Below are 57671 nucleotides of genomic sequence, written 5' to 3'. Positions count from 1 at the left end.
CCGACTGTTCCAGAAGAAATTCCCTTAACTGCTGCCGTTTTTTAGCCCGATTGCTAATGTCTGCTTCTCGTAATTTCTCCAGACAAACTCGGTACCATTTTTCTGTCTTGATTTGCTTTTTATCCTTGGCCACATAGTCTACCAAGATTTTTCCTGACTGGGCCAGACGCATGATTTTCCCTTGCTCTGTCACGTCCAAGTCAGAAAAACGAATCTGCTCCTTATCACCAAACAGACTAATCTGCTCTGCTATTTCCAAACCAAGCCCTGGACGGAGCAATTTGTCATAGGTCGAATTGAGCAAGCTGGGTAACATGGATTTTAAGAGAGTAATTTTATAGGAGAAGACCGACTTTCTCATCTGGTCCGCCAACCAAAATTGCTCTTGATTGAGAACAGGACTATAGTCCAAAACCTCGGCAAGCTCTTTCAAGTCTTGTAAGTTATTTTCATCATCTTCATCAATCAAGTCAACTACAATCCCTTGAATCAGCCGATTTCCCTTACCAAAGGGTACATGGACACGCACGCCAACCTTGAGCCCCTCTTCCAACTCAGCTGGAACTCGATAGGAATAAGCTTGATCTGTCTGCATCAAAGGGACGTCTACAATAATCTGTGCTAACATACCATCTCCATTTATTTTACCTTCTAATACCACGACTGATGCGAACAAGGTTCACTTTATGTATAACCTCCAACTATTAGTTGGAGCAAATATTAAAAGATAAGCTAAATGACCTACCTCCTTTCTGTCAAAACTTCCATCATTCCGAAAGTGAAAAGAAACCCGGATGGCAATCCCAACCGAGTCTTGTTTCTAAATCTTTTCGCCTTCTTCTTTTTCTTTAGCAATTTGAGCTTTGATTTTACGCTCTTCTTCTTCCGCCAAACGTTTAGCCTCTTCGGCACGGCGACGAACAGCCTCACGTTTCGCTTCTGGGTCTGGGTGGATAACTACATTACCTGATTCAATTTCTTCCAAGGCGCGTAGGGTGGATTTCACTGAGGTGAATTCTTGAGTTGGTTTGGCACCTGCTTCCAATTCATGGGCACGCTTAGCCTCAAGAATAACCAAAGAATACTTAGATGGTACCTTATCCAACAAGGTATCAATTGACGGCTTCAACATCATAATGCGATTCTCTCTTCTTTCTTTTATCGTTCTGCTATCTGTTCACGAATCATTTCATCGTAGCGACCAATCACTCGGTCTACACGGAAATGTTCTGCTTCGATAATACGCTTGACACGCTCAGCAGCCAACGGGACTTCATCGTTCACAACTGCATAATCATACTCACGCATCAAGGCGATCTCTTCCTTGGCACGTTCGATACGTTGAGCAATAATTTCCTCACTATCCGTTCCGCGACCAATCAAGCGATCTTGCAACTCCTCCAAGTCAGGTGGTGTCAAGAAAATGAACACCCCATCTGGAACCTTTTTCTTCACTTGGAGGGCACCCTGTACTTCAATTTCTAAAAAGACATCAATTCCCTTATCAAGAGTTTCATTGACATAGGTCAGAGGTGTTCCATAGTAATTTCCAACGTACTCTGCATATTCCAACATTTGACCCTGGCGAATCAAATCTTCAAATTCCTCACGACTACGGAAGAAATAGTCAACTCCATCAACTTCTCCCGGTCTCTGTGGACGTGTCGTCATGGATACAGAATATTCAAATTTATTATCAGAGCTTTCAAAAATTTCCTTTCGAACTGTTCCTTTTCCAACACCAGATGGGCCAGAAAAGACAATGAGTAAGCCTCGCTCTTTCATGATATCTCCTTTTAAATCTTTCATTCTAGTGTAACAAAATTTAGCATGAATTTCAACTGCTTTTAAATACGATTAGAATATTTTCTATTCCCAACCCTAAACGAACTTTGAGCCAGTAGAAAAAGAGCCCTTCGGACTCTTCTACATTTACTTAGCAACATCTGTTGCTCTTGTTTCACGAATAACTGTGATTTTGATATTTCCTGGATAATCCAGGTTATTTTCAATTTTCTCACGAACATCATGGGCCAAAATGGTAATCTGATCATCAGTGACCTTGTTAGGATGAACGATAATCCGAATTTCACGACCAGCCTGAATAGCATAGGATTGTTTAATCCCTTCAAAACTGTTGGCGATTTCTTCCAAGTCTTGCAGACGTTTGATGTAAGCTTCCATAGATTCACGACGCGAACCTGGACGAGCAGCGCTCAGAGCATCTGCCGCAGCCACAATGACTGCGATAGTACTTGTCGCTTCTACATCGCCATGGTGACTAGCAATCGCATTGATAACAATTGGATTCTCTTTATATTTCTTAGCCAATTCTGTACCAATTTCAACGTGGCTTCCATCCACCTCACGGTCAATAGCTTTACCAACGTCATGTAGGAAACCAGCTCGACGTGCCAAATTCACATTCTCGCCCAATTCAGCAGCAAGTACACCTGCTAATTTAGCAACTTCGATTGAGTGGCGAAGAACATTTTGTCCATAAGAGGTACGGAAATGCAAACGTCCCATGATTTTAATCAAGTCTGGATGAAGGTTTGGTGCCCCAACTTCATAAGCAGCAGCTTCCCCATACTCACGAATACGGTTATCCATCTCTACACGGTGTTTCTCAACCAACTCCTCAATACGAGCTGGATGAATACGACCATCTTGAAGCAAGGTCTCCATGGTCATACGGGCAATCTCACGGCGAATCGGATCAAAACCTGATAGAACAACCACTTCCGGCGTATCATCAATGATAACATCGATACCTGTGAGACTTTCAAAGGTACGAATATTTCGACCCTCACGTCCAATAATCCGTCCCTTCATCGCATCATCCGGTAAATGAACCGATGTAATCGTCTGCTCAGCCACATATTCACCTGATATGCGTTGCATCGCTTGGGCTAACAAGTCCTTTGCCATCTTGTCAGAACGTTCTTTTACTTCACGCTCTGCTTCCTTGATACGAGTCGCAATTTCATGCGTCAATTTATCACGTGTATCGGTAAGGATGATTTCCTTCGCCTCTTCTTGACTGAGGGCCGCCACTCGTTCTAACTCCAAAGCTTTTTGTTCTTCGAGTTTTACAACTTCTTGTTCACGCTCATCAATGTGCTTAGCTTTATCGGTCAGACTTTGTTCCTTTTGTTCCAAAGTCTTTTCCTTGTTGGTCAAATTATCGTCTTTGCGGTCCAAGCTGGTTGCCCGCTCTGTCAAGCGTGATTCGATTTGCTTCAACTCTTGACGTTCTGACTTAAATTCTTCTGCAATTTCTTCTCGGTACTTACGAGCTTCTTCCTTAGCTTCCAAGAGTAATTCTTTTTTCAAGGTCTGGCGATCGCGCTCAGCTGTTTTTAGAATAACCTCAGCCTGCTCTTCTGCTCGACCACGAACATTACTAGCTTCTTGTTCTGCGTTTAAAAGTGTCAATTCTGCAGTTTCTTTTGCAGATTTCATCTTCAAAGAAATGGCAAAGTAACCTAATACTAAACCAATGAGAGCAGAAACAAGTGTCACTACTACTGTAATGATATCCATATTTCTACCTCTTTTTTTATAATTCGATTTTCACAAAATCTGTATCTATTTTATCATATTTGAAACGATTTCACAATTCCAAATTGTCAAATATGGTATAATAAATTCATCACTTATTTGGAGGAAAACATGAAAAAAGAAGTCACTGTCGAAAGCTTCGAGCTAGACCACACTATTGTAAAAGCACCTTACATCCGCTTAATTTCTGAAGAAGTCGGACCCAAAGGAGACATTATTACAAACTTTGATATTCGCCTTATCCAACCCAACGAAAATGCAATGGATACAGCTGGTCTACATACCATCGAGCATCTATTAGCTAAACTAATTCGCCAGCGCATCGACGGGCTAATCGACTGCTCTCCTTTCGGGTGTCGGACAGGTTTCCACATGATTATGTGGGGAAAACAAGACTCTGAAAAGATTGCTCAAGTCATTAAGTCGAGTTTGGAAGAAATTGCAGAAGGTATCACTTGGGAGGACGTTCCTGGGACAACCATTGAATCATGCGGTAACTACAAAGACCACAGCCTTCATTCAGCTAAAGAATGGGCCAAACTAATCCTTTCTCAAGGAATCTCTACCGACGCCTTTGAAAGAAAACCAATCTAACAAAAAAGCGGATAAACCGCTCAGAACGTAGACAAACTCCTAAAAATATAAAAAATTGAAGAAGTTTGCGAAAGATAGCAAGTCATTAAACTCTTAGAAACATTGATATTTCGGCGTTTCTGAGAGTTTTTTATTTTCAACATAAAGAAAAAAAGATTGAAGAAAATTGTCCAAAATGGACTTTTTCTTCAATCCGAAGCGGGTAAACCGCTTTTTTGTTTAATAATCCAAGGCATCAGAATGACCAGCACCATTACCGACAAAGTAACCTGTCTTACAATTTATAGAGAACAAGTAGGTCCCATCTGGTTTAAACATATTGTAGTAGCCATTGCCGTTGATAATATTGACTTTTTCCAATATATATTGATTGCCTGTTATATACCCACGTTGTTGCGAGATCGTCACAATATTTTCAAGAATACCTGGATTGAAATTCCATGCTTCATTGTTTACATCATCAATCATTGCTTGATTATAAGGAACACGACTGCGGTCACGTTGCAAGACGACACCAGCTGGCACGGCAACACCAAAGTCGGTTGTTGAGCCTGAAACCGTTGTTGAAGCGACTTCTGTTGTCGCTGGTACACCAGTAGATACAGTTTGGTTGCTTGTGACTGCAGCCTCACTTGCTACCGTAGCCGAAGCGACTTCCTGTTGTGAACGACCAAAATTCACGACCGATGCCAATAGACTGTCAACCGCACTAATCCCTGTCGTTGTCGCAGAAAGAGATTCTCCTGATTTAACCGTCGCCGTTGTATCAATTTCACCATTAACAACGACTTCTTTATCAAACTGACCATTAATGGCCTGAATGGCTGCAATGGCTTTTTCAAGATGATCATACTGTTCTTTAGCTTTGGTATAACTGTCCGAATTCTTATCCAATTTTTCCAACAGCACTTTCAGTTCTGCTAATTTACCAAACTCTGAATTTTTTAGCTTGGTCAAACTACTATCCGTAAAGAAACTATTATAGAGCTGTTCAAAAGCGGTCACATTCGCATCTGTCGAACTTGATGCTGTCGATGATGTCTGGCTTGTACTTGTTGAACTTGAAGAAGTCGCAGTATTCGATTTGTTAACCGAATTCATCCAAACCAGCGCCGTCGCCATTACACCAATCATTGAAAGCCCTACTGCTGACCAGAAGTAAAATTTCTTTTTCTGGTCCCTATCTGCGCCCTCACTATGGTCCAAGTCTTCGGCTTCATCTTCTTCCAATTCTAAACTAGAATCATCTGCCACTGAAGATAACCCCTCCATTGCTACAGTACTTGCAATCACTGTTTCTTCCAAGGTTTCCATCGGAGTTACCGAAAGTTCTTCTACAATAGGAGCAATCTCCTCACTAACTTCCGTAAGAGAAGACTCATTTGCTTCTACCTCTTCCGCGCTTTCATGTCCTTGACTTTTTTCCTCATCAGCCACCTCAACTAAAGGAAGATGATTGATTTTGGTTTCAAATTTTTGAGATTCAATTTCTGCGCGGTGTTGCTTGATATAACGATCCAAGAGACCATCATCTTCTGTCACACCCGCTTCAATTTCCTTATGTTTTTTGACTGCTTCTTCGATTGTTAAATCTTTCGCCACTTCAAAATCTAAAACTTTCTCCTCATCCAAAGGAAGATGATGACTATTTTTTTCTCCCACGATGTCCTCCTATCCTTGCACTTCTTGCACTTGACGTTTCACTCGTTGACCAAAAAATTGATAAAGATCCACTTTTAGGGTACCATTATACAGTTTGCGCTTCTTATCCGCTTGCTGTCCAAAACGGGTTTCAAACAACTCATCACTAGTTAGAATAAACTTAGACCATGTTTTGAGTGGTTCAAAAGTCTGCCCCATTTCTCGATAAAGGGTAACAATGGCTTCATCATCCAACAAACGTTCTCCGTAAGGTGGATTAGAAATGATGACACCATTAATTTTATCTGAACGCAAGTCTTGCACACGCATTTGCTTGAAAACAATATCCTGCTCAACTCCTGCCGCAAATGCATTCTTCTTCGCAATTTCAATCATACGAGCATCAATATCTGAACCAGCAATATCTAATACCAAATCTGTTTTGATAGAAGCTTGCGCTTCTTTGCGTAATGCAGCCACCAATTGATCCTCAACCCACGGCCATTCCTCAAATGCAAAACTTCTCTTCAAGCCTGGGGCTATATTTTTTGCCAACATAGCTGCCTCAATACAGAAAGTTCCCGAGCCGCAAGTAGGGTCAATAAGCGGTTTATCTGGATACCAATTCGATAATTGCAAAATAGCAGCTGCCATATTTTCTTTGATTGGTGCGCCACCTTTTTCCACCCGATAACCACGTTTGAACAAACTAGAACCTGTCGTATCAATCATGACTGTCGCCGCATCTTTCAAAATTGACACTTCAATTTTAAACTCTGCCCCCATCTCTTGCAAGGGAACCCCTTCGGGACGAGAGAAGTGTTTCTGCAGTTTCTTTACAACTGCTTTCTTAGAAATAGCCTGCACACTTGGTTCATTATGCAATTTCGATTTGACACATTTGGCCTTGGAAATGGGGAACTTGCAGCCTAGAGGCAAGTAATTTTCCCAATCCAAGTTAAAAACTCCTTGGAACAACTCTTCAAAAGTCTTTGCTGGAAATTGTCCAACAATGATTTTAATTCTATCTGCTGAACGCAGCCAGATATTGGTTTCGATAATGGATTTTACATCTCCTTGGAATCGAACACGGCCATTTTCCACTTGACATTCATAGCCGAGATTACGAATTTCTCGACCCACAACCGCTTCCAGACCAGCTGCTACCGTTGCAATCAACTCAAATTGTTTTTTCATTTTTTTCCTCTACAATAAAAGCTAGCAGAGCTAGCTACCTATTTTATGCAATTTTCTGTAAGCCATGTTTTGTTCCGGTGGTACTAGGTTCTACCACCTTCGATAATCATCTGTCTACTGTCTAAACAGTCAGGATTTCTGTTCATTTCCATCCATCCCATGCCCCGACCAAAGTTTGGGTTGCTAGCTTGAGGGGTTTACCGCGTTCCATTTTTTACGTTTCCATAAAAACTTCGTCACTGTGGCACTTTCAGATCTACTCTGGCATATCAAAAGACTTAGCCATTTTAACCGCCGTAACGCCCAAGGGCGTCCCTAGGCTTATTGATTCGCCTAGCACAAACACTACTGGCATCTCAGCCAGTGCTAGCATGGACTTTCCTCATGGTAGAAAACTACCACGCGATTATCCAAAAATTGCACCTTAATTATCTTAGAAGTTGTATCTACAAAGCAAGCCACTTTAAATCAAGGAATATCTTGTACACAAATACAGAATGTATTTGTGTACAAGAAAATAACTGCGAATAAAGTGTCAGTTTAGGGGTACAATTTTCTATTCTTGATCCTGAACGATTTGTTTTCCAAATACTTCTTTCTCCAGACGATTCAGACGGCGGAGAATATCAAAGTTTGTCGCTGAAGATGGACGTTCCGTACGCAATACGTCATTCGATTCTTCAGTAGGAAGAGTTGTTTTGGGAGAATTTGCTGCCTGCGCTTTCAATCGAGCAATTTCGCCTTTTAATTCCTTGATAATCGCTTCATAAGCATCATAGTCTTTCATAATATCATCAAGAAAATCGTTCACTTCATCTTGATCATAGCCACGAAAACCAATTTTAAAATCTTGCTCGAAAATATCTTTTGTCGTAAATTTAATACTTGCCATCTCTCTCTCCCTAATCTAAAACGTCACTACTCCTATTATATTAAAAAAAATAAGGAAAAATCAAGTCAAATCACTCAGAATTTGAAAAATTTTCAGCCTCCTCATTCAATTCTTCAAAGGTAAGCGTTTTTCTATTATATTCTTCTTTCTTTAAGACCATGTGATATAAATATTTCAAATTGGTTTCATTTTCAGAATCGTAAAACAAATAACAACCTGTCGTATTATCCAGTAAAAACTGGTTATAGTCTCTAAATTGCCCTGGGTTTTCATAGCGTGGATAGGCATACTTTACAAAATCAACCTGCTTAAACCGTGCTAACTTTGCTTGGTTAGCCTCATTCCACTGTTCGCCATGATTTTCAAATGGAAATATTGTTGCAATACTCAGTTGATACCCCTCGGCTCGTAAATCTTCTAAGACTTCTAAGGACCAGTATTCAAAACCCAATTGACCTGTCAGTATAAACCAACTAACACCCTCTTCTAAAAAACGAATAAAATTCCTACGAATTGCAGATTTAATAATGTGCAGTCGAGGATCTTTTTCTGAAAAAATTCCCAGGTCTGTATGTCTATAACCTGTTACCAAAAGGCTCTTAGTATCCATTTCTTGTACTCTTTTCGCTAATTATGGTATAATATGCTGATATTATTTTATCAAGAAGGAGTTCTATGGTCAATTATCCTCATAAGGTGTCAAAAAAAATCAATAGAACCAGTCCTATTTCATCCCAGCGAGTAAACTTTGCTAATCGCGGAATGTCTTTTGAGGCCGCTATCAACGATAGCAATCAATATTACCTTGCGCACGATATTGCTGTCATTCACAAGAAGCCAACTCCCGTGCAAATTGTAAAAGTTGATTACCCCAAACGGAGCCGTGCTAAGATTGTCGAAGCATACTTTCGACAGGCATCTACCACAGACTACTCTGGTGTTTTTAAAAGACATTATATTGATTTTGAAGCGAAAGAGACACGCCAAAAAGCATCCATGCCCATGAAAAATTTTCATGCGCATCAGATCGAACACATGAAACAGGTTGTTAAACAAGGTGGCATTTGTTTTGTCCTTCTTCACTTTTCAACATTAAAAGAAACCTATCTCTTGCCAGCCACTCATTTGATCGAATTTTATCAAGTAGACATGGGTAGTAAGTCGATGCCCCTAACCTTTATTCGACAATACGGCTTTGAGATTCAAATGGGGCGTTTCCCCAGCATCCCATATCTGGAAATCGTTGAAAAAAATCTATTAGGTGGTGAATCTTTTGAAAACTACAACAATTAAAAAAGCTCTTCTAATCACTGCAAATATTTTACTTGCGGGGGCTATCATTGCCTGCCTGGCCGGAGCTGCATTGGTTGTTTACTACATCCAAAGCGCTCCAGAATTGACAGAAGAATCTTTGACAGCAACTGTGTCAAGTAAAATTTACGATAAGAACGGAAATCTTATTGCAGATTTAGGAGCAGAAAAACGTTCGAGTGCCAAGACTGAAGAAATTCCAACAGACTTGGTAAATGCGATTGTCGCAATCGAAGACCAACGCTTCTTCAATCATAGAGGGGTTGACGTGATTCGTATTGCAGGTTCCCTGATTAATAACCTGAGTGGAGGACATTTGCAGGGTGGCTCGACACTTGACCAACAGTTTATCAAGCTGACTTATTTCTCGACATCCGTAGAAGATCAAAATCTAAAACGGAAAATTCAAGAGGCTTGGCTGGCTACTCAATTGGAACGCCGCAATACCAAACAAGAGATTTTGACCTACTACATCAACAAGGTGTATATGTCAAATGGTAATTACGGTATGAAGACTGCTGCTCTTGCTTTTTATGGAAAAGAGTTAAAAGATTTGACTCTTCCTCAATTAGCTCTTTTAGCAGGAATGCCCCAAGCGCCAAACCAATATGATCCTTATACCAATCCAGAAGATGCAAAAGCACGTCGCGATTTGGTATTGGCTGAGATGCTGGAAGAAAAGTACATTGATAATACCCAGTATGAACAAGCTATTCTAACACCTGTAACAGATGGTTTGCAACCACTATCTAATGCAGCTGCTTATCCTGCTTATATGGACAACTATCTGAAACAAGTCGTTGAAGAAGTTGAAGAAAAAACAGGTTACAACTTGCTGACAACAGGGATGGATGTCTATACGAACGTCGATCCTGCCGCCCAGCAACAACTTTGGAATATCTACAATACAGATATGTATGTCAGCTATCCAGATGATTTATTACAGGTAGCTTCAACGGTTGTGGATGTTTCTAATGGTAAAGTCGTTGCGCAATTAGGTGGTCGTAAACAAGAAACAAACGTCTCATTTGGTACCAACCAAGCCGTTGAGACCAACCGCGACTTCGGTTCTACAATGAAGCCAATCACAGACTATGCTCCTGCTTTTGAAAACGGCATTTATACATCTACAGCAGATTTAATCTTAGACGGTCCTTATAACTATCCTGGTACAACAACTCCTGTCAATAACTGGGATAAACAATACTATGGTAATATCTCTGTTAAGACTGCTATTCAGTATTCTCGAAATGTTACAGCCGTTAAAGCATTGGAAGCTACAGGCTTAGAAAATGCCTTGAAATTTTTGAATAGCGTTGGTATCGATTACCCTGATATTCATTACTCTAATGCTATTTCAAGTAATACATCCGACACTGGTAGCCAGTACGGGGCAAGTAGTGAAAAGATGGCTGCTGCCTACGCCGCTTTTGCCAATGGCGGCACATACTACGCTCCGCAGTATGTCAATAAAATTGTCTTTAGTGATGGAACAGTAACAGAATACGCTCCTCAAGGTACTCAAGTCATGTCTGCCGAAACAGCCTACATGATGACCGATATGATGAAGGCTGTTATGTCTTACGGTTATGGATTAAACGCTTCTGTTAGTGGAGTTCCTATGGCAGGTAAAACAGGTACATCAAACTATACCGATAGCGAAACGGATACTATTCTAGCTGCAATTCCAGAAGCAAATTATAGCTACATGGTCGTTCCTGATGAAAACTTTGTTGGATATTCTAGTCAGTATGCAATGGCTGTTTGGACCGGATATACCAATCGTATGACTCCTATCCTTGATAACAGCATGCGAATTGTAACAGATGTCTACCACAATATGATGCTCTTTATGCATTCGGACTATACAGCTACCGATTGGGAGATGCCAAGCGGACTCGTACGTTACGGTTCCAACTACTATCTCAGAGGTAGTCGCTCACTATCCAATGCTTATAACACGTACACTAGCTATAGTACAAGTTCTTCTAGTTCGACTGAAACTAGTGAAACGGCCGAAGCGACGACAACATCAAGCGAAACATCATCTGGAACTTCCACCGAGACTGCAACTTCTTCAACTGAAACTGCAACAACAGGAAACAATCCTGCGACGGGACAGACAGATGGTCAATAAGAAAATTCCCAGACTCTTCTGGGTTTTTCTTTTGCTTAAATTATGATAAGATAAGATTATGAAACCTGAAGTATTTTATAAAACCTTGGCAGACCAAGGTATTCAATTAACCGACCAACAAAAACACCAATTTCATCGCTATTTCCAACTATTAGTGGAATGGAATGAAAAAATCAATCTGACAGCTATTACCGAGGAAAGCGAAGTCTATCTGAAGCATTTCTACGATTCTATCGCTCCAATCTTGCAAGGCCATATTCAGAACGAACCTCTTCGGCTTTTAGATATTGGAGCTGGAGCTGGATTTCCTAGCCTACCTATGAAGATTATCTTTCCGCAACTAGATGTTACCATCATTGATTCTCTTAATAAACGAATTAACTTTTTACATTTGCTTGCCGAAGAACTAGAGCTCGAAGGTGTTCATTTCTATCATGGTCGTGCAGAAGACTTTGCACAAGATAAGAACTTCCGTGCACAATTTGACCTTGTCACAGCACGCGCAGTTGCCCGCATGCAGATTCTTTCTGAATTGACTATCCCTTATTTGAAGCTCAACGGAAAATTAATTGCACTCAAGGCGTCCAGCGCAGAAGATGAATTGACCCAGGCAAAAAACGCACTCAATCTCCTCTTCGCAAAAGTCATCGAAAACCACGACTATACTCTTCCAAATGGCGACCCTCGAACATTGACCATCGTCGAAAAGAAAAAGGAAACTCCAAATAAGTTTCCACGCAGAGCTGGTATGCCAAATAAAAGACCCCTTTAAACATAAGAAAAGCGAGTTTCACTAAGAAACCCGCTCTTTTATTATCCAATTTTTGTAATATTGGTTGCTTGAAGACCACGTTGGCCTTGCTCCACTTCAAATGTCACTTTTTGACCATCTTCCAAAGATTTAAAACCATTAGACTGAATTTCAGAAAAGTGTGCAAATACATCTGGACCGTTTTCTTGAGCAATAAAACCAAATCCCTTTTCTGCATTAAACCATTTAACTGTACCTTGCACCATTTGTGTTACCTCTTTTTATTTATTTGTAAAACTTATCAAGAGGAAAAACAAAAGATGAAACTGATACTTAAACTCTAAACTTATTTACATTCCCTACTGTAACAGTATATTTCCTAAATGTCAACGATAAAGGGTTAATCGGCCCAATAAACTCAATAATCATCGCCACGGATTATAGAATCGACCCTGATTAACAAAAAATAGATAGATTGTCACGACTACTAGAGCAAGAATAAATAGCAAGACAGCGTAATCTATTCTCTGTAGAGGCTGTTGGGTATACCATGTTCTTTTTTTATTCTTTCCAAAACGCCGCAATTCCATAGCCGTTGAAATCGTATCAATCCTCTCCAAGGAGCTGAAAATCAGAGGAATGACAAGGGATAGATTCCCTTTTATACGATCCATCAATTTTCCTTTCCTAGACAATTCCAAACCACGCGCTTCTTGAGACATTCGAATCGTATAAAACTCTTCTTGAATATCTGGAATATAGCGCATGGTCAAACTGACTGCGTAAGCAACTTTGTAGGATACCCCAATTTGATTCAAGCTGGAAGCAAACTGGCTAGGATGAGTTGTCATGAGAAAGATAATCGCTAAAGGAACTGTACAAAAATACTTCAAGAGAAGATTTACCAGATAAAATGCTTGCTGACTCGTCAAGGAATAAACTCCCAGACCTGATAGCAAGGGAGTATCTGCTCCGTAAAGTTCCACTCCATACCGTGGTGCAAACAAGTGAACCATCAGGGCATTCATTGCAGCAAAAATGATCGTCAGAATTAAAACAAGAGAGATTTCTTTATAACGAATCCCTGACATTTTGAACAAGGCTAGAGAAAATACTGCGATAAAAAGAACCAAGCGGGTATCGTAAGTAATCATAGCAAGAATGGAAACTATGAGAAAAAAGAGTAATTTACTGACAGCCGATAAACTATGAATAAAGCCAGTTCCTGGATGGTAACCAATTAGTTTTTGTTGACTCATCTTCCTCTCCTTTCTTCCTGCATATAAAACATGGTTAATTCTAAAGGATTAACTCCCAACCTCTCCGCCAAGTGAAAAATTGATGTTTCTTTTAAATTGGCTCGCTCAATCACCGTATCATCAGATAAAATTTCTGCTGGACTTGCATCTTCAATAATCTGCCCATCCACCACAACAACAGCTCTATCTGAATAATCTAGCATGAGTTGCATGTCATGGGTAATCATGACAATGGTATGCCCTTGAGCATTTAATTGGTCCAAAAACTCCATCATTTCCCGATAATGCCGTTGATCTTGTCCTGCTGTTGGCTCATCTAGCAAAATAATTTCTGGATTGAGAACCAAGATAGATGCTATCGTTACCCGTTTTTTCTGCCCATACGAAAGTGCCGAAATCGGCCAATTACGAAACGGATACAGGCCACATACCTTCAAGATATGGTGAACTCGGTGTTTGATTTCTTCTTCTGTCATCCCTCGCATGCGCAAACCAAGGGCAACCTCATCAAAGATCATCGTTTGGCTAATCATTTGGTTGGGATTCTGAAGAACATAGCCAATCCGTTCTGCTCGCTCTTTAACAGAATCTTCTTTGATTGACTGCCCCTTCCAGAGAATCTCACCCTTACCCTGAATAAAACCACAAAGCACCTTGGCTAAAGTAGATTTCCCAGCACCATTTTTTCCAACAATAGCTAGACGTTCCCCCTTATGAATCGTCAGTCGAATGTCTGTAAGAACTTGTTTATTAGGATAGGAAAAATGAAGATGCTTGACTTCTAACAAAGCCTCTTTCTCTCCATTTTCAAAGTGTAGAGTCGGTAGGGATGCTATATTCAAAGCCTCAATATCAATTTCCCAAACTGAGGAGAGATGTTCTGACTGCGCAATCGGATATCCTAAGGCGCGAAGAGTCGATAGATATAAGGGTTCACGGATGCCGTTTTCCTGTAACAATGAGGTACGTAATAAATCATCAGGTCCTCCATTGAACAAAATCCGACCGTCATTAATCAATACAACTCGGTCCACCTGACGATACAGTACGTCCTCTAAACGGTGTTCGATAATAATGGTTGTGGTCCCTTCTTGCTTGTGCAGACGGTCAATCAAATCAATCGTATCTTGGCCCGATTTGGGATCTAAATTAGCAAGTGGTTCATCAAATAACAAAATAGGACTCTCATCAATAAGAACTCCGCCCAGACTGACACGTTGCTTTTGACCTCCAGATAAATCTTGTGGTCGATGTACCAGCAAATCGGTCAAAGACAGTCTTTCTGCCCAATCCCCTACTTTTTGCTTCATCACCACCTGGCTTTCCATGTCGTTTTCCAAGGCAAATGCTAGGTCCTCGGCAACTGATAAGCCAATGAATTGACCATCTGTGTCTTGAAGAACCGTTGATACGAGCAAGGACTTATCATAAACTGAAAGATTAAAAACTTCCTGACCATCCAATAGTAAACTTCCGCTATGTTCTCCCTTGTAAATATTGGGAATAATCCCATTAAGACATTGTCCAATCGTCGACTTTCCTGAACCAGATGGACCAATAATCAGAACTTTCTCTCCCTGATAAATCGTTAACTGAATGTCTTTTAAAGTGGGTTCCTGTTGCGCTTGGTATCTAAATGTAAAATCTTTAAACTCAATGATTTTTTTCATAGGACTATTATAGCGTAAATTGACTCTGAAAAAAAGGAAGAATCATCAGTTTCTCCCTTTTCAAATACCTTCATCCATGATTCTAGAGCAGATGAATTCTACCTTCTTACCTCACAATCACATTAAAATGATGCCCATCAAGGTCCGTAAAACTTGCTCCATAAAAGCCATGGGCATCTGTCGAGCGATCTGCAATTTGCCCACCATTTGCTTCAACACGCTCGATAAGTCTATCCACTTCTTCCCTACTCGCCACATTAAGCGAAATCAAGACTTCATCTCCTTCTCTTTTCTAATTGATAGGCTTCGTATAGAATGGACTGAAAAAATATAAAGAATTCTGATTGCAAAAAAAAATTGCACTGATTTTTCAATGCAATTTTGGTATTACTAAGCATTTGCTGGAGTCAGAGTTTCCCCAATCGCTTCCAAGCGTTCTGCCCATTCTTGACGAGTCAAGCCGCTTTCAGAAATGTAACGGTTGCGCTCATGAGCACGGCATTCAGCTGAACAGCCACGAACATACTTGTGCTCATTCTCTTCTGATGTCAAAATACGACGGTTACAGAATGGATTGCCACAGTTGACATAGCGCTCACATGGTGTGCCATCGAACCAGTCCTTACCAACGACAACTGGGTTAACATGGTTAACATCGACCGCGATACGCTCGTCAAAGACATACATCTTACCATCCCACAATTCGCCACGAACTTCTGGGTCTTTACCATAGGTTGCGATACCACCGTGGAGCTGGCCGACATCCTTGTAGCCTTCACGAACCATCCAGCCTGAGAATTTCTCACAGCGAACACCACCAGTACAGTAAACAACTACGCGCTTGTCCATGAATTTCTCTTTGTTATCACGGACCCATTGTGGCAATTCACGGAAGTTGCGGATGTCTGGACGGATAGCACCACGGAAATGCCCAAGGTCGTACTCGTAGTCATTACGTGTATCCAAAACAACTGTATCTTCGTCCAAGAGAGCTTCTTTGAACTCTTTTGGTGACAAGTAGGCACCTGTTGTTACAAGTGGGTCAATATCGTTGTCAAAGTCGTTGTCTTCCAAACCAAGGTGAACAATTTCTTTTTTATAACGAACAAACATTTTCTTGAAAGCTTGCTCATTTTCTTCATCAATCTTAAACCACAAATCGCTGAACAATGGGTTTGCATGAACGTAGTCCATGTACTTTTGAGTTGTTTCATAATCACCAGAAACAGTACCGTTGATTCCCTCATCGGCAATCAAAATACGTCCTTTGAGTCCGATAGACTTACAGAAAGCTAGATGCTCAGCAGCATAGGCTTCCGCATTTTCAATTGGGACATATTTATAATAAAGTAATACACGAATGTCTTTTGACATGATTTCTCCTTCTCAATCTTTGCAATAGATGATAAAACTCTGTCATTTCTAATAAATGATACCTTACGATTATATCGTTTAGCCCCTCAAAAGACAAAAATCTGAACTGAAAATTTAGAACCTCTATTCGCAGGTTCAGTGCTTATATGTAAAAAATACGGTAACATGGATGACATGCTACCGCATTTATTGAAGGTTCGCTATAACTTCTTAGTCGTCTAATTCTATTTTCAGCTGTCGGAGTTTTTCCAAGGTATCATGTCCGATAAGTTGGTCCACTTTTCGCTTATGGCGTCTAGCAATATTTTCCTTCCATTTATCTTCAATAGGATTATGTGGCTTCTCGATTTTCCTTTGCTCTTTGATTGCTCTTGCCTCCTGCCACTCCACTCCTTCAATAACTTCTTCCCAATAGCTGGCAATGGCAGAGCAGAGATAGAGTTGGACCTTATTCAACCAGTGTCCAAAAAAAGTTTGCGGAGCACTTTCCTCCACTAGCCGATAGGTCCTTTGGATTTCAATAAGTTGACTTTGATATTTTTCCCACTGGAGCATAGCTTTACTCGGCTTTTTTCGATAAAGTTGACGCTGTTTGATTAGAGCTATATACGGTGCAACAAAACGACTCGTCCGTATCTTGATAAAATTTCTGGAGGAGCGAATGGCCACCAGCATGCCTGAGGCCAATAGGCGTTCAACCTCCCTTGCCTGATGATCTGGAAAACGGTAATGGACTTGCCACCCCTCTTCTTCAACCACTAAGCGAATCTGCATCCTACCATTTTGCCAACTCGCCTCCACCTCTTGCTTTTCATCCCATAACTTTTGAAAAAAGAGAAGAAGGTAGTAGCCTTGTTTACTAAGTTCATACCAACTGTTCGTGTGGTAAAGGTAGGTCCGAATCGCTCCTTTCATATAAAATTCGCCATGGAAATCATAAAAAGTTGGCTGTTTATATGTAGATTGTGATGGGTGGTTACTAACTCGGAAAACCTTATAATAATAACTATTCCAAAGAATGCATCCATAAATTGATTTCGTCGTTTTCGATTGATAAAGACTTAAAACTTCCTCGTCAGGATTGAGTATAGAATGAATAATCGGTCCCAACTTTTCTTCTGTCCAGACCATACTTCTCCCCTTGAACACATGTTTTCGCTTGTTTTATATTATTATATCATGTATGTGTTTTTTTGTATTAAAAAACCCTAGAATTTTTTCCAGGGAAAATAAAAACTTAATCTTTAGACAAGCTACCTGTCTTCGTTTGAGATTTTGCATAAACAGCCAAAAGGAGCGTCCCTGCAATAGCAACTGTAATACTGTTTACAATACCTGCTACAAGTCCCTGTGCAAAGACCTTATTCGCCGCCTCACTGTAGATAAGAATATCTAAAACTGGGGCAATGACTCCCCAAGCAAGCACATTCGCCGCAATCTGAACAAGGTTAAAGAAAAGAATATCTTTCCCTTCAAAAATCCCTTCTTGAATACGCAGACGTTTTTTGGTAAGACCAACAACCAAACCAAAGACCCCTGATGCCAAAATCCATGACCACCATGGACCGTAAGTCAACGAATCCTTAAGCGTGTGACCAATGAAACCGACCAAGAAGCCAACCACAGGACCAAATACAACTGCCAATAGCGATTGAACAGCGTATTGAAGCTGGATAGAAGTATTTGGGACAAAGGTTGGGATGTTGATAAAATGACCAATAACCACAAAGAGGGCTGCGCCGATACCAGTAGCAACGACTGTTTTGATTGAATTATTTTTCATAACTATCTCCTAAAATTTCTTTAATTACTAATACGTTTGATTTCAATATGCCAATTTTGACCTACACCGACATTATAAGCCTTGGCAAATGAGCCCTGATTAATCGCAACACCTACACGATAGAGGGAATTGATATAAATCAATGGCTGTCCGATTCGTACATCCGCAAAGGACTTGCCATAGGTTACTTGGTTTTGATACACAAGCATGTCGTTATTGTATATGGTCACTTCAAAGCGATCTTCAAACTGCGGTTGCAAGGTGTAAAATTCTTCCCTCGTAATCGAGGTCCAAAGCGAGCCGAATCGAACATCTAGAATATCAATTGCACCTTTTACATAATCTGAACCAACTTCCGTTGGGACTGTTGGAATTTCCACAATCTTATCCACGCTTAATTCTGGACCAACTTCTTCAAAGCTAATGTGTCCAGAAGCCAATTTAGCTCCCGTATAGGCATAAACATCTCGACCATGGAAGGTGTACGAATGTTCTGTATTGGCACGGCGATTGGCCACCTCTGAAATTTCTCGAACCGCCTTTATCCCCACATATTTTTTGATGAAGGATAGCGTCCCATTATCTGGCGTTACAATATAGTGATTTTGTTCGGTCAAAGCTACTACACTCTTACGTTTTGAACCAACTCCTGGATCAACAACCGAAACAAATGTTGTCCCTTCCGGCCAGTATTCGACCGTTTGAAAGAGGCGATAAGAACCTTCAAAGATATTGTACGGAGTAATATCATGTGTTAGATGGTGAACAACTAAATCTCTCGATTCTTGGAGAGCAACACCAATCATCGCTGAAACTGCACCATCAACTAAACCAAAATCTGATTGTAAAACAAGTAAATTATTTGACATATATTCTCCTAATCTTATTACCGTTCTATGATAACAGAAAACCCGTGACCATTCAAATAGATATTTCCAAAGCCTGGCTATAGTTTTTCCTTATACCTCATCTGTCAAGCACTCTACTATCAGCCACCGAAAATTTTTCCATCGTACCTTCTTCGAACTTAAGATAAAATCCCCCACTCTCTAGTTCCAACCAACTATCGTCTTTGAGCAATTGGATACAAAGAAAACTGCCTAGCAGCAGTTCCAATCTCCAACCTTTTAGGACATCCTACGTGCAATGAGAATCGTCTGCCGACGATTTCTATTTCCAACCTTTTAATATAAAAAAAGTGCTACTCTATTTTTAGATAAAAAGAAAACCAGCTGTCGCTGGTTCTCATCTCCAACCTTCTAATAAAAATGACTGTCCCCCGGACAGTCATTTTTATTAGAAGCCATCTACATTCGTGTAGATTTTTTGGACGTCTTCGTCGTCTTCGAGGGCGTCGTAGAGTTTTTCAAATGTTGCGAGGTCATCGCCTTCAAGTGATACTTCTGATTGCGGGATCATTTCAAGTTCAGTGACGTTGAACTCTTGGATTCCTGATTCTTTAAGTGCCACGATGGCCTTGTGCAAATCAGTTGGGGCTGTATAGACAGTGATTGTGCCACCTTCTGCTTCTACGTCATCCACTTCGACATCTGCTTCAAGGAGCAATTCGAAGATGGCGTCTGCATCATCACCTGCAAAGACAACCACACCTTTTTTATCAAACATGAATGATACAGAACCAGATGCACCCATGTTACCGCCGTTTTTACCAAAAGCAGAGCGCACGTTAGCTGCCGTACGGTTTACGTTTGATGTCAAAGTATCAACGATAATCATAGAACCATTTGGTCCAAAGCCTTCGTAACGACCTTCCACGAAGGTTTCGTCTGTGTTTCCTTTTGCCTTGTCAATGGCCTTGTCAATGATGTGTTTTGGAACCTGCGCTTGCTTAGCACGGTCAATAACAAATTTCAGCGCTGAGTTTGTTTCTGGATCTGGGTCACCCTTTTTCGCTGCTACATAGATTTCAACACCAAATTTGGCGTAAACTTTTGAGTTAGCACCGTCTTTTGCGGTTTTCTTGGCTACAATATTGGCCCATTTACGTCCCATGGGGAACCTCCTACATTTTATAAAATCGCTTTATTATACCATAAATGGCAAGGATTGAGAAGATTTTTAAAATCTTCTTCACTATACAGTTGACATGTATAGTTTTCCGATATATAATATATAGCACAACTGTACATTTGAACTACATAGGAGAAGCCAAATGAAAAGGAACAAGCACCTCCCCTTAACGGAGACAACCTACTATATTCTATTAGCCCTCTTGGAACCTGCCCATGGCTACCATATCATGCAAAAAGTAGAAGATATGAGTGATGGTGATGTGAAAATCGCTGCAGGAACCATGTATGGAGCGATTGAGAATCTTTTGAAACTAAAATGGATTTGTTCCGTTCCAAGTTCCGATAAAAGAAGAAAAGTCTATCAAGTAACAGCAACGGGCCAAGAGATTATTAAACTGGAAACACAGCGTATTCAAAAACTACATCATATTACCAAAGAATTAGGTTTTTAAGGAGGAAGCCATGATAAGACACAAATTATTTACCAGTTTACAAGAGGAAGAACATTGGATCAATTCGATTCAATCCGAAGGTTATCAGCTTGTCAAAGTAACTCCGTGGACAGCAGCCTATCATTTTGAAAAATGTAGTCGAACCCCTCATCCCGTACGCCTTGATTTTCATGAACATATTGCAAAAGGAGAATATTCAAATTACCTCTCTCTATTTGAAGACTGTGGTTGGCAACCTATACAAGGTAGTCGTAGATGTGGCATCCATTATTTTCAACAAACAATCGAAACTTCAAGCACAGAAATTTTTTCTGATACCGAATCGAAAAAAGCATTCTATTCACGCTACCAAAATTATGCCTACTCCTATTTCGGATTATTTCTGACTTTATTTTTTATCCATTACCAAGTTGGACTCCAAAATGGATACACACTTTGGAATCCTAAATCCTGGTACCTAACTCCAGAACTATGGGAACGAACTGGTACCAGTTTTTGGTTTGGTTTTCTCTTTGAAACCCCATTCGCATTGTTTAGAAGTGGCATTATTCCCTTATTTTTCCTTGCTTGGTCTATTTATTTCCTCCATATCGCTGAAAAAGGTAAAAAAGAAGCGAAGAAATTAGAAAAATACTGATGGCATACTATCCAAAAGAAAAAGATTGAAAAGAGTTGACTGCAATCATCTTTTCAATCTTTTTTTACTTTTTACAACTCAACTGTCGCAACTTGACTATCTTGACTAACCTGTCCAAGATTTCCAAGGCTGACAGATTTGATTTCAGCAGTATTTGTGAAGGCAACAACGATGGTTGTTTCACGTCCTGCTGAGCGAATGGCATCCAGATCTGCGACAAGGAGCAAGTCTCCTGCTTCAACGCGTTGGCCATCTGTTACCTTAGCTGAGAATGGGGCACCGTTTAGTGCAACCGTATCTAGGCCGACGTGCACCAAGACTTCTACACCCTTGTCAGACAAAATCCCGACAGCGTGTTTGGTTGGGAAGACACTGGTTACGATACCTGAAACTGGTGCGTAAACATTGCCGGAGCTAGGCTCAACTGCATAACCGTCACCCATCATTTTTTGTGCGAAGACCGGATCTTTCACTTCTGTGATGGCAATGGCTTGCCCTTCAGCAACAGAGTAAACTGTCTCCGTCACACCTTTGAACTGAGTCTCAGGAGAAACTTCTTCTGTCGCAACAATTTCCGTACGAGGAATAGCTACGCCAGATTCTAGCAAGTCTTGAATGTCAGATTTGAGTACATCTGCTTTTGGTCCGTAGACTGCTTGAACACCTGAGTCTTTGATAATCAAGCCCATAGCACCAGCCTGTTTCCAAGCATTTTCATCTCCAACCTGTGCCACATCTTTAACACTAACGCGAAGACGAGTCATACAAGCATCCACATCTGCGATATTATCACGACCACCAAGCAAGTTGATGATTTGAACCACTTGTGAATTGGCATCCGCAGTATCTACGTTTGAGTTTGAAACCACATCCGTTGTTTCTGTATCATAGTTACCATTGCGTCCAGCTGTTGCTAGGTTGAATTTCTTAATCATAAAGTTGGCAATGAAGTACATACCAACCGCAAAGAGGGCTGTTACCCAGATAAAGTTAATAACATCCATACCGATACCAGCTTTGATTGCCATCGGTGTACGTGTAAGGAATTCGATATTACCAAATGAGTGCATACGCAAGTTGACAACGTCAGCCATGGCAAAAGCCGCACCTTGTACAAAAGCATAAACGACATAGAGTGGCATTGCTGCAAACATGAACATAAACTCAATTGGTTCTGTTACACCTGTCAAGAATACGGCAAGTGCTGAAGAAATAAACATACCTTTGTACTTATGTTTTTTATCTTCATCCACATTGCGGTACATAGCGTAAGTCAATCCCATCAAAATCCCTGATGAACCAATCATTTGACCAACTTTGAAACGGGCTGGAGTAATGTTTGCAAGAAGATCATTGTACTGAGCCATATCACCAGCGTCTTTGAGGTTGATCAAGTCTGTAATCCAAGCCAACCAGAGCGGATCTTGTCCAAATACTTGTGTACCTGCTTGTGCACCTGTCAAGATGTCATAGGTACCACCAAGTGACGTATAGTTCATTGGAATAGTCAACATGTGGTGCAAACCAAATGGAAGAAGCAAACGTTCCAAGGTACCATAAACAAAAGGTGCAAGAATTGGTGCTGTATCCTGTGAGCTTGCAATCCATTTACCAAAGCTGTTGATTCCTGTTTGAACAACTGGCCAAAAGATAGCTAATCCTAGCGCTACAAGAACTGAGCGATAGATAACCACAAATGGTACAAAGCGTTTACCGTTAAAGAAGGTCAAAACATCAGGTAATTTGCGGTAATTGTAGTATTTGTTATAGGTTGTTGCCCCTACAAAACCAGCGATGATACCAACGAAGACACCCATGTTCAGAGCAGGCTGACCCAAGATGTTGACGAAGTAGCCTGAAACTGGAATCTCTGTTCCAAAAACAGTGGTTACGGTTGCTGCTGCATCTGCAAGCATGTCAGTCGTCACTCCAAAGAAGTGACCTGTAATCAAGTTAATCAAGATAAAAGCAAGACCTGCCGAGAAGGCACCTCCAGCTTTTTCCTTAGCCCAGCTACCACCGATAGCCAATGCAAAGAGCAAGTGAAGGTTTCCGATAATCCCCCAACCGATTTGGGCAATGATATTCCCGATACGAATCAAGAGTTCTGATTCTGGGCTGATTAACGGAATAGAGTTTCCGATAGAAACCATCAGACCTGCTGCAGGCATAACTGCAATCACGACCATTAAACACTTACCGAATTTTTGCCAAAATTCGAAACTAAGAAATTTTTTCATTTTTTCTCCTTTATTTTTTGGCTCTGTGCCATTTTATACATTAATTTCAACTTCCACACCAAAATGGTCTGAAATAATCGGACGATTCTCTCCATTGAAAATCACTAAGCTGGATAAAACTTCCTTTTTCTGATTTAAGAAAATGTAATCCAATCGTTTTTCCTGACTGTGACCAGCCCAGCCATCGATAGCCTTTTCAACCGTAATCCCCTGGTCTTTTTCCATCGCTAGATTGTATGAATCATAAAGCCCGAGCTCTGTAATCGCTTCGTAGGCCTCTCGATCTGAGAAGGCATCGGTATTAAAATCTCCCATGAGAATCTTAAAACGTCTATTGCCAGTCCGTTCCACAATCGTACGAATGTTATCAAGCTGGTCTTCCTCTTCACTCCCCGGAAGATTGATGTGACAAGAATACAGGTCAATCAACTGGTCTTGATAGAAGACCGTCAAGCCCATAATTTTTCGTGATAGGATGGAATCAACAGATTTATTCTGACTACAATAAAATGGATCCACTTCATAAACTGGCAACTTGGTAAGAAAGGCAATCCCTTCTTCGTACTTATCGTAGCCGATATGTGAGTTGCTCCAATAATATGAATAGTCAAATTGTCCCAAGGCTCTTAATTTTTCTAATAAAATCAAGCCATAATTATCCGCCTTCAAGTCTTTCGTTACCAAATCAGCAGTTATGAGCTGATTGACTTCTTGAAGAGCGATGACATCATAAGCCTTTTCAGCTATTGTTTGGGCTAAAACATCTAGTTTTTCATCCTGCCTTTCTTCTAACCAGGCATGGACATTAATTGTTAGTAATTTCATTGCTCCCCCTCTCTCTGAAAATGCGTAACCGTTTTCTTTTATAGGAATAGTATAACGTAAACGTTTGCATTAGTCAATAGCTTTTCCGTAATATTTTAAACTTTTACGTAAAAGTTGTGTGTTCTACTAAATAAAATAGATGTATTGCCCCTTTCTGGCTCTTTTATGATACACTAATGGGTAGAAAGACAGGAAACTATGAGTAAGTATAAAAAAGTTTATCAAGATATTAAGAAAAAAATCGAAGAGCAGGTTTGGTCAACTGGACAAGCCCTACCGACAGAAAATGAATTAATGGAAGTGTATTCCTACTCCAAGGACACCATTCGCAAAGCACTATCTCTTCTTGAAATGGATGGTTATATTCAAAAGAAACAGGGGAAATCTTCTATTGTTATCGAACATGGTCTAATGAAGGACCAGTATCTTTCTGAAATTAAAACAGCGGGCGAATTGAACAAAAGATCACAGCACCAAATCCAGACCCAACTTACTTCGCTTTATATTATTCAAGGTCAAGAAGATTTAATGTCAACTTTCGAAGTTGATGATAAGGTAGATTTCTATCGAGTGAGTCGGGTACGGACAATTGACGGTGAGCGGTTGGAATATGACATTTCCTATTTTGACCGTAGGGTCGTCCCTTATCTTAGCAAAGAAATTGCCGAAAGCTCTATTTACCGCTACTTAGAAGAAGAACTCCATTTAACAATTTCTCATTCCAGACGTGAAATCTCCTTCCGTTTTGCAAACGAAGAAGAAAAACAATTGATGGACTTAGGAGACTATGACATGGTCGTCGTGGTCACTAGTATCACCTATCTTTCAAATGGTCAAGCTTTCCAGTATGGAACAATTAGTTACCGTCCAGACAAGGTTACCTTTGTATCTATGGCCAAACGGTAAAAGAAAACTTTCGATTTTTTCGACCAAGTGTACAAAACTTCTAGAATTTTATAGTTATAAAAAGAATGTCTCCGCTTTTGCAGAGACATTCTTTGCATTTATATACTAAGGAGAGCACCAATAATGGTAAAAACTGGTAGTTTTTATTCTTCAACACATAGGAAGAATTGATCTGATAAGTTTTGGAGTGGTTCAATCAACTTTCCTACTAATTGTTGGAATTCAATTAGTTACTGTGCCAGATGTCTTGGTTGTACTGTTCAATGGTACGGTCAGATGAGAAGAATCCAGCTTTGGCAATGTTATGAACAACTTTCTTGTTCCATGAATCTTGATCTTCGTAATCTGCAAAGACTTGTTCTTTTACTTTGATGTATTCAGCCAAGTCAATCAAGGTCATGAACCAGTCTTTCGAAATCAATTCATGGTGCAAGCGTGCAAGACGTTCCTCGTTACCAAGTGCTTTTACCTCATCGCTAACGATAAAGTCGACTGCACGTTTGATATTAGCATCGCCATTGTAGTAGTCAGCAGATACATATCCAGCCTTATCGTACAAGTCGATGATGGTATCTGAATCTTTACCAAATGTATAGATGTTGTCCATGCCAGCCAACTCTGCAATCTCAACGTTGGCACCGTCCATAGTACCAAGTGTCAAAGCACCGTTGAGCATGAATTTCATGTTACCAGTACCTGATGCTTCTTTAGAAGCCAATGAGATTTGTTCTGAAATATCTGTTGCAGGGATGAGTTTCTCAGCAACTGTCACATTGTAGTTTTCTACCAAGTGAACATTGAGGTATTTATTTACTTCTGGGTCATTGTTGATCAACTCTGACAAGCAAAGAATCAAGTGAATGATGTCTTGTGCAATGATGTAGGCAGGTGCCGCTTTACCACCGAAGATAACAGTGATTTTACGTTTTGGAAGGTTACCATTCTTGATTTCAAGGTATTTATGGATAACATACAAGGCATTCATTTGTTGGCGTTTGTACTCGTGGAAACGTTTGATTTGTGTATCAATGATAGAATTTTCATCCAGATCGATACCTTTATTGTCTTTAAGGTAACGTTTGAGAGCCAACTTATTGTTGAACTTGATTTCAGCCAACTTAGCATGAACTTCCTTGTCATCAGCAAAGGCAAGCAATTTTTCAAGTTTAGTAGCATCTGTCAAGTATTCATCGCCAATCAATTCTTTGATGTAGTCAGCGAGGTCTTGGTTGGCAAATTCCAACCAACGGCGGAAAGTGATGCCGTTTGTCTTATTGTTGAATTTTTCTGGGTAAAGCTCGTAGAAAGCTTTCAATTCAGAGTTTTTGAGGATTTCTGTGTGAAGCGCAGCTACACCGTTCACTGAGTTAGAGAAGTGGATATCCATGTGAGCCATGTGTACACGACCTGATTCATCAATAATTTGGACTGCTGGGTCTTTAATTTCTGCACGAATAAGGGCATCCAATTCTTTGATAATATCAACCAAGTGCGGCACCACTTCTTCAAGGAACTCAAGTGGCCATTTTTCAAGCGCTTCCGCTAAGATAGTGTGGTTTGTGTAACCAGTCATATTCTTAACGATGGCAACTGCTTCCGCAAATTCAATACCATGTTTTTCAGTCAAAAGACGGATCAACTCAGGAATCACCATTGATGGGTGAGTATCGTTGATTTGCACATAAGCGTAGTCAGCCAAGTCATGCAAGTTTGAACCGCGCTCAATTGCTTCATCAATCAAAAGTTGAGCAGCATTTGATACCATGAAGTATTGTTGGTAGATACGGAGCAATTCACCATTCTTATCAGAATCATCTGGGTACAAGAAGAGTGTCAAGTTTTCTTTAATATCAGTCTTGTCAAATGAAATACCGTCTGTAATCAAGTCATAGTTTACTGACTCAATATCAAACAAATTGAGGTAGTTCTTAGTCTCTTTTTTATAGCCAAGAATATCAAGACGATCCAATTTTGATTTCAAAGTGAAATTTTTGAATGGAACATCATAGCTGATAGTTGTTGGAATCAACCAAGAATCATTTTCAATCCAGAAGTTTGGCTCTGCTTCTTGCTCATTTTTCTTAAATACTTGACAGAAAAGACCACAGTGGTAGTTCAGACCAACACCTTCACCGTTGATAGCAAGTGTTGACATCGAATCAACGAAACATGAAGCCAGACGTCCCAAACCACCGTTACCAAGTGATGGTTCTGGTTCAACGTCTTCAACTTGAGCCAATGATTTACCAGCTGCTGCCAATTCTGCTTGAACGTCTTTGTACACACCCAAGTTGATTAAGTTGTTTGACAAGAGTTTACCGATAAGGAACTCAGCTGAGATATAGTAAACTTTACGTTTTCCTGTGTTTTTTGGTTTTGTAGCTGCAGCTTCTTTTACGTAGTTTAACAATTGAAGATAGATTTCCTCGTTTGTCAAATCAGCTAATTTCTTCGAAGTGTTTGTTTCTGCAAATGTTGTAAATTTAGTCATGGTTTTCATTTCCTCGTTGGTATAGTAATGTCATTTTTGTCAAGAAGTCTTTGCGTTCTTGGGTCAAGTCTTCAGCTTTCATGCGCCATTCCCAGTTTCCACCGATAGTTGACGGCATATTCATTCGACTTTCTTCGCCCAAGTCTAGGACATCTTGCATAGTTGCAATAGCTGTATCACTCACTGTTGCAAACAGCATACGGAGCATAGCTTGGCTAACTTTTTCAATCGGCTTACGGTTGCTGTAGGCGTCCACGTATTCTTGTTGTTCTGGATCAAGATTGTTGTACCAGCCGTTGACAACCTCATTATCGTGAGTTCCAGTGTAGGCAACTGAATTTGGAATGCAACGGTGTGGAGCATCGATACTCTTACCTGTTACATCAAAAAAACCAAATTCTAAGATTTTCATGCCTGGATAGCCACAATCCGCAAGCAATTTGCGTGCTTTAGCGTCAATATTTCCAAGGTCTTCTGCAATGATTGGAAGGTCTCCAAGTGTTTCTTTGACAGCCTTGAAGAGATTGTAGCCAGGACCTGGTTCCCAAGTTCCAACTTTTGCCACCTCTGCCTTGCCATCAACTTGCCAAAAGTCTGAGAAACCTTTGAAATGGTCAATCCGAAGGACATCATAAAGTTTGAAACTTTCATGGATACGATAAATCCACCAGTTATAGCCTGTTTTTTCATGTTCTGGCCAATCGTAAATAGGATTTCCCCATAATTGACCATCTGCCGAGAAGTTATCAGCTGGCACACCTGCTACATAAAGCGGCTTGCGTTCACTGTCTAATTTGAATAGTTGGGGTTTTGTCCACACTTCAACGCTATCGGCAGAAACATAGATTGGCATGTCTCCGATGATTTTGATGTGGTGTTTGTTGGCATATTCTTTCAATTGTTTCCATTGGCTGAAGAAGAAATACTGGGTGACTTTGTAGTAGTCGATTTGATTTGCCAATTCTAAGCGGTACTTATCAAGAGCTTCCTCGTTGCGAGCTACAACTTTTTTATCTTCCCATTCTTGGAGAGCTTTATTACCAAAGTATTCCTTGATAGCCATGAACTCCGCATAATCTGTCAACCAAGATGAGTTAGCCTTTTCAAACTCTAGAAAAGCAGCTTTCTTCTTATCATCTTGTAAAAATGCTTGAACTGCCTTCTCCAAAATTGGTCGGCGAACTTGATAGATAAGAGCATAGTCTACTTTTTCAGGATTATCTCCAAAATTTACATCTTGGAAATCTTCTGTTGCCAATAAGCCATCTTCAACCAAGAGGTCAAAGTCTATCAAGTGTGTATTTCCTGCAATAGCAGAGAAAGACTGGTAAGGAGAATCTCCATAGCTTGTAGTTGTTAGTGGTAAAATCTGCCAGTAGGTTTGCTTGGTTTCCACCAAGAAATCTACAAAATCATAGGCAGACTGTCCAAAAGTACCAATACCAAACTTACCTGGAAGTGAGGTAATATGCATCAAAATTCCACTGGTACGATTTGTCATAAAAACGTTTTCCTTTCTGTCGGTTACGAATATAGTTTAACGCAAACGTTTGCACTTGTCAAGGATTTTATAAAAAAAGTTTTAATATGCTCTAGAAAGCCTATTTTATAGCATTTGTTAGCGAATAACAAAAAAGAAAAAATCAGATATTTCTATCCGATTTTTCGAATTCTTCACTATTTTTAAGCAAAGCTTTGCTCTTTTATTTGGATGCTTCCATCAACCACATCCGCTTCCAGATATTTGACATCAACATGATCCAAATAGTAATCTGTTACTTTGTCTCGAATCTGATTTTCAATGACACGGCGCAGAGGACGAGCTCCCATTGCCTGGTCATAGCCTTCTTCCATCAAAAATTCTTTCGCTGCTTCCGTTACCGTTAATTGGATGCCTTTCTTCGCCAGGGTCTTATTGACCTGGGCTAACATCAAATCTACGATAGCCTTGAGGTCTTCTTTGCCCAAGTGTTTGAATTCGATAACTGCGTTGAAACGGTTGAGGAATTCTGGACGGAAGAATGGTGCGATGCGGTCCATGATGTCTTGATTTTCTTCAGCTTCTGGCATTCCATAACCAAAACCAGCATTAGAAGTCGCGATAATAATGGTATTTTTAAAGTTAACTTGGTTGCCCTGTCCATCAGTCAAATGCCCATCATCTAGCACTTGCAAAAGGAGGGTAATCACTTGTGGATCTGCTTTTTCAATCTCATCCAAGAGAACAATGGAGTAAGGATTGCGGCGGACACGCTCGGTAAGAGTATGGGAATTGTCATCGTAGCCAATGTAGCCAGCTGTGGTACCGATTAATTTGGAAACGGCTGTCCGATCGCTGTATTCAGACATATCCAAACGAATAATGGCATCCTTGTTACCAAACAAGTCTAGCGCTAACTGTTTTGCCAACTCTGTCTTACCCACACCTGTCGGACCGACAAAGAGGAAGGAACCAATCGGACGGTTGCCGTCATCAAAACCTGCACGATTCCGACGAATGGCACGAGATACAGCTTCCACCGCATCGTCTTGACCGATAACGTTAGCTGCCAGACGATTTTTCAATTCCTTGAGTCGTTCAATGTCAGAAGCTCCCATTTGAGAGACTGGAATTCCTGTCATCCGCTCAACCGCCTGAGCCACATCATTAACAGTCGCCACCACTTTCTGTTGCTCCGTATGATTATCAATCTGTTTTTGTAGCTTATCAATACGGACCTTTTCATTCAAGGCTTTTTCATAATCCTCTTTCTCAGCCGCTTCCAACTGCAACTGTTTTGCCTCAGCCATTTCTGCTTCTAAGGTCTGAATATCTGTCACAGGATGTTGTGCAGCCAAGTGAGCAGCGGTCACATCGACCAGGTCAATGGCCTTATCAGGCAAGCTACGTTGTGGAATATATTGGACGGAATAATCAACCGCAGCTCTCAAAACCTCATCTGGCAATTCAATATTGTGGTGGGCTTCATAAAGCGGCTTAATCCCTTTCAAAATCTGGTAAGTGTCTTCTGCGGACGGAGCATGAACCTTGACTTCATTGAAACGACGAGCCAGAGCGGCATTCTTATGAATGGTATTGCGGTATTCGTCCTGTGTAGTGGCACCGATAACCGTCAATTCCCCTCGGGATAAAGCTGGTTTGAGAATATCTGCCAAACCCTTGGAACCTGAGTCTCCACCAGTGCTACCAGCTCCCAAAATCTGATGAATTTCATCAAAGAAGAGGATGATATTGCCAGCTTTTTTGACTTCATCCACAAGATTTTGCACATTTTCCTCAAAGGCTCCGCGGTACTGGGTCCCAGCTTCCAAGCCTGAAATGTCGATGGATATGATTTCCTTGTTCTTAATGGCTGCTGGCACATCACCATTAACTATAGCTTGTGCCAATCCTTCTACTACCGCTGTCTTTCCGACACCCGCATCACCGACCAGAACAGGATTATTTTTCGTACGGCGAGCCAAAATTTCCGCTGTTTCTTGGATTTCCTTGTTTCGTCCAATGACTGGATCCAACTTACCTTCACGCGCATCTTGTGTCAAATTGCGACCAAGTTTTGCAAGAATCCCATCTGACTTTATCTGACCTTTAGCCTGTGTTTGAGCCACTTCTTCTGTCTGCGGCAGGCGACCAGTCTGACGATAAATGGCAAATTCCTCCGGTGTCACCTCACGACCGTTAATGGCATAGCGACGTCGTTCTGTACTGTATCCACCCATGTTGCCCATAAGTTGATTGAAAATATCGTCCATATTGTTAAAATTATTGAAATTGTTGTTCATAGTTTTTACCTCGTTTATAAATTCTATTGTTTTTGACTTTTACTGACCTTTGTTTTAAAAAAATAGCTAATAGGGTATAATCCTGTCTTTCATATTAACCTCCTCAGAAGTTTGTCTTTTACTGATCATTTAGTCAATTAGTCAGTCAAACTTTTTAGTTTGACCTAAACTGACCTTTTGTTCAAAGAATTCGTAAGGTCCTTTACCTTACGAATCTTATTCTACACCATTGGTCAGCAAAAGTCAATAGTTTTGTTTGACCTTTTTTGACTTTTTGATATAGTCTTTTAGTTTACTTTTAGTACTAGGCAACGAGCCGCAGACATAACTGGAGTTAGGCAAGGTGAGTTAACGACGTAATAAAAGATAAACTAAACGACGATAAAAAAATCTACCTGACGGTAGATTCGGTAGCTACTAGATGATAATCCCTTCCAAATGATCCAGTTCATGCTGGACAATCTGGGCTTGGAAATCTGTCAGCTTTAGGCTCTGCTTTTTCCATGAAGCATCAAAAAACTCCACTTCAATCTCCTGATAGCGTATCGTCGGGCGGGTACCTTCCAGCGACAGACAGCCTTCCTCTGTCTGATAGGGCTTGGCCTTGCTGATGAGGACGGGATTATACATGATCAGGTTGGTGAAGCCCATGTTGATGATGATAATCCGCTTTTTGACGCCAATCATGTTGGCCGCCATGCCCACACAAGCGTGAGCATTGGCTGCTAAAGTGTCCTGCAAATCTTGACCGACCTGCACATCTAGCTGAGTCGCAGGCTCAGATTTCTGCTGTAGGAAGAAAATATCCTTCATAATAGGTTGAATCATGGGAACCTCTTTCGATAAAGTATATAGTATTATTTTACTATTTTTTTGATAATTTGAATTATTTTATGCTTTATCGGATGAGGATAATAACGAAAAGTACCAGCTTTTCTCAAAATATAGCCATTAAAGTTCTGTTTAAATCGAAGAACACCATCTGAGCTGTCGAATATCCCTTGAATACCAAGGAAATTATAACGCTTAAGATTTCGTTTTATTGCACGTTGCATCGCCTCATATTGAAGTAAGAAAGGTGCAGATAGGCTTTGAAACTCTGAATATGAGCCACCAAAAAGATAAGTTGCCTCATTCACATCATAGATTATCAGTGCACATGCCAAAAAAATAGGAGCTGTCTGAGTTTGATTTAAAATATTTTGAACCACCTCCTGTTTTTTCAACAATTTCTGCACTTGCTGTGCATACTGTTTTGAATTTCTATCACTTGTTTCTATTTCCTTTTCAATTTGCTTTAGACTGGCTTTCGGGTCAAGTTCTGCAACTAAAAAATCTGCCTGTGTACCAAAGCTTTCAAAAAGACTGTTATAGTAACCACTATCTCTATCTTCAAAGCCTTGTCTAGCTCCAGTTTCCTCAATTATTTTTTTGAAATCTGAAAGCTCCTTATGATTGATGCTACGAATCCTGATACCGTAACTTTCTGAATTTTTTATGTTTCGTTTACTATTTTTATTGTAGGATTGCAATAACGACGTTGTTGAATACCCTTGCAAATCCTTCACATAATGCCAAACAGGCTCTCCATTTGGATAACCTGTTTGTAAGCCATCATGTTTAAATCCAACTTGCACCAGCTTCTCAATTAGTTGAGTATCTGCTTCACTCATTGGATTCCCTACACTATCAAAGATTTGATAGGCTTGGGAAGGCTTGACCACCAATTCAAGTACGCCTTCACGCTTCGCATAGTTTTTTAAAGATTGATAAAATTCCTCTAAATAAACATGATCGGTAACCAGCGGTCCAGAATTCAATTCCATATACAAACCACCAGCCATCTTCTTACAGAAAAGCAAAGTAGAAATAACGATCTCTAATTGTGAATTTTTAAAACCAACATAGCGAACATCGTATCCTCGCTTGGATAGTAATCCAGCCATTTCAATGGATTGAAAAAATGATTTTTCATTTACTTGTTGACAATGCTTTAAAAATTCTTCTTTAGTTATTTGACAAAAAGTCATTATTTTTTCTTCCTTAATTTTTTTCTAATTTCCAGTAAAACTTGAAAAATCTTATATAATATTGGCGAAACAATAAGGTCGAATTCCCCAATATACTCTTCTACTACTGGATTCAAATGTGATTTAAAGTGATAAAGGCCTCCGTCTAAAGTTGGCTCTATTCCTCCTAAATTTTGCCATTTCACACCTCGTTCGAAAGCATACTTTGCTGTCTCCACCCATGTTAGTAAAGCAGGCTGATAATGTTTAAACTTTTCATCCATACCAGCATAGATATTTTCAGATGTTCCTGCAAAATTTATTGTCAAAGTACCAGCCAATGGAACTAGCTTACTCCCGTTACGAGTCAGAGAATTTATCATTTCTAATTCTGTATTTATTCTTCGGGTTTCCTTTTTATAATTTTCAATCTTCGATTGTCTTGTAGTAGAGGTGAAGGTCATGGCCTCTTTTACTAATTTTTCTTCAAGATAAGATAACTGTTCATATCTCTCTGCTAAATCCAAATAGGCAACTACAATATAAGAATTTTCTGGATAGGCATTCAATATTTTTTGATAATACTCTCTCCCCCGCAAGCGAATAGATTTGCGCTCCTCAGTCTTTTTTAATAGCTCTGAAAAATCTCTTAACAATTCCTCACGACCAATTCGAATCTCAATACCTTTATTACGCGCCGACCGAATATTTTGTCGAACTCGTTTATTTAGTGATTCCTCTGAGAAGGATTCGCTATATAATACTGCATGACAAGTAGGTTGGATTGTAGCCGACATGGTCTGCACTCGACCAGACCAAATACCTCCCAAATCAACAATCCTATCTTTGACGGCAAGTACATTTAATTCTTCTTCCCTATCTCCTGTTATAGTTTTACTAGATAGTCGAATAAATGGATCAAATTTTATAACAACACTGCGTTCTCGGAGGGCAAATTCTTTAATGGACTTAAATACAAATGATACTAATTCAGCATCTTCATAATCCATTACAGGACCTCTTGGTATATAAATCATCGTAAAACCAAATGGTACTACCAACATTCTGATAAGAAGAGAAGCAACTGCCACTAATTTCCCATCTTTAAAAAAGCCTAGTCTCTCATTTCGCCACACACTTTTTACGGTTGCCCACTGACTACTCTGCAACAGGTTAGCCTGTGGTGATTGCTTCACAAATGAATCATGTTCCTCAGCAGATATACCTATTTTATAAGTGTAAAACATTAATTATTCCCCTTGTTCATAATTACTTTTAACGCTAATTAGGAAGGGCTTGCCCGTAGTGTCAAGCCCTGCTATACTAGTATAGCAATCGATTTTGTCAAGTATTTTTACTCAATCATAAAAAAATAATAATGTTTTATTTGTGCCACGAAATCACTTGTGCATATATATGATAGTTTCATTTTGCTTCTAATATTTTAAAATTTAGCAATGTACCTCCAAGTCATAATTGAATTGATATGTACATAGCCAAGATGAACATAAAAAAGCCTAGTTCTCACTAGACTTTCCTTATTTATTCTTGGCAATAAATCGCAATAGCTTGACTGACAAATGCTGCTGTTCCTAGTCCACCTGCTCGGTCAATGTTGGCTGAAAATCGTTCATCTTCAACATACATAAGACCTAGATTTTGCAAGATTTCCTTGGTGCAGGTGTAGAAATTTTCCGTGATATAGGCCTGCAAGTTCGCTACCTGAGCCTGCACATCTGGATGACTGACTTCTAAGCTCAGCATTTTTCCAAAAGCTTCAAAAATAGCCTGCATCTCTTGGGCAAACATCCGGTCCTTGCTGGTATCGTAACCTTCTTCAAACTCGGAATAGACCGAGGTCTGTCCCCACCGCTCCTTGGCCTCCGCCTTGTAGGCTTCTAGTTGACTGCTGTCAAATGCGTGAAAATCCATGACTTCTCCTCCTTTTTCTGTGAGCAATCTGGCGTGATTGATGATGCGATCCAGCCGTTCCCTTTTGAGCTCTAAAAGGGTGATATGGTCCCGCAAGACCTGCTGACGATTGACTTCCGTCACGTCCAGAAGCTGCTGAATATCTTTGAGAGGAAAATCTAATTCACGAAATAAGAGAATTTCTTGCAGACGAGCCAAATTCTCCTGATTATAGTAGCGATAACCATTTTCAGCCACAAATGCTGGTTTGAGCAAACCAATCTGGTCATAGTGGTGCAAGGTCCTCACCGTCAATCCTGTCAACCGACTGACCTGCTTAACTGTCCAATTTTCGTTCATAGAAATCTCCTCTCTATGCCCAGTATAAGGGATAACGTAAGGTGAGAGTCAAGGGAAATACTACATTTTCTTCAACCGATTATCCACAATAGCAATCTTATTTTCCTGGCACCATTCCAGTACAAGTTCTTTGTAACATTGTGTCTCAAAGGCATACCATTCTTCCAAACGGTCACATCTCTCTAACTCATTCTTAAAACGTCTAAAAGCACCGCGCCCTCGAATAGCTCGAGATAGACGGCCAGACAAGTCTCCATCAGTCAAATCAGAAATATAGAGTTCCATAAATATGTAAGTATTGAAGTCATAATAGGTCGGTAGCCTTACAAACCTTCCCGTCACATCCTCCTCAATCTCCTCTTCTAAACCTTCACGGGATTCAATTCTGAACTCCCCAACAGACAGATAGACCAATTCGTCTATGTGACTATCATAATAGTACCTATCACCTTGACTAATCATCTGCAACGAATCAACCACATCTTGAAACGAAACTGCCATATCCTACCACCTCACTGCATCTAATTCCTCTATCATGGCTTTGCGTCGCGGATACTGGACTTTCCACGAGGTGCGAAGACTTGCACTCACCACTTTTCCATCAGGTAAACCTGCAATTTTTACTAAATACCCTGCCAACTGACGATAGCGGCTTCGACTACTAGCCACATCCATCTGCTGACAAAGAGCTTGAGCGTAGGCATCTCGTAATTGCTCGGGTAGTTTCTCTGATAAATAGTCTTCAAATCGATCCAAATTTTCTAAGAACCAGTAACTTGCTGTAATGCGGTCCAATAATTCCTGCGGTCGGTCTGCCAATTGCAACAATTTCAACTGCTGTGACTGGAAACGACCATCCTCCAGCAAATCATCTAAGTAGCTCTGCCATTCTTCCCTAGAAACATAGTCCCGTAACTCCTCTAGCAGCTCCAAATCAGTATCCCCAGCAGAGAAAATCATCTCCAGCAGTTCTTCTCTAACCTTGTCATCCTGCCCCTGAGACCGGTAGATGTCCCGTAACTGCTGGCTATAATCTGACACCAGTCCCCTATACTGGGCATCCAGGCGCTTACTTTCCTGCAAGAGGTGAACGGCACGGTCTAGTTGCTGATTTGCTACAGCCTGGGCAATGGCTAGTTTATGAAGTCCAGCCACCTCCCAATGATTGGCCTGGAAGGTCAGCAAGTCTGCCTCACTAGAGCCCAACTGAACCAGCAACCTGTAACAGAGCAAGGCGAATCGATCGCGACGGAATTTCCATAACCAAGAGGACATATCTCCTTCTTCTATCGCCTGCAAAGTAGTTTGAAAATAGGTCAATTTCTGCTGAAGGAGGGGTTCTTCTTGAAACTCCGTTTCTACAAATTCCATGAGAAGGTCTTCTGCAACCTCATAGCCACTTAGCTGTCCTAAGCACCAGTCTAGTAATTCTTGGACAATCTTATCCGGAGCTACAGTCAATAAATGCTGCCAGTAGCCAGCAAGTCTATAAAGCAGACTACCAGTCGTTCCAATGGAATCATCCAACTCTTGCTGGCAAATCTGATGGTAAAAGGCATCTGATACAGCCAAGAAATTCGCATACTCACACCTATCCAGCAAAGGCTGGAGATACTGATGCATGGCCTTTTCCACGGTCCGTTCGTAATCCCTAGTCTGCCTATACTCGATATAGCCCGTACGCCTGTCCACAAAAGGCAAACCCAAGTCTCTAATTGCCTTTTTCACATTTTCCACTTGCTTAGAGCTTAACTGAGCTGAAAAATGCAGCTGAATTCGATTGGCCAGTTCCCTATCTTCTTGAGCTAATTCAAGAACAATAGCCCGTAGTTGCTCAACTGTCAATTTTTCCAAGAGCTGGGCAAGTGACTGTCCCTTCCCCTCAACAGCTGGCTGACCCTCCAACTCAGAAATGGCAAACAAGACTGCAGCCATGTGCTTACAGTGATTCATTTCCTGAGCATGGGGACACTCACACCACATACTGACCAGCTGACCATGCTCCAAGTCAATCTCCACCTCATAGACTTGACTACCAGAGACAAGAGCATAGTAGCCCTCACCTGTCTCTTGAAGCCCTTGAACAGCATCATCTAAAAACAAATTGTAACCCCTATCTACAATGTGAGGCTTAAAATAGTCCATCCAATTTTCCATGATTTATGTCCTTTGATTTTGCTACTTAAATTATACAAAAAAAATAGGAGCGTTTTCAAGTCAACGACAAAAACTTCCCATTCTTTATTGCATTCATCTCACTCCACCCTCACCGGCACGCGCCCATAGGTCTGCTCTGCCATTGCGTCAGCGCCCAGTTGATAGACCGCATCCGCCTGCTGGGTCAGGCTGTCCCAGGGCTCTTTGCCGATCCTCGTCACCAAGCCCACTCGCTCCTTGACCGTCCTGAGATAAGTCTGACCTCGAGCCGAGAAGCCTAGGACATGGACCGCATCTGGCAAGGGAGTTTCCACCGCATTGACCAAAACATAGGTCAGCACCCGCCGCACCCGCGCCTTGGTGTAGCGCTTGGTCGCAACAGCATCCACTAACTCCTCCACGGTCGCTGCGCTCCCAATGGCAGAGCGGATACGACTGGCTAGTTCTTCGTTGACCTGAAAGACCTGACTGAGATCTCGGTGGGTCGCAATCTGGTAGCGGAGCAGGGGAAAATAATTTCTCCAGCTTACCTTGGCCGCCTCTTCAAAGAGACTGGCAGACGGTAAAAAGTCACGCACCAAGTCCAACTGGTTGGCACCCTTTCGGATAGCCGTCGCCGAGGCGTAGGTCGTTTCCACCTCTTCCGAATGAAAACCAGCCCCCTGCCGCTGAACTGGACCGAGCTGAATACCTGTTCCAGCCACCGCCTTAGCGTAAGCCAAGCCCAGAATATGATTAGGTGTATCACCTGTGAAAGTCAGCCCAGCAAACTCCTGCCACATAGCCTGGGTCTTCTGTGGATAAGAGAGATTGTCTGGTAAGTTTTTCACAAAATTTTCCATCTCTTCCGACTTATCCACATAGATATCCGCAATTTTCTGGTAATCCAGCATTTCTTCCGTACCGAAAACCAGCTTTTCCACACCTAGCCTGTGTAAAATGCTAATGGCTCCCTTGGCGAAATGGTCAGCCGACTGGACCGACACCAAAAAGGGCATCTCGACAACCAAGTCTGCCCCGTGCTCCAAAGCCATCTGAGCCCGTGTCCACTTATCCACAATGGCTGGCTCACCCCGTTGCATAAAATTGCCAGACATAACCACAATTTTCAAGCCTTCCGCCTGTTCCAGCAGGTATTTATGCCCTGTGTGAAAGGGATTGTATTCTGCAATAATCCCTGAAATCATGCCCTACCTCCTAGACTTTATTCAACTATCTACAACCTAATACCTAAATTACAGCAAACTCTTTTTCTGCAATCTGTACTGCTTCAAGTATATCCTCTTCTGCTAAAACCGTGCGTTTTGAGATAACTCTTTCAACCTCTCGTTCAATTATTGACTCTCTAGTAAACATCCTATTTTTAACAGATTGCTTTTTCTGGAACATGTCTTTAAGTCGTTCTCCTAATTTCTTATCGAAGATATTATTTTGAATTTCTTTAAATTCTTCTTCTGAAAGCGCCATAGCCATAACAATATCAATAAATTCTTCTTTTAGAATTGCAAACATCTCAATTCTGTCATCTTCTATAAAGTTGTCTAAAACAACCTTAGAACCAACAGCAGCCAATGTTCCACCAGCTACTGCACCTACAAATGACCCAACTGGACCTAAAAATGCTCCAGCAACTGCACCACCTGCAACTCCACCTAGTAAGCCTGTTCCTGCTACTAAGCTATTCTTTAATAACTGTTGGCTAGATATTCTACCTTGCAGTAGATCAAATACGTCCGGACCTACAGTAATTCCGAATGAAATAACTCCTGCTGCTTGTCTAGCAACAGTATTGGCTGCGACATTCTTAACTGTTTGATCAGCGATTTTTTTAGTAAGAATTTTTCCAATTTGTTGAGAAGCTGTGTATATAGCTGCTCCCAACAATATCGTTTTTACTCCAGAATAGATTGCTGATTTTGCAGCTTCTTCAGTATCTTTTCCAGCCCATTTTTCCATTGCAAAAACAAGGACAAAGCTTATTCCTGCAGCTGGAATAGATTGAATAGCTCCATCAATGGCATCATATTTTAATGAAACAATATTTCCGCCCTTGGCAACCAGTTTTGCCTCATTATAAGTAACATTCCCTTTTCTAATAATCAGATAGGCATCATCAGGCTCACTATGACCCGGAACTTTTCCAGCTTTTATTTTTTTCTTCATGAGTTGAATTGATTCATTATACTGGTCCTTAGGAACTTCTAACTGCATCCCCTTATAACGGTATTCTCCTCCATTAGCCTTATCAAATGCTGCATTTATTGTTCCACTAGCTTTTGCATAGTATTTTGTTTGAATTTTTTGATTTCCAACAATTCTATCTGCCCCATTTTTAACATTATCTCTCCCTACTTGCTCTACTTTTTGGAAAGGATACTTTATCTTGTCTATTACATTATTAGCATATTCAGCTGCATGCCCATGTCCTTGAGGAGCTTTTGCGATAGCATTAAATTGAATATCTTTCAAATGAGAACCTAGCATCATATTTAAACCTATAATTGATCCTATTTTAGCCCCATTTTGAAAATTCTCTGTATGAAAATCATTTTTTTGCAAACGATCAATAACTTTTTCTAAATAGTTTTCATGTAAATCTGCCGTATAACCTGTTTTAATAATTGAGTTTAAATTTGCGACTATATTTTTTTGTTGAGCATCATCAAATGGAAAATATAGTCTTTCAATCTTATTAGGATAAAAAAGTAGAATTTTTTTACCCTTACAAGTAATCTTCCATAAACCTTTTAAAGGGAAAAACTTTTTGCTAATTTTATACTTAGCATCAGCATCATTATTGCTATTTTCGATTTGTTCTCTAAAATAAAATCCATCCTGAGTTAACAACAAACCATATTCCAAAAACTCCTCGTCAATTTTGCTCCTAATAGGACTATAGCCAAAAATCTCCAAATTCTCTACGTCATTAACTGTACAAACAAAATCTTTGCTCCCCAATATAAACCATCTAGCCCGACCGTAGGGAATCTGCGTACTAGAATATTCAAAAGACTCGGCTAATTTGCATAAATAATCACGAATAATATCTTCATCGTATTCATGTATTTGACGACTCGATTTTAACCATATTTGAAACAAAGCTACATAAATTAATAATAACAATAAAAGAATAACAAATATTGCAACCAAGATAATGATAGCTACATTCATATCCAATACCACCTATTTCTTCTTACACTTGAAAAACCACCGCTGGCTAGTTTCTGTCGGCGCTTCATCTTCAAAGTCCGCAAAAACTTCCGCAGTTGTAAATCCAGCTTCTTTCAATAATTCCACATAGGTTTCAATCGGATAGGTCCGCTCTTCGTGAACTTCATCCCGACGGATAAACCTCTCCTCTTGACTGTCCTCATCTTTGACAAAGAAGGTCAATTCATGAACAATGGAATGCTCATGCTCACCTTCATAGGTGTCCCAGACAAAGGCAAAATCCTCGTAGTTTTCATGGTAGCTATAGCCTGCAAATACTTCTTCCATTTGATAGATGGAGTGAACGTCAAAAAGGAAAGTACCACCTTGATTGAGAACAGAGTGAACTCCTTCAAATACCCGCAAAACGGCTTCTCGGTCTGCCATATAGCACAGACTATCCGAATAACAAGTCACCGCATCAAAATCTCCAACACCTTCCAGAGCCATCATATCTGCTTGGGCCAGTTCCATCATGACACCAGCAGCTTCTGCCTTTTTCTGGGCCAATTCCAACATTTCATAGGACAGGTCAAGCCCTGTCACTTCATAACCCTTTTGAGCAAAACGTACAGCCTGAATCCCTGTCCCACAGGCCAATTCCAAAATTGTCTTGGTGTCTTGTGGCAAGTTCCGCAAGCTAAAATCTGTCCATTTATCATACAAGCTGTCATCCATGATTTCATCATAAACCGCCGCAAAGGTTTCATAAGTTGCCATATTTTCCTTTCATAAAAAGCAGCCAATCGACTGCTTCTATCTATTTCTCGTCTAAAAAGTCTGCGACTTCCAAGAAGCTGCCTTCGTGCCATAATTTTTCGAGGTTGTAAAGGTCACGCATTTCTTCTGAGAAGATATGGACCACTACACCTCCAAGGTCCAAAAGGACCCAGCCACCGTTACTATCGCCTTCTACACGGCTACCCTTGATCCCAACTTCCGCTACCTTTTCACGGATGTTTTCCGCAATAGCCTCCAACTGGCGACTGTTCATGGAACTGGCAATCACAAAGTAGTCTGTCAGGCTGGTCACGCCTTGAACATCAATTACAACAAGGTCCTCAGCTCGCTTGTCATCAGCAGCCTGAACCACAACTTTTACTAAATCTAGTTCTTTCATCTTATCCTCTAATTATATTTTCTAATCTATCCACCTGAGCAAAATTCCATGACCAGATGTTTTGGTAGTGGTCAATCAAGTCTTTGGTATCCAATTTATCTGAGTAACCAGTCGTTGTTCCATCCTGAATCACAGCTACCTTGTAGCCTAGTTCATAAGCTACTTTAATCGTCGTATCAATGCAAAAATTGGTCGCCATACCCATGATGATGAGCTGCTCAATTCCCTTTTCCTGCAAATAGGCATGAAGACCTGTTTCCTTGAAGGCACTATTAAAAGTCTTATCGAAAATCTTCTCACTCGCTAATGGTGACACTGAAGAATGAATCTCCCAGTCAGCAGTCCCCTTGACCAATTCCTGATCATGATGTCGGACATGGATGACTTCTAGCCCCGCTTGACGGGCTTGAGCAAGACTATCTTGCCAGAGTCGAAGCCGATTTTCAATCCCATAGGGCTTGCCTTCCACAGGCAAATGCTGAATGTCAATGACTAATAGTGCTGACTTCATCTTACCTTCCTAACTCTCCGACATAAGCATTATAGGTTTCCAAGGTTTGTGGATAAATGGGAATCCCCTTCTTGGCTAAATAGGAAATGGTTTGGGCAGTTTCATAGGCTACTGCCTTGTCCAAGGACTCTTTTGCGATACGACGCGCCTCGTCCACCCCAGGAAAATCCCGATTGAGTTCGATGTAGTCCGCCACATAGAGAACCTTGTCCAGCAAGGTCATCTGCCCAGCACCAATGGTGTGTCGTTGAATGGCTTGGAAGATTTCTTGGTCTTCCAAACCAAAATCTTCTGCGATTTTATAGACCCCAACCACACCGTGCCAGATGTTATTATCCCAGTTAAGCAGGTCCCTGTCCAAATCATACTTGGCAATCAAGTCCAAAAAAACTTGGTCTTCCACTTCCTTGGCATAGTCATGCAAGAGTGCTGCCAGACTGGCTTTTTTCGGATCACAGCCATATTGGTCTGCCAAGGCAAGCGCCGCCTCTTCCACACCCAAGACATGTTGGAAGCGCGCTGGCTTCATGGCTACACGGATTTTTTCCAAAAGAGCCTGACGGTCAAATGTCAAATCTGCTGCAATCATTGGTAAAGTCCCTTTTCTTCGATATAGTCCAGAACTTCATGAGGCACCATAAAATTCGGTACCCGTCCTTGCTTGATAAAACTACGCACCATGCTGGAGGAAATGTCCATCAAGGGTACATCTACCCAGATAACAGGATAGGAAGTCCCTGCCTTGTAACGAGGACGCTGGACACCAACAAACTGCACCAACTGGACTAATTCATCAATCCTATGCCATTTTGGGAGGTAGTCTACCATATCTGCACCGATGATAAAATAATAATCCGTATCAGGATTTTTTTCCTTCAGCAATTTCATGGTGTCGTAGGTATAGCTGACACCACGGCGTTCCAGTTCAATGGTTTCAATCCCCAAGCCCTCAATACCTGCAATAGCCATCTTGAGCATGGAATAGCGATGGTATTCGTCAATAGTTTCTTTCTTATCCACATGGGGCGGAATGAATTCTGGCATGAGCAAGACCTCATCCAACTTCAACTGTTGACGGACCTGGTCTGCCACAATCAAATGAGCATTGTGGACAGGATTGAAATTCCCTCCCAGAATCCCCACTTGTTTGCGATTGGTTTCTTTCTTTTCAACCTCTAATTCAACCTTGGTAAAGGGTGTTAAGAGTTCAATAGCCATAGGCTCTCCTTCTTAGATTTCTTTGACCTGTTTGGAAATTTTACGGTTCTCTTTCTTGCTAGATTGTTTGAATAAAATCAAAATGCGACCGATTTTTTGGACCGTATCCACACCGATTTCTTCTTCCAAGATTTCAGCTACTTCGTGGATGTTTTCATCCGTATTTTGTAGCAAGGTCACCTTGATCAATTCACGCGCGTCCAGCGCCTGACGAACACTGGTTTTAATCTGGTCATTTAGACCATTTTTCCCAATCTGAATGATAGGTTTGAGACTGTGTGCCTGACTGTTCAAAAAGGCACGTTGTTTTGAAGTTAGCATAATTTATTATACAAAGGGCGTTGTAACAGACTGGGAGACTGTTACAATCGGGAAATAAAGAAAACAAAGTTTTTCCTTATTGCGCCGATATACTTAGCCCGTGTTCAAATCAGAAGACTTGAACTTCCTTTCTCTTTAATTGTAAAAACTGAAATCAAGTACCTCTTATACTCAATGAAAATTAAAATCAGACTAGGCGACGCAGATGCAGATAGAACCCTACTACTTTCACGCTTTCAGGTAGCAGGCTGTAAAGCTCCACTGGAGCTTTACACTCATCAAATCAAGTCAACAACATCTGCTTTTAATTTTCGAAGAGTATTAGATAATCGCCTTGCGAATGACCACATCCACACCTTTAGGAGCCCAGGCAGCAATCTTGGCTTTTTCATTGACACGAATCCAACCAAGTCCTGAGAAGACCACATCCGTCTTCTCGTTGATGGTAAATTCATGGCGGACCAATTCAGGAAATTCTTTCAATTCCTTGCTGGTTGGTGGCACTAAAAGTGAGCCCGCATGTTTCTGGTAAAATTCACTAGCTCCCTGCAACTTGGTACGGTGGAGCTGCAATTCATTGTCAAAGAAGGCCGTAAAGCCTTGGCGTTCACCAGCCACAAAGTCAAATCGTCCCAGACCAGCCAAGAACAAGGTTTGTTCTGGATTGAGCTGGTAGGTCTTTGGCTTGATTTCTTTCCGGGGGCTGATGTACTTAAGGTTTTTAGCCGTCAAATAATGGGCCATCTGGTGACGATGGATAATTCCTGGCGTGTCATAGATGTACGAACCATCATCCAAAGGAATTTCAATCTTATCCAGCGTTGTTCCAGGGAAACGTGAAGTCGTAATAACATCCTTGTCCCCTGTGATTTCTTGAATAATAGCATTGATCAAGGTTGACTTGCCAACGTTGGTCACACCGACCACATAGACATCCCGTCCCTTGCGGTGTTGTTCAATCTTTTCAATCAAGTCCTTGATAGCCTGCTTGTTTTGAGCAGAAGTCAAGACCACATCAACTGGTCGCATGCCGATTTCATGCGCCCGCTCGGTCAACCACTGAGTGACCTTTCCTGTCTTGACAGACTTGGGTAAAATGTCCTGCTTGTTGCCGACCAAAAGTACATCATTGCCTGAAATAAAGCGAGGCAAACCTGGAATGACTGAACCATTGAAATCAAAAATATCAATGACATTGACCACCAAGGCATCGCTTTCTCCTACGCTATGGAGGAGTTTCAAGAAATCGTCATCCGAGATATTGACATCTGAAATCTCATTGTAATGGCGCAAACGGAAACAACGTTGGCAGTAGAGTTGCCCTGTTTCCAGGCCTTTTTCTAGGGCTGATTGAGGTGTAAAACCAGCGACAGCCTTGTCTAGCGTCTGAATCTGGGCACCACAGCCGATACAAAATAATTCTTCCACTTACATCTCCTTCTTGTAGTCTATCGCTCCATATTTAGCGATGATTTTTTTCATGGTCCGTCGCTCACGCCAACGGTTAATCTGCGTATTAATAGAGTCCGTCTTTAGCAAGGGTTTGACCAAGACAGACTTGAGACCAGCTCGCTTAGCAGCCCGAATGTCCGTCATCAGCTGATCGCCAATCATGACCACTTCATGTGGCTGGACATCATAGCGTTTCAGGGCACGGTTAATCCCAAAGGTGAAAGGCTTGAGAGCAAAGGCTTCAAATTCAATCCCAAATTTTTCAACCGCCCGTTTGACACGTTCGTATTTATTGTTTGAAACCACCACAACAGGAATACCTGCGTCCTGCAAATCATGTAACCACTGGCGCATCTCTGGCGTACCATCGGGATTGTTCCAAGCAATCAAGGTATTATCCAAGTCAACAAACACTACTTTTATGCCATGTTTTTTCAAGCTTTCGACGGTCACGTCATAAGCCTTTTCCAAGGCAAAATCCGGCATGTAATTTTCTAAACTCACTGTCGTCTCCAAAGTTTTTTATCAGATAATTATACCATTTTTCTAAGAAAAATGCGAATTGATAGCAGAAAACACTCGGATCAACCGAGTGCCTTCTGGAGGTAATATAATGGTAGTTGTGAATTACATCTGCCCTTCTTCCAAAATCCAATCTTTCGGAATGAAAATCATATGGGTTAGCAACCAATCAATATCAAGAGTAAATTTTGAAAAAGCAAAACCGATTTGCTCTACTCCTGACTCATCCTCATCCAACCCCAAAATGGTAAGAGCATGTCCATAATCCGCATGACTATCATCGAATAGACGCCATGCGAGAGCGCGATAAATTAACTTCTTAGCATCATAGAGACTGTAACGCTGTCTGTACTCTGAAAATGATTGACAGTCCTTACCTTTGGGTTCCACTCCTTTGGTTTTAGCAATGGCAATCAAGCTATCATAATTATGATAACGCAAAGTACTATTCAAGGATTGGGCTAAACGAACGGCATAATCCAATGCTAAATCACTCACCTCAACAGCCACAGTTCTCAATTCTTTACGTAGGGGATTCAATAGAGACGCAGCAGTTTCTAGTCTGTATACCGGACTTTAGCAAACAAAAACGAAAACAGCCGAACATGTCGACTGCTTCCATGGAGATTATATGAAAAAGAATAAATATATTGTATCTTCCAATGCTTAAACAAACCTTAACTTCTAAACATTTCTGAATAAACTTCGATTATTATTCTGTAATTTATTTCAAATTCAAAGCTACCTTACCAAAATAATCTCGTTCCATGTACTTGATTGATTGGTAATGATTCTAATAACGTTGGCACATTTTCCACAGTCAATCCACCGCCAACAAGAACTTCAATTTTTCCATCCGCATAGGCTTGAATGTCTCGTAACCAATCGATATTCTGCAAAGCTGAACCTGTCAGACTTCCACGCGTCAAAATCCGTGTCACTCCATGTTCTGCCAGCCAATCAAGAGCCTCAAATTGGCGTTCGTGAGGAATTTGGTCAAAAGCCATGTGAAAGACAATCTGACAGTCCTGCGAAACAGCAAACAGTCTTTCCAAGGCCGTTTCGTCCAACCAATTTTCCTCGGTTAACAAACCATAAACCAGACCATCTGAACCTAGTTCAATCGCTACTTTACAATCTTCAACCATCATTTCCACCTCAGCTTCATCGTAGCAAAAATCTCCACCTCGAGGGCGAATCATGGTCATGACTGTGGCTTCATTCTCATGAGCCAGTTGACAAACATGTTTGATCACTCCATAACTCGGCGTCGTTCCTCCGACTGCCAAATTATCACAGAGTTCAATCCGTTTAGCTCCTAGGGATAGGGCCTTCATCACACCTACATGATTTTCGGAACAAAATTCTTTAATCATCTTTATTCCTTTCAAGTTTTTTCTTTAGTATAACAAAAAAAGAGTATATTAACCAATACTCTTTTGGGCAACCAATATATCTTTTAAAGAAATAAGTAAAACAGCAAGTAAAATCAACAACATTCCAACAAAATCAATTGCATAAAATTGTTCATTGACCAACCATACTGCAAAAAAGACAGATTCAATCGGCTCAATCGAAGCCAAAAGACTACCATTGACAGGACCAACCATACTGACGCCTTTAAGAAAGGCAGTATAGGCAAAAATCGTCCCGACTCCGACAATGCCTAGCAGACCCAGGAAACTTCCACCATCAATAGGAAGACGATGCTGCCAAGTTTGCAAACCAAGCATGACTACAAAACCACCCATTAACATCCCTAAACCAATCACCGTTATACTGCCGTATTGACGGATCAATTTACCTGGCAAAATAATATATAGCGCATAAGTAAAGGCTGAGAAGATTCCCCAGAACAAACCGATTGGAGTCACTGCCAATTCATCTAATTTGCCATGAGTCGCAATCAAAAAAGTTCCTGCTACGGCTAAGAGAATTGAAATCAACTCAATCCCTGATGGTTTTTCCCTATTTTTCAAACAGGTATAAGCCAAGACTAAGATAGGGCAAAGGTATTGTAAAACCGTAGCCGTTCCCGCATTGGTATGATAGATAGCTTGTAAATAAGCCGTCTGGTTAAGAACCAGACCCAACATCGCAAAAACAAAAATTCCCAACAAGGCTTTTCTATTTTTCAACACTATCAACAGCTGTTCTTTCGCTGTAGCATAAACCAGGCCAACGAGAAAGAATCCCGATACCAACAAACGCAAGGAGGTAATCATATCCACTGAAACACCACGTGACATCAAGTACTGCCCACTCACTCCAGACAAGCCCCAGGCTATACCTGCTATTAATGTAATCAGTGTCCCCAATCTCTTTTCCGCCATCATATCTCCTTCTCACACTGTGAATACTTCCATTATACCAAAAGAGCAGGACACCGTCCCACTCTTTGCTGTCATTATTGTTTGAGACCCACAAACTCTACAAATCGCATAAAGGCTGCCTGACCTTCCGGTGTTCGTTTGTAGACCCCTGCATCTTCTAGGACACGGGCGAAAATTTGTCCCACTGATTCACGAACAACTTGATTGACAGTTTCTTCCGTCACATCTGGGTGAGCTGTTTTCAGACTTTCCGCCCAAGACTGATGATAGTCAGCCACCTGACTAGCTTGACCCAGTAAGAATTTTTCTACTTCAGCCAATTCTGCCTTTAAGCGTGGGGGTAAAATCGCCAAGCCCATTACCTCAATCAAGCCGATATTTTCTTTCTTGATATGTTGCACATCTGGATGTGGATGATAGATGCCATCTGGAAACTCTTCCGAAGTCTGATTGTCGCGGAGAACCAAATCCAGCTCGTACAAATCTCCTCGTTTCCGAGCAATCGGGGTGATGGTATGATGTGGAGTTCCATCCGTCTCAGCCTTGATCTGAACTCTATCATCTGAGTAGCTCCGCCATTTTTCCAAAATCTTAGTCGCTAAACCAAGAAGCAATGGCTTATCTGCTGAACTCAAGCGAATCACCGACATGGGCCACTTGACAATCCCTGCCGAAACGGACTCAAAGCCGTCGAAGACCAGCTGGCCTTCTATCGGAGCCTTTTCCATGGCAAAACTGTGCCGCCCACCCTGGTAGTGATTGTGGGTCAAGATGGAGCCACCCGAGATTGGTAGGTCAGAGTTGGAACCGACAAAATAGCCTGGCAACAAATCCAACAAATCCAAGAGTTGCTCAAATGTTCGCGGACTAATAACCATGGGCACATGTTCCTGATTTAGGAAAATAGCATGTTCATTGTAGTAAGCATAAGGCGAATACTGGAAGCCCCACCGCTCCTGTCCTAAATCCAAGCGAATAATACGGTGGTTGGCGCGTGCTGGATGGTTAATCCGACCCTGATAGCCCTCATTTTCCATACAGAGTAGACATTTGGGATAATTGCTTGCTTCAGCTTTCGTAGCAGCTGCAATAGACTTGGGATCCTTCTCAGGTTTAGACAGATTGATTGTGATTTCCAAATCCCCATACTCTGTCGAAACTTGATAATAGATATTTTTCGCAATCGCAGCCATCTTGATATAGTCATTGCGCTTGCTCAATTCATAAAAGTCCTCAATCGCTTGCTCTGGACTATCCTGATAGGTTTGCCAAAAATCACGATTGACCTGACTCGGACTCGGTGTCATCAAATCCATCAAACAAGCCCCAACCATGTCCTGCTCTTCCAGCAATTCTCCCACAAAACCAGTTCGAACTCCATGAGCCAATAGTTCATCTTTTAATTCAATCAGGTCCTCTAAATCTGTTTGAACAGTCAAAACCTGGTCTCCCACCAAAGCCAAGACCCGATTGCGCAGGTAAAGGGCATCTATTTCCTCAAAATCACTGTTGGCAATGACCTGCTCAACAAAACGATCCACCAATCCTGTCATCATTTCTCCAATCTATTATTTAAAATAGTCTTTCAGTTTGAGAAGAGGCTAGGAAACAAGCCAATACCACTTCTCAACGTTCGTCGCATCCAGTCGATAAACTTACATATAAGTCACTTCTGTCAACCTAATAAAAGACAAAATGAATGACTATAAGACGCGAGAGCCTCCAGCAATTTCCGCTACATAGAAGCTTGGTTCATAGCCAACAACCTCTGTATAGGTCTTGCCGACATTTTCTTTGAAGGCTTCCACCTTATCCTTGTGGACAATAGCAATACCACAGCCACCGAAGCCAGCTCCTGTCATCCGAGCACCAAGAACTCCTTCTTGCTCCCAAGCTGTGTGAGCCAATGTATCCAATTCTAGACCTGTCACTTCATAATCATGCTCCAAAGAAACATGGGAAGCATTGACCAGACGACCAAAGGTAGCCAAATTTCCTTCTTCCAAGGCCTTACGAGCTTGCAAGGTCCGTTGGTTTTCCAAGACAGCATGGCGAGCACGCTTGATACGGTTCTCATCTTTAATCAAATAACTATATTGATCAAAGGTCCACTCATCCAATTCTCCCAGAGTTTGAATATTCAAGACTGCATTCAATTCTTCCACAGCTTTTTCACATTCTGCACGTCGCTCATTGTACTTAGAATCTGCCAATTCACGGCGTTTATTGGTGTTCATAATGACAATCACATGGTCTCCCAAATCCAATGGCACCAATTCATACTCCAAGCTATTGGTATCCAAATAAATGGCACGTTGGTCCGCTCCCATACCGATCGCAAACTGGTCCATGATACCAGAATTGACACCGATAAAGTGATTTTCCGTTTGTTTCCCAATTTTCACCAAATCAAGACGAGTCAATTCAAGTCCATACAACTCTTCTGCGATGATTCCAATCAAGAGTTCTAGAGAAGCTGATGATGACAAGCCAGATCCGTTTGGAATATTGCCATAGACAAAGACTTCCATACCTGTATCAATGACATGCCCTGCTTCTTGCAAGAATTTGAGAACACCCTTGGCATAGTTGGTCCAGTTATCCGCCTTATCAAAGACCAGATTGTTCAAATCTACTTCGATAATTCCAAGTTCTTCAAAGTTTGCGGAATAGAAACGCAAAACTTGGTCATCACGTTTGCGAGCAGCCCCGTAGGTCCCCAAGGTAATAGCCGCTGGAAAGACATGACCACCGTTGTAGTCTGTATGCTCACCAATCAAATTAATCCGACCTGGTGAGAAGAAAGTCGCATCTGCCTCTTGACCAAACACATCGAGAAAGGCCTGCTTGAGTTGTTCTGTGTTCATAGGAACCTCCTTGATTTTGTAATCGTTTTCTTTTATTGTACAACTCAATAATTTAAAAGTCAATATTTTTACTAAATTTTTACTAATTTTATCTTTTATGCTATACTAGAGACAAATAAACAGGAGAAGAACATGGTTACAATCAAAGACATAGCAAAACAAGCCCACCTTTCCTCTGCCACCGTTTCCCGCGTTCTCAAGGGAGACCTGACCCTATCCGTCAGCCAAGAAACCCGCGACCGCATTTTCAACTTGGCACAGGACCTGGGCTACACCAAACACCTCAAAAAACAAGCTCCCCAACAAAAAGGCACCATCGGTATTGTTCAGTGGTACACCGAGAGCGAAGAGCTGGCTGACCTCTACTACTACTCCATCCGTGCCAGCATCGAGCAGACCGCCAGCCTTCTGGGCTACCAAATCGTCCGCTCCTTCAACGACTTGACCAATCCCCTCCTTCAAGGATTGGACGGCATCATCGCAGTTGGCAAATTTTCTTCTGGACAAATAACAGAGCTATCTAGCCTGTCTTCTAAAATCATTTTTGTAGATTCTGATACACTGACCGAGGGATTCTCCTGCGTCACGACTGACTTTGAACACTCTGTTCAGACAGTTATTGACCACTTCCATTCGCAAGGTTTGATAGACATTGGCCTATTGGTCGGACAGGAAGAAACCACAGACGGACACCAACTGCCAACAGACCCCCGCCTGACTGCCTTTCGGGACTACCTGAACACCTTGGGCATGCTCCAAGAAGACTACATCTACCAAGGAAAATTCTCCACCCAGTCGGGCTACGAGCTGATGAGCCAGGCAATTGAGGACTTAGGCGACCAACTACCGCCAGCTTTCTTCATGGCAAACGATACCCTGGCTGTCGGTGCCCTTCGAGCACTTCAAGAACGTCAAATCGCAGTGCCAGAAAGAGTTCAACTCATCACCTTTAACGATACAGCCATCACGCGCCAAGTCTATCCTGCCTTGTCTTCTATCAGCGTCTTCACCGAAGAAATGGGACAAGAAGCCATGCAACTACTAGACCGTGTGATTGCTAGTCCGCAGCCCCACCATCCCCGTAAGATTAAACTAGGTACCCAGCTAGTTATACGGGAGAGTTCTTACTAAAAGTGCATAAGAAAACCCGAGAATTCAGCACGAACTCTCGGTTTTCTTAAACATATGGCTATTTATGTAAGAAATTTTGTGCTAAACACTCTATTAGCTTTTTACCAGTTCCTTTCTTGAATATAGCTGCATCATATTTCTCTAAGAACGGATCTGTACCAAAATGTTTTATATACATCTCAATTGCGTAAGTGTCCATCATGGCAGAAATATAATCTAGTACTTTTCTTTTCTTATCACTTTGGGTATCGTCTTTTTCAAATCGATATTCGATTGGCATCAAAAAACTCTTCCGATTATATTCTTCGTTCATGAATAAATCAAATAAACTAGTCAACACTTTCGTCCCAACATTTTCATATAAAATAATATCGTCAGAATTTGTTACGCCTTCGAAAATCGTTTTCTTCAATGCACCAGCAAGTTTTTTATAATGACCGAGCCCTAGTTCTTTGTCTTGATCATTCCCTAATTTTTCCTTATCACTTTTCTTAAGTTTTACAACTTCTATGTCCTCAATGAATTTGTTCACAATAATAGAAAGCAATTCTCGTCTAAAATAAAAATCATAATCATCATTGGATTTACTTCTTTTTGCCTTATTTTTTGCCTCTTCAATCCATTCCTTAAAATCCTCTAATGTTTGATCTTCTCCCAATTTCTGTTCCAACAAAAATACAAATTGATCAATGGTGAAGTAGTTACTCGCCAATGCATCTTCCAAGTCATGTGCACAATAAGCAATTTCATCTGCCAAATCAACAATTTGAACATCAATTGTTCTCACAAACACATCCATTTCTTTAAATCTCTTTTTAAATTCCTCATAATCTTCTTTGTATATGAACTTCTCAGTCTTTCGTGATTTTCTATATGGAACATAATATTTTAGAATTGAAGCTAGGGTTCTATATGTTAAGTTTAAGCCTTTATGATTTGGAGACTTTTTTTCAATATTTTTTAATACCCGTAACCCTTGGGCATTTCCTTCAAAACCAATATCCTTTGCCAAATCATTTAAAATTCTTTCTCCATGATGACCAAATGGGGGATTGCCAATGTCGTGTACAAGTGCACCAGTTTCAACAACGACAGACATCGAATTGAAATCTATATCAATATTATTAGATGTATTTTTTTCAAATAATCAACAATCCCCCTTGCAATCTGTGCCACTTCAAAACTATGTGTCAGCTTGTTCCTGTGAAAAGCTCTACCATTAACGGCAAACAGTTGCATTTTCCCTTGTTGCCGTCTAAAGGAATTAGAATAGATTACCCTGGAATAATCTCTAGAAAATTCATCTCTTGCTCTTTCCTTATCCGACTCAGTTTCTTTATCACGTTTCTTTAACTTATTGACATTCTCCTCATGTTCTCGTAAAAAATCATCGAAGTCTTTTGACATATCTTTTTATTCCCCCTCATACCTCTATATCATGATGATAATAATTATTATTTTAGTCAACAAAAAACCACTCTTTTTGAGTGATTTTTGTATTCTATAGTTTTAAAACTAATCCAACAACTTAGCCAATTCCTGAGCCAAGAGTTGTTGTGCAACTTGTGGATTGGCTTGTCCCTTGGTTGCTTTCATCAAGAAACCTGTAAAAGCCTTGTCTGCATTGCGTTTGCCAGACTTGAAGTCAGCTACAGCCGCTTCGTTATCCGCAAAGACTTGGTGGATAATCGGAATGAGGACTGCTGGGTCTGAAATCTGCACCAAACCAGCCTTCTCAACATAAGCCTTAGCAGAACCACCTTCTTTGGCCAAGTGAACAAAGACTTTCTTGGCAATCTTAGATGAAATAGTGCCATCCGCAATCAAGGCAATCATCTCAACCAAGTTTTCAGGTGTTAAGGCGATTTGCTCAATAGTCTTACCTTCAGCATTGAGGAATTGAGCTACTTCACCCTGCAACCAGTTGGACACTTGTTTAGCATCGCCACCTGCTGCCACTGCTGCTTCAAAGAAGTCAGACAAGGCCTTGGTAGACGTCAACTGACCAGCATCATAGGCAGTCAAGCCCAAGTTCTCCACATAGTGAGCACGGCGAGCCTTTGGAAAGACTGGCAATTCTGCACGAACTTCCTCAATCCAGCTATCATCAATCTCATAGAGTGGCAGGTCTGGCTCAGAGAAGTAACGGTAGTCAGCTGAACCCTCCTTGACACGCATGAGAATGGTTTCACCAGTAGATTCATCGTAACGACGCGTTTCCTGCTGGATTTGACCACCTGAACGCAAGATTTTGGCCTGACGTTCTACTTCATGCTGCAAGCCCTTGCGAACATAGTTGAAGGAGTTGAGGTTTTTCAACTCAGTCTTGGTACCGAATTTCTCCTGACCATAAGGACGAAGAGAGATGTTGGCATCCACGCGCATAGAACCCTCTTCCATCTTCACATCTGAAATACCAGTGTACTGAATGATTTCTTTAAGAGCAGTCAAGTAAGCATAGGCCTCCTCAGGCGAACGCATATCGGCTTCTGATACAATCTCAATCAGTGGCACTCCTTGACGGTTGAGGTCCACATAAGAATAACCGTCTGTCCCGTGGGTATTCTTACCAGCATCCTCTTCCAAGTGGGCACGCTCGATACGGATTTTCTTGGTTGAACCATCTTCTAGCTCAATCTCAATCCAGCCATTGTAGCCAATCGGCTCGTCAAACTGGGAAATCTGATAGGCTTTAGGGTTATCAGGATAGAAATAGTTCTTACGGTCAAAGTGCATGTCCTTGTGAATGTCCATGTTCAAAGCCAAGGCAGCCTTGATACCAGCGTCCACAACGCCCTTGTTAAGAACAGGAAGGACACCTGGGAAAGACCAGTCAATCACGTTGGTATTGGCATTTGGATCCTCACCAAAATGAGCAGATGAAGGTGAGAAAATTTTCGAGTTGGTATTCAACTCCACATGGACTTCTAGACCAATAATCGTTTCAAAGTTCATTAGTTAGCACCTCCAAAAATCACTGGTTGTTGCTTGTGGTAATCTGTTGTCGCTTCAAAGGCAGCAGCCACTTGGTAAATGGTCTCTTCTGAATATTTTGGACCAATCAACTGCAAACCAACTGGCAAGCCTTCTACAAAACCAGCAGGAATAGAAAGACCAGGAAGACCTGCCAAGTTTACAGGAATTGTTAACAAGTCCGCCAAGTACATAGCCACAGGGTCATGGTTGAGCGTGTCCAAACCAAAGGCAACGGTCGGAGCAGTTGGCCCCAAAATCAAATCATAGTCCGCAAAGACTTTTTCAAAATCTTGGATAATCAAGGTCCGCACCTGACCAGCCTTCTTGAAGTAGGCATCGTAGTAACCTGATGATAAGCTAAATGTCCCTAACATAATACGACGTTTGACTTCCTCACCAAAACCTTGGCTACGGGTTTTCACGTAAATCTCATCCAAGTTTGTCGCATCTTCTGCACGGAAACCATAGCGGATACCGTCAAAACGCTGCAAGTTAGAAGACGCTTCTGATGAAGCGATGATGTAGTAAACAGCAACCCCATACTTAGAATGTGGCAGACTAACTTCTTCAATGATTGCCCCCAAGCTTTCCAAGTGCTTAGCCGCCTTGAGAATAGTTTCCTTGACCTGCGGATCAATCCCTTCGCCCATGTATTCTTTCGGCAAAGCAATTTTCATGCCTTTAATGTCTTGACCAATCTTGCTAGTAAAGTCTGCAATTTCATTAATCGTTGATGTTGCATCCTTGACATCATGACCAGAGATGACATTGAGCAACTGGGCATTTTCCTTAACCGTCTGTGAGAATGGACCAATCTGGTCAAGAGATGAACCAAAGGCAATCAAACCAAAACGGGACACCGTTCCATAGGTCGGTTTCATACCAACGATACCATTAAAGGCTGCTGGTTGGCGGATGGAACCACCTGTGTCAGAACCGAGTGACAAACGGACCTGACCAGCAGCAACTGCAGCTGCCGAACCACCTGAAGAACCACCAGGAACTTTTGTCTGGTCCCAAGCATTTTTAGTCGGTTTGAAGGCAGAGTTCTCATTCGAACCACCCATTGCAAACTCATCCATGTTGGTCTTACCAACAACAATCATATCCTTTGCATAGGCCTGAGCAACCGATGTCGCATCGAAAATCGGCTCGTAGTTATAGAGCATTTTTGAAGCAGCAGTTGTCAAAATACCTTTGGTAGAGATATTGTCCTTGACTGCCAAAGGAATCCCTGCCATAACATTGTCCGCATCAATCCCTTTTTCATCAAGGGCAGCTGCTTGTGCCAAAGCCTTGTCTTCTGCAATGGTCAAGAAAGCATCCACTGCTCCCTCACGGCTCTTGATGTCTTCCAAGGTTGCCTTGGTCAACTCAACCGCAGAAATCTCCTTTTTGACAAGGAGGTCATGCAATTCATCAATGGTTTTATTGTTAAAAGTCATTAGGCATCTCCTCCCCCGTCTAGAATAGCTGGTACCTTGATAAAGTTATCTTGTGATTCAGGCACATTTTTAAAGAGCTCCTCACGGCTCTCACCTTTTTGGGCAACATCTGCTCGCAAGACATTCTTACGGTCAGCCATAGTGGTCGTTACCCCAACACCTGTCGTATCTACTTCATTGAGCAATTCAACCATATCGACAATCTTGCTCAAACTTGTCGCAAATTCCGCTGTTTCTTGATCCGAAAATTCCAGCTTAGACAGCTTGGCAACGTGACGGACTTCAGCTTCAGAAATCTTCATTCTTACTTTCCTCCTAATGGAAATCTATCTTCTCATTATACCATATTTCCAGCCCCAGACAAAGGTAGAAATGACCTAATATGTTACCTATTTCCTCCTAAAAATCCGTTAGTAAATTCCCAAAGTAAGTTCTAGTCTGTCTTAAAAACTGGAAACTAGAATGAGACAAAGAAATAAGGTAGAACTTACTATGGGACAAGTTGGTAATCGACAATGAAAAACAAACACTTAACTCTCTCTGATCGCAACGATATTCAAATAGGAATTGAACAACTTAAGCCCTTCT

General features: G+C 41.2%; 55 protein-coding genes, 1 other RNA gene and 1 pseudogene (1 of these 57 running past the window's edge). 9 read left to right on the top strand and 48 right to left on the bottom strand.

The features are described from left to right. The 4 genes from ODU50_RS07410 to ODU50_RS07395 all read right to left on the bottom strand — a co-directional run. Positions 1 to 628, bottom strand: the 5' portion of a protein-coding gene (locus ODU50_RS07410; RefSeq protein WP_105152852.1) for a primosomal protein N'. It extends 1763 nt beyond the left edge of the window; the window shows 628 of its 2391 coding nt (coding positions 1–628); it begins with the start codon at positions 626 to 628; its stop codon lies beyond the left edge, outside the window. Positions 629 to 820: 192 nt separating this feature from the next. Then, entirely contained in the window at positions 821 to 1135 is a 315-nt protein-coding gene (rpoZ, locus tag ODU50_RS07405) for a DNA-directed RNA polymerase subunit omega (RefSeq protein ID WP_004194153.1), read from the bottom strand. 23 nt (positions 1136 to 1158) lie between these two features. After that, positions 1159 to 1785, bottom strand: coding sequence for a guanylate kinase (gene gmk / locus ODU50_RS07400; protein ID WP_024384084.1), 627 nt, complete (start codon positions 1783 to 1785; stop codon positions 1159 to 1161). Between the two features lie 147 nt (positions 1786 to 1932). After that, complete coding sequence (locus ODU50_RS07395) at positions 1933 to 3546, bottom strand: ribonuclease Y (protein WP_024384085.1); 1614 nt, start codon at positions 3544 to 3546, stop codon at positions 1933 to 1935. 129 nt (positions 3547 to 3675) lie between these two features. Between ODU50_RS07395 and ODU50_RS07390 the strand changes: the two genes are divergently transcribed. Further along, the gene (locus ODU50_RS07390; RefSeq protein WP_004194159.1) at positions 3676 to 4158 is read left to right on the top strand and encodes an S-ribosylhomocysteine lyase; all 483 of its coding nucleotides are present in this window, start codon (positions 3676 to 3678) and stop codon (positions 4156 to 4158) included. A gap of 219 nt (positions 4159 to 4377) precedes the next feature. Here the strand turns inward: ODU50_RS07390 and ODU50_RS07385 are convergent, their stop codons facing one another. From ODU50_RS07385 to ODU50_RS07365, 5 genes are all read right to left on the bottom strand, one after another. Continuing rightward, on the bottom strand, positions 4378 to 5820 hold the full coding sequence (locus tag ODU50_RS07385; RefSeq protein WP_044759393.1) for a cell division site-positioning protein MapZ family protein: 1443 nt from the start codon (positions 5818 to 5820) through the stop codon (positions 4378 to 4380). Between the two features lie 9 nt (positions 5821 to 5829). Continuing rightward, positions 5830 to 6996 carry a class I SAM-dependent RNA methyltransferase gene (locus ODU50_RS07380; protein WP_398581382.1) on the bottom strand — a complete coding sequence of 389 codons (1167 nt, stop codon included), beginning with the start codon at positions 6994 to 6996 and terminating at the stop codon, positions 5830 to 5832. 53 nt (positions 6997 to 7049) lie between these two features. Next, positions 7050 to 7414: RNase P RNA component class B (gene rnpB / locus ODU50_RS07375), an RNA gene on the bottom strand. 138 nt (positions 7415 to 7552) lie between these two features. Then, positions 7553 to 7888, bottom strand: coding sequence for a cell division regulator GpsB (gene gpsB / locus ODU50_RS07370; protein ID WP_004194167.1), 336 nt, complete (start codon positions 7886 to 7888; stop codon positions 7553 to 7555). Positions 7889 to 7958: 70 nt separating this feature from the next. Then, entirely contained in the window at positions 7959 to 8498 is a 540-nt protein-coding gene (locus tag ODU50_RS07365; RefSeq protein ID WP_044671544.1) for a DUF1273 domain-containing protein, read from the bottom strand. A gap of 65 nt (positions 8499 to 8563) precedes the next feature. On the opposite strand from ODU50_RS07365, the gene recU reads away from it, so the two are divergent. From recU to rsmG, 3 genes are read left to right on the top strand one after another with little or no spacing between them, the layout of a single operon-like run. Further along, positions 8564 to 9181 (top strand): Holliday junction resolvase RecU, encoded by a 618-nt coding sequence (gene recU / locus ODU50_RS07360; RefSeq protein WP_004194173.1) that lies wholly within the window; start codon positions 8564 to 8566, stop codon positions 9179 to 9181. Next, complete coding sequence (gene pbp1a, locus ODU50_RS07355) at positions 9162 to 11336, top strand: penicillin-binding protein PBP1A (RefSeq protein ID WP_161947047.1); 2175 nt, start codon at positions 9162 to 9164, stop codon at positions 11334 to 11336. Before recU ends, pbp1a begins: the two co-directional genes overlap by 20 nt. A gap of 58 nt (positions 11337 to 11394) precedes the next feature. After that, positions 11395 to 12108 (top strand): 16S rRNA (guanine(527)-N(7))-methyltransferase RsmG, encoded by a 714-nt coding sequence (gene rsmG, locus ODU50_RS07350; protein WP_105152854.1) that lies wholly within the window; start codon positions 11395 to 11397, stop codon positions 12106 to 12108. Positions 12109 to 12149: 41 nt separating this feature from the next. On the opposite strand, the gene ODU50_RS07345 is transcribed toward rsmG, so the two are convergent. From ODU50_RS07345 to ODU50_RS07305, 9 genes are all read right to left on the bottom strand, one after another. Then, on the bottom strand, positions 12150 to 12353 hold the full coding sequence (locus ODU50_RS07345) for a cold-shock protein (protein WP_004195223.1): 204 nt from the start codon (positions 12351 to 12353) through the stop codon (positions 12150 to 12152). 159 nt (positions 12354 to 12512) lie between these two features. After that, entirely contained in the window at positions 12513 to 13346 is an 834-nt protein-coding gene (locus ODU50_RS07340) for an energy-coupling factor transporter transmembrane protein EcfT (protein ID WP_024417011.1), read from the bottom strand. Continuing rightward, entirely contained in the window at positions 13343 to 15016 is a 1674-nt protein-coding gene (locus tag ODU50_RS07335; RefSeq protein ID WP_398581381.1) for an ABC transporter ATP-binding protein, read from the bottom strand. The genes ODU50_RS07340 and ODU50_RS07335 overlap by 4 nt, the downstream gene beginning before the upstream one ends. Positions 15017 to 15122: 106 nt before the next feature. Beyond that, positions 15123 to 15287 carry a VOC family protein gene (locus ODU50_RS07330; RefSeq protein ID WP_230333937.1) on the bottom strand — a complete coding sequence of 55 codons (165 nt, stop codon included), beginning with the start codon at positions 15285 to 15287 and terminating at the stop codon, positions 15123 to 15125. A gap of 119 nt (positions 15288 to 15406) precedes the next feature. Further along, positions 15407 to 16390 carry a rhodanese-related sulfurtransferase gene (locus tag ODU50_RS07325; RefSeq protein WP_398581380.1) on the bottom strand — a complete coding sequence of 328 codons (984 nt, stop codon included), beginning with the start codon at positions 16388 to 16390 and terminating at the stop codon, positions 15407 to 15409. Positions 16391 to 16600: 210 nt separating this feature from the next. After that, entirely contained in the window at positions 16601 to 17521 is a 921-nt protein-coding gene (locus ODU50_RS07320) for a hypothetical protein (protein WP_398581379.1), read from the bottom strand. Between the two features lie 106 nt (positions 17522 to 17627). Next, positions 17628 to 18173, bottom strand: a complete 546-nt coding sequence (locus tag ODU50_RS07315) for an ECF-type riboflavin transporter substrate-binding protein (protein ID WP_105152858.1) — start codon at positions 18171 to 18173, stop codon at positions 17628 to 17630. Between the two features lie 20 nt (positions 18174 to 18193). Continuing rightward, positions 18194 to 19042 carry an S-adenosyl-l-methionine hydroxide adenosyltransferase family protein gene (locus ODU50_RS07310; RefSeq protein ID WP_004194192.1) on the bottom strand — a complete coding sequence of 283 codons (849 nt, stop codon included), beginning with the start codon at positions 19040 to 19042 and terminating at the stop codon, positions 18194 to 18196. Between the two features lie 427 nt (positions 19043 to 19469). Further along, positions 19470 to 20186, bottom strand: coding sequence for a YebC/PmpR family DNA-binding transcriptional regulator (locus tag ODU50_RS07305; protein WP_105121092.1), 717 nt, complete (start codon positions 20184 to 20186; stop codon positions 19470 to 19472). A gap of 160 nt (positions 20187 to 20346) precedes the next feature. On the opposite strand from ODU50_RS07305, the gene ODU50_RS07300 reads away from it, so the two are divergent. Both ODU50_RS07300 and ODU50_RS07295 read left to right on the top strand, forming a co-directional pair. Further along, complete coding sequence (locus ODU50_RS07300) at positions 20347 to 20658, top strand: PadR family transcriptional regulator (RefSeq protein WP_105148068.1); 312 nt, start codon at positions 20347 to 20349, stop codon at positions 20656 to 20658. A gap of 10 nt (positions 20659 to 20668) precedes the next feature. Continuing rightward, positions 20669 to 21295: a DUF2812 domain-containing protein gene (locus ODU50_RS07295; protein WP_105148069.1), complete on the top strand. Its 627-nt coding sequence runs from the start codon at positions 20669 to 20671 to the stop codon at positions 21293 to 21295. Between the two features lie 71 nt (positions 21296 to 21366). Here the strand turns inward: ODU50_RS07295 and ODU50_RS07290 are convergent, their stop codons facing one another. Beyond that, on the bottom strand, positions 21367 to 23535 hold the full coding sequence (locus ODU50_RS07290) for a PTS transporter subunit IIBC (protein ID WP_105148070.1): 2169 nt from the start codon (positions 23533 to 23535) through the stop codon (positions 21367 to 21369). A 33-nt stretch (positions 23536 to 23568) separates the two neighbouring features. Next, positions 23569 to 24360: an endonuclease/exonuclease/phosphatase family protein gene (locus tag ODU50_RS07285; RefSeq protein ID WP_014637507.1), complete on the bottom strand. Its 792-nt coding sequence runs from the start codon at positions 24358 to 24360 to the stop codon at positions 23569 to 23571. Positions 24361 to 24558: 198 nt separating this feature from the next. Here ODU50_RS07285 and ODU50_RS07280 point away from each other — a divergent pair, with 198 nt between their 5' ends. Beyond that, complete coding sequence (locus ODU50_RS07280) at positions 24559 to 25266, top strand: UTRA domain-containing protein (protein WP_024392961.1); 708 nt, start codon at positions 24559 to 24561, stop codon at positions 25264 to 25266. Between the two features lie 226 nt (positions 25267 to 25492). Here the strand turns inward: ODU50_RS07280 and glgP are convergent, their stop codons facing one another. The 24 genes from glgP to ODU50_RS07160 form a co-directional block, all read right to left on the bottom strand. Beyond that, entirely contained in the window at positions 25493 to 27757 is a 2265-nt protein-coding gene (gene glgP / locus ODU50_RS07275; protein WP_398581378.1) for a glycogen/starch/alpha-glucan family phosphorylase, read from the bottom strand. Further along, entirely contained in the window at positions 27750 to 29258 is a 1509-nt protein-coding gene (gene malQ / locus ODU50_RS07270; protein WP_011922661.1) for a 4-alpha-glucanotransferase, read from the bottom strand. Before malQ ends, glgP begins: the two co-directional genes overlap by 8 nt. A 182-nt stretch (positions 29259 to 29440) precedes the next feature. Beyond that, on the bottom strand, positions 29441 to 31540 hold the full coding sequence (locus ODU50_RS07265) for an ATP-dependent Clp protease ATP-binding subunit (protein ID WP_105148072.1): 2100 nt from the start codon (positions 31538 to 31540) through the stop codon (positions 29441 to 29443). 417 nt (positions 31541 to 31957) lie between these two features. Continuing rightward, positions 31958 to 32368 carry a peptide deformylase gene (locus ODU50_RS07260; protein ID WP_105148073.1) on the bottom strand — a complete coding sequence of 137 codons (411 nt, stop codon included), beginning with the start codon at positions 32366 to 32368 and terminating at the stop codon, positions 31958 to 31960. Between the two features lie 29 nt (positions 32369 to 32397). Next, complete coding sequence (locus ODU50_RS07255; protein WP_105148074.1) at positions 32398 to 33570, bottom strand: peptidoglycan bridge formation glycyltransferase FemA/FemB family protein; 1173 nt, start codon at positions 33568 to 33570, stop codon at positions 32398 to 32400. Then, on the bottom strand, positions 33570 to 34796 hold the full coding sequence (locus ODU50_RS07250; protein WP_398581377.1) for a peptidoglycan bridge formation glycyltransferase FemA/FemB family protein: 1227 nt from the start codon (positions 34794 to 34796) through the stop codon (positions 33570 to 33572). Before ODU50_RS07250 ends, ODU50_RS07255 begins: the two co-directional genes overlap by 1 nt. A 295-nt stretch (positions 34797 to 35091) precedes the next feature. Further along, complete coding sequence (locus ODU50_RS07245) at positions 35092 to 35820, bottom strand: MerR family transcriptional regulator (protein WP_105148076.1); 729 nt, start codon at positions 35818 to 35820, stop codon at positions 35092 to 35094. A 60-nt stretch (positions 35821 to 35880) separates the two neighbouring features. After that, positions 35881 to 36321 carry a UPF0158 family protein gene (locus tag ODU50_RS07240; protein WP_105095958.1) on the bottom strand — a complete coding sequence of 147 codons (441 nt, stop codon included), beginning with the start codon at positions 36319 to 36321 and terminating at the stop codon, positions 35881 to 35883. A 3-nt stretch (positions 36322 to 36324) separates the two neighbouring features. Then, positions 36325 to 37977: an SWIM zinc finger domain-containing protein gene (locus ODU50_RS07235; RefSeq protein WP_105153455.1), complete on the bottom strand. Its 1653-nt coding sequence runs from the start codon at positions 37975 to 37977 to the stop codon at positions 36325 to 36327. Positions 37978 to 38075: 98 nt separating this feature from the next. After that, positions 38076 to 39164, bottom strand: a complete 1089-nt coding sequence (locus tag ODU50_RS07230; RefSeq protein ID WP_203181262.1) for a nucleotidyltransferase — start codon at positions 39162 to 39164, stop codon at positions 38076 to 38078. Positions 39165 to 39207: 43 nt separating this feature from the next. After that, positions 39208 to 41148, bottom strand: coding sequence for a hypothetical protein (locus ODU50_RS07225; protein WP_238145654.1), 1941 nt, complete (start codon positions 41146 to 41148; stop codon positions 39208 to 39210). 12 nt (positions 41149 to 41160) lie between these two features. Further along, on the bottom strand, positions 41161 to 41907 hold the full coding sequence (locus tag ODU50_RS07220; protein ID WP_398581376.1) for a class I SAM-dependent DNA methyltransferase: 747 nt from the start codon (positions 41905 to 41907) through the stop codon (positions 41161 to 41163). Between the two features lie 40 nt (positions 41908 to 41947). Further along, positions 41948 to 42307, bottom strand: coding sequence for a ribosome silencing factor (rsfS, locus tag ODU50_RS07215; protein ID WP_024401552.1), 360 nt, complete (start codon positions 42305 to 42307; stop codon positions 41948 to 41950). Between the two features lies 1 nt (position 42308). After that, positions 42309 to 42818 carry a cysteine hydrolase family protein gene (locus ODU50_RS07210; RefSeq protein WP_105153452.1) on the bottom strand — a complete coding sequence of 170 codons (510 nt, stop codon included), beginning with the start codon at positions 42816 to 42818 and terminating at the stop codon, positions 42309 to 42311. A 1-nt stretch (position 42819) separates the two neighbouring features. Then, positions 42820 to 43407, bottom strand: a complete 588-nt coding sequence (yqeK, locus tag ODU50_RS07205) for a bis(5'-nucleosyl)-tetraphosphatase (symmetrical) YqeK (protein ID WP_105153451.1) — start codon at positions 43405 to 43407, stop codon at positions 42820 to 42822. Beyond that, complete coding sequence (locus ODU50_RS07200; RefSeq protein ID WP_014637492.1) at positions 43404 to 44036, bottom strand: nicotinate-nucleotide adenylyltransferase; 633 nt, start codon at positions 44034 to 44036, stop codon at positions 43404 to 43406. Before ODU50_RS07200 ends, yqeK begins: the two co-directional genes overlap by 4 nt. A gap of 12 nt (positions 44037 to 44048) precedes the next feature. After that, positions 44049 to 44360, bottom strand: a complete 312-nt coding sequence (yhbY, locus tag ODU50_RS07195; RefSeq protein WP_024379048.1) for a ribosome assembly RNA-binding protein YhbY — start codon at positions 44358 to 44360, stop codon at positions 44049 to 44051. Positions 44361 to 44678: 318 nt separating this feature from the next. Further along, on the bottom strand, positions 44679 to 45785 hold the full coding sequence (gene yqeH / locus ODU50_RS07190; RefSeq protein WP_011922650.1) for a ribosome biogenesis GTPase YqeH: 1107 nt from the start codon (positions 45783 to 45785) through the stop codon (positions 44679 to 44681). After that, positions 45786 to 46313 carry a YqeG family HAD IIIA-type phosphatase gene (locus ODU50_RS07185; protein WP_105139108.1) on the bottom strand — a complete coding sequence of 176 codons (528 nt, stop codon included), beginning with the start codon at positions 46311 to 46313 and terminating at the stop codon, positions 45786 to 45788. It abuts the gene before it with no gap. Positions 46314 to 46436: 123 nt separating this feature from the next. Beyond that, on the bottom strand, positions 46437 to 46829 hold the full coding sequence (locus ODU50_RS07180) for a hypothetical protein (RefSeq protein ID WP_398581375.1): 393 nt from the start codon (positions 46827 to 46829) through the stop codon (positions 46437 to 46439). Between the two features lie 248 nt (positions 46830 to 47077). Beyond that, a complete protein-coding gene (locus tag ODU50_RS07175) occupies positions 47078 to 47707 on the bottom strand; it encodes a copper homeostasis protein CutC (protein WP_105105784.1) in 630 nt (209 codons plus the stop codon). 48 nt (positions 47708 to 47755) lie between these two features. Then, a complete protein-coding gene (locus ODU50_RS07170; protein WP_398581374.1) occupies positions 47756 to 48664 on the bottom strand; it encodes a DMT family transporter in 909 nt (302 codons plus the stop codon). Positions 48665 to 48738: 74 nt separating this feature from the next. Next, positions 48739 to 50220 (bottom strand): UDP-glucose--hexose-1-phosphate uridylyltransferase, encoded by a 1482-nt coding sequence (gene galT / locus ODU50_RS07165; RefSeq protein WP_398581373.1) that lies wholly within the window; start codon positions 50218 to 50220, stop codon positions 48739 to 48741. 147 nt (positions 50221 to 50367) lie between these two features. Next, the gene (locus ODU50_RS07160; protein ID WP_105153448.1) at positions 50368 to 51531 is read right to left on the bottom strand and encodes a galactokinase; all 1164 of its coding nucleotides are present in this window, start codon (positions 51529 to 51531) and stop codon (positions 50368 to 50370) included. Between the two features lie 132 nt (positions 51532 to 51663). Between ODU50_RS07160 and ODU50_RS07155 the strand changes: the two genes are divergently transcribed. After that, the gene (locus tag ODU50_RS07155; RefSeq protein WP_024387586.1) at positions 51664 to 52662 is read left to right on the top strand and encodes a LacI family DNA-binding transcriptional regulator; all 999 of its coding nucleotides are present in this window, start codon (positions 51664 to 51666) and stop codon (positions 52660 to 52662) included. Between the two features lie 58 nt (positions 52663 to 52720). Here the strand turns inward: ODU50_RS07155 and ODU50_RS07150 are convergent. The 4 genes and pseudogenes from ODU50_RS07150 to gatC form a co-directional block, all read right to left on the bottom strand. Then, positions 52721 to 54069 (bottom strand): annotated as a pseudogene (locus tag ODU50_RS07150) (deoxyguanosinetriphosphate triphosphohydrolase family protein). A 108-nt stretch (positions 54070 to 54177) separates the two neighbouring features. Continuing rightward, positions 54178 to 55617: an Asp-tRNA(Asn)/Glu-tRNA(Gln) amidotransferase subunit GatB gene (gene gatB, locus ODU50_RS07145; RefSeq protein ID WP_105153447.1), complete on the bottom strand. Its 1440-nt coding sequence runs from the start codon at positions 55615 to 55617 to the stop codon at positions 54178 to 54180. Beyond that, on the bottom strand, positions 55617 to 57083 hold the full coding sequence (gene gatA / locus ODU50_RS07140; RefSeq protein WP_398581372.1) for an Asp-tRNA(Asn)/Glu-tRNA(Gln) amidotransferase subunit GatA: 1467 nt from the start codon (positions 57081 to 57083) through the stop codon (positions 55617 to 55619). The genes gatB and gatA overlap by 1 nt, the downstream gene beginning before the upstream one ends. Then, positions 57083 to 57385, bottom strand: a complete 303-nt coding sequence (gene gatC, locus ODU50_RS07135; RefSeq protein WP_024415028.1) for an Asp-tRNA(Asn)/Glu-tRNA(Gln) amidotransferase subunit GatC — start codon at positions 57383 to 57385, stop codon at positions 57083 to 57085. Before gatC ends, gatA begins: the two co-directional genes overlap by 1 nt. A gap of 213 nt (positions 57386 to 57598) precedes the next feature. Between gatC and ODU50_RS07130 the strand changes: the two genes are divergently transcribed. After that, positions 57599 to 57671, top strand: a 73-nt coding sequence (locus ODU50_RS07130) for a helix-turn-helix domain-containing protein (RefSeq protein WP_141669221.1), incomplete at its 3' end; no start/stop codon positions are given.

The sequence above is a fragment of the Streptococcus sp. 2020WUSS084 genome (genome assembly GCF_044427445.1).
GTDB classification, from domain to species: domain Bacteria; phylum Bacillota; class Bacilli; order Lactobacillales; family Streptococcaceae; genus Streptococcus; species Streptococcus suis.
The sequence above is the reverse complement of the archived record's forward strand: the minus strand, read 5'-3'. Positions and strand labels throughout refer to the sequence as shown.

What these genes read in the sequence shown, in the direction of transcription:
- rpoZ (WP_004194153.1), bottom strand. Translation starts at nt 1,135, where the DNA reads ATGATGTTGAAGCCGTCAATTGATACCTTGTTGGATAAGGTACCATCT.
- gmk (WP_024384084.1), bottom strand. Translation starts at nt 1,785, where the DNA reads ATGAAAGAGCGAGGCTTACTCATTGTCTTTTCTGGCCCATCTGGTGTT.
- ODU50_RS07395 (WP_024384085.1), bottom strand. Translation starts at nt 3,546, where the DNA reads ATGGATATCATTACAGTAGTAGTGACACTTGTTTCTGCTCTCATTGGT.
- ODU50_RS07390 (WP_004194159.1), top strand. Translation starts at nt 3,676, where the DNA reads ATGAAAAAAGAAGTCACTGTCGAAAGCTTCGAGCTAGACCACACTATT.
- ODU50_RS07380 (WP_398581382.1), bottom strand. Translation starts at nt 6,996, where the DNA reads ATGAAAAAACAATTTGAGTTGATTGCAACGGTAGCAGCTGGTCTGGAA.
- gpsB (WP_004194167.1), bottom strand. Translation starts at nt 7,888, where the DNA reads ATGGCAAGTATTAAATTTACGACAAAAGATATTTTCGAGCAAGATTTT.
- ODU50_RS07365 (WP_044671544.1), bottom strand. Translation starts at nt 8,498, where the DNA reads ATGGATACTAAGAGCCTTTTGGTAACAGGTTATAGACATACAGACCTG.
- recU (WP_004194173.1), top strand. Translation starts at nt 8,564, where the DNA reads ATGGTCAATTATCCTCATAAGGTGTCAAAAAAAATCAATAGAACCAGT.
- rsmG (WP_105152854.1), top strand. Translation starts at nt 11,395, where the DNA reads ATGAAACCTGAAGTATTTTATAAAACCTTGGCAGACCAAGGTATTCAA.
- ODU50_RS07345 (WP_004195223.1), bottom strand. Translation starts at nt 12,353, where the DNA reads ATGGTGCAAGGTACAGTTAAATGGTTTAATGCAGAAAAGGGATTTGGT.
- ODU50_RS07340 (WP_024417011.1), bottom strand. Translation starts at nt 13,346, where the DNA reads ATGAGTCAACAAAAACTAATTGGTTACCATCCAGGAACTGGCTTTATT.
- ODU50_RS07335 (WP_398581381.1), bottom strand. Translation starts at nt 15,016, where the DNA reads ATGAAAAAAATCATTGAGTTTAAAGATTTTACATTTAGATACCAAGCG.
- ODU50_RS07325 (WP_398581380.1), bottom strand. Translation starts at nt 16,390, where the DNA reads ATGTCAAAAGACATTCGTGTATTACTTTATTATAAATATGTCCCAATT.
- ODU50_RS07320 (WP_398581379.1), bottom strand. Translation starts at nt 17,521, where the DNA reads ATGGTCTGGACAGAAGAAAAGTTGGGACCGATTATTCATTCTATACTC.
- ODU50_RS07315 (WP_105152858.1), bottom strand. Translation starts at nt 18,173, where the DNA reads ATGAAAAATAATTCAATCAAAACAGTCGTTGCTACTGGTATCGGCGCA.
- ODU50_RS07310 (WP_004194192.1), bottom strand. Translation starts at nt 19,042, where the DNA reads ATGTCAAATAATTTACTTGTTTTACAATCAGATTTTGGTTTAGTTGAT.
- ODU50_RS07305 (WP_105121092.1), bottom strand. Translation starts at nt 20,186, where the DNA reads ATGGGACGTAAATGGGCCAATATTGTAGCCAAGAAAACCGCAAAAGAC.
- ODU50_RS07300 (WP_105148068.1), top strand. Translation starts at nt 20,347, where the DNA reads ATGAAAAGGAACAAGCACCTCCCCTTAACGGAGACAACCTACTATATT.
- ODU50_RS07295 (WP_105148069.1), top strand. Translation starts at nt 20,669, where the DNA reads ATGATAAGACACAAATTATTTACCAGTTTACAAGAGGAAGAACATTGG.
- ODU50_RS07290 (WP_105148070.1), bottom strand. Translation starts at nt 23,535, where the DNA reads ATGAAAAAATTTCTTAGTTTCGAATTTTGGCAAAAATTCGGTAAGTGT.
- ODU50_RS07285 (WP_014637507.1), bottom strand. Translation starts at nt 24,360, where the DNA reads ATGAAATTACTAACAATTAATGTCCATGCCTGGTTAGAAGAAAGGCAG.
- ODU50_RS07280 (WP_024392961.1), top strand. Translation starts at nt 24,559, where the DNA reads ATGAGTAAGTATAAAAAAGTTTATCAAGATATTAAGAAAAAAATCGAA.
- glgP (WP_398581378.1), bottom strand. Translation starts at nt 27,757, where the DNA reads ATGACTAAATTTACAACATTTGCAGAAACAAACACTTCGAAGAAATTA.
- malQ (WP_011922661.1), bottom strand. Translation starts at nt 29,258, where the DNA reads ATGACAAATCGTACCAGTGGAATTTTGATGCATATTACCTCACTTCCA.
- ODU50_RS07265 (WP_105148072.1), bottom strand. Translation starts at nt 31,540, where the DNA reads ATGAACAACAATTTCAATAATTTTAACAATATGGACGATATTTTCAAT.
- ODU50_RS07260 (WP_105148073.1), bottom strand. Translation starts at nt 32,368, where the DNA reads ATGATTCAACCTATTATGAAGGATATTTTCTTCCTACAGCAGAAATCT.
- ODU50_RS07255 (WP_105148074.1), bottom strand. Translation starts at nt 33,570, where the DNA reads ATGACTTTTTGTCAAATAACTAAAGAAGAATTTTTAAAGCATTGTCAA.
- ODU50_RS07250 (WP_398581377.1), bottom strand. Translation starts at nt 34,796, where the DNA reads ATGTTTTACACTTATAAAATAGGTATATCTGCTGAGGAACATGATTCA.
- ODU50_RS07245 (WP_105148076.1), bottom strand. Translation starts at nt 35,820, where the DNA reads ATGAACGAAAATTGGACAGTTAAGCAGGTCAGTCGGTTGACAGGATTG.
- ODU50_RS07240 (WP_105095958.1), bottom strand. Translation starts at nt 36,321, where the DNA reads ATGGCAGTTTCGTTTCAAGATGTGGTTGATTCGTTGCAGATGATTAGT.
- ODU50_RS07235 (WP_105153455.1), bottom strand. Translation starts at nt 37,977, where the DNA reads ATGGAAAATTGGATGGACTATTTTAAGCCTCACATTGTAGATAGGGGT.
- ODU50_RS07230 (WP_203181262.1), bottom strand. Translation starts at nt 39,164, where the DNA reads ATGATTTCAGGGATTATTGCAGAATACAATCCCTTTCACACAGGGCAT.
- ODU50_RS07225 (WP_238145654.1), bottom strand. Translation starts at nt 41,148, where the DNA reads ATGAATGTAGCTATCATTATCTTGGTTGCAATATTTGTTATTCTTTTA.
- ODU50_RS07220 (WP_398581376.1), bottom strand. Translation starts at nt 41,907, where the DNA reads ATGGCAACTTATGAAACCTTTGCGGCGGTTTATGATGAAATCATGGAT.
- rsfS (WP_024401552.1), bottom strand. Translation starts at nt 42,307, where the DNA reads ATGAAAGAACTAGATTTAGTAAAAGTTGTGGTTCAGGCTGCTGATGAC.
- ODU50_RS07210 (WP_105153452.1), bottom strand. Translation starts at nt 42,818, where the DNA reads ATGAAGTCAGCACTATTAGTCATTGACATTCAGCATTTGCCTGTGGAA.
- yqeK (WP_105153451.1), bottom strand. Translation starts at nt 43,407, where the DNA reads ATGATTGCAGCAGATTTGACATTTGACCGTCAGGCTCTTTTGGAAAAA.
- ODU50_RS07200 (WP_014637492.1), bottom strand. Translation starts at nt 44,036, where the DNA reads ATGGCTATTGAACTCTTAACACCCTTTACCAAGGTTGAATTAGAGGTT.
- ODU50_RS07175 (WP_105105784.1), bottom strand. Translation starts at nt 47,707, where the DNA reads ATGATTAAAGAATTTTGTTCCGAAAATCATGTAGGTGTGATGAAGGCC.
- ODU50_RS07170 (WP_398581374.1), bottom strand. Translation starts at nt 48,664, where the DNA reads ATGGCGGAAAAGAGATTGGGGACACTGATTACATTAATAGCAGGTATA.
- galT (WP_398581373.1), bottom strand. Translation starts at nt 50,220, where the DNA reads ATGATGACAGGATTGGTGGATCGTTTTGTTGAGCAGGTCATTGCCAAC.
- ODU50_RS07160 (WP_105153448.1), bottom strand. Translation starts at nt 51,531, where the DNA reads ATGAACACAGAACAACTCAAGCAGGCCTTTCTCGATGTGTTTGGTCAA.
- ODU50_RS07155 (WP_024387586.1), top strand. Translation starts at nt 51,664, where the DNA reads ATGGTTACAATCAAAGACATAGCAAAACAAGCCCACCTTTCCTCTGCC.
- gatB (WP_105153447.1), bottom strand. Translation starts at nt 55,617, where the DNA reads ATGAACTTTGAAACGATTATTGGTCTAGAAGTCCATGTGGAGTTGAAT.
- gatA (WP_398581372.1), bottom strand. Translation starts at nt 57,083, where the DNA reads ATGACTTTTAACAATAAAACCATTGATGAATTGCATGACCTCCTTGTC.
- gatC (WP_024415028.1), bottom strand. Translation starts at nt 57,385, where the DNA reads ATGAAGATTTCTGAAGCTGAAGTCCGTCACGTTGCCAAGCTGTCTAAG.